Here is a 57,671-nt window from a genome sequence, read left to right on the forward strand (position 1 = left end):
GGGCTCGCGATCCTGCTCGCGGTCGCCGCCTGGGGCCTCGCGATCGCCGTGTTCGGGCTCACCCGCAACCTCTGGCTCGGCCTGCTGTTCCTCGCCCTCGCCGGGGCCGCCGACTCCGTCTCCATGGTCTTCCGGTCCACGATGCTCCAGGCCGCCGCGCCCGACGACATGCGCGGCCGGCTCCAGGGCGTGTTCATCGTGGTGGTCGCGGGCGGTCCCCGGCTCGGCGACTTCCTCGCCGGTTCCGCCGCCGACCTGAGCTCGCCCGCGGTGACCGTGACCGGCGGCGGACTGCTGTGCCTCCTCGGCATCGGCCTCGTCGCCCTGAAGTGGCGGCGCTTCGCCCAGTACGACGCCAACGACCCGCAGCCGTAAGGAAATCGGCGTCCACGCGGGGGAGTGCGGTCCGGCCGCCGCCAACTCCCCCACGGCGCACGCCTCCTGGCGGGAAGGCGCCTGGCTGCTTCCCGCCAGCCCGCGCAACCACGCCGCACCACAAGTCGCCCCAGACTCTTCCGCAGTGCCGGGCCCCCCGACCCGGCCGTGGAGGAGAGGGCATCCATGACCAGAGCACCTTCGTGGCGCAGAGCCTCGCTGCTGCCCGCCGGGCTCGCGCTCGTCCTGCTTCCGGGCGGGTCGTTCGCGCACGCGGCTGTCCCGGACGCGGCGGGCGGGCAGGCCCGTACCGCCGTCGCCCCGGCCGCGCGGACGGTGACCCTGGTGACCGGCGACAAGGTCACCGTCACCGACCTCGGCTCCGGACGCAGCACGGTCGCCGTGGACCGGGCCCCGGGCGCGACCGGAACCGTGCGCACCGACACCGTCGACGGCCGCATCACCGTCGTACCCGCCGAGGCCCGGCCGTACCTCGACGCCGGGGTGCTCGACCCCCGGCTGTTCGACGTCACCGGACTCATCGAGCAGGGAATCGCCGCGCAGGCGGGCAAGAAGGCCGTCCCCGCACTGCCGCTCATCGTCGCCTACGGGGCGAAGACGGCCCGCGGCGCGCTCGCCGCCCCGCGCGGCACCGACCAGGTCCGCGCCCTGCCCAGCATCGACGCGGTCGCCGTCCGCGCGGACCAGCCCAAAAGCCTGTGGGACTCCCTCACACCGGCCGCCGCCCGATCGCGCTCCGCGCAGCCGCACAAGGCGGCGTTCGGCGGGGGCGTCGCCAAGGTGTGGCTGGACGGACAGGTCAAGGCCGACATGGCCGAGTCCAACGCGCAGATAGGCACCCCCGAGGGCTGGGCGGCCGGGCTCACCGGCAAGGGCGTCAAGGTCGCCGTCCTCGACACCGGGATCGACGCCGACCACCCCGACCTCAAGGGCAGGGTCTCCGACTCCCGGAGCTTCATCGAGGGCCAGCAGACCGCCGACCGCGACGGACACGGCACGCACACCGCCTCGACCGTCGGCGGCAGCGGCGCCGCCTCCGGCGGCAAGGAGAAGGGCGTCGCGCCCGAGGCCGACCTCGCCATCGGCAAGGTGCTCAGCGACGAGGGCTCGGGCTCCGAGTCCCAGATCATCGCCGGCATGGAGTGGGCCGCCAAGGACGCCGACGCCAGGATCGTGTCGATGAGCCTCGGTTCCCAGGAGGCCAGCGACGGCACCGACCCCATGGCCGAGGCCGTCAACACCCTGTCCGAGGAGACCGGCGCCCTCTTCGTCGTCGCCGCGGGCAACACCGGTTCACCCACCTCGATCGGCTCACCGGGCGCCGCCGACGACGCGCTCACCATCGGCGCCGTCGACTCCGCCGACCAGGCCGCCTACTTCACCAGCGCCGGACCGCGCCTCGGTGACAACGCGCTCAAGCCCGACCTGTCCGCGCCCGGCGTCGGCATCCTCGCCGCCCGCTCCTCGCTCTCCGCGGGCGAGGGCGCGTACACCACCATGAGCGGGACGTCGATGGCCACCCCGCACGTCGCGGGCGTCGCCGCGCTCCTCGCCCAGCAGCACCCCGGCTGGGGCTGGCGTGAGCTGAAGGACGCGCTCATGTCGACCTCCACCACGCTCGACGCCTCCGCCTACACCCTGGGCGCCGGCCGGGTCAGCGTGCCCGACGCGATCGACGCGAAGGTCACCGCCAGCGGCAGCGCCGACCTCGGCTTCCACGGCTGGCCCTACGACGAGGACAAGCCGGTCACCCGTACCGTCACCTACGACAACTCCTCCGGCGCCCCGGTCACCCTGGACCTCTCGGCGACCGGCGCCCCGGACGGCGTCGTGACCCTCGCCGACCGGCAGCTCACCGTCCCCGCCCACGGCACCGCGCACACCACCGTCACCGGGGACGCCGCCAAGGCCCCCGTCGGCACCACCTCCGGGCAGATCCTCGCCACGGCCGACGGGCGTACCGTCGCGCACACCGTGTTCGGGCTCGTCAAGGAGGAGGAGCGGTACACCCTCACCGTCCACGTCAAGGACCGTGACGGGGCCCCCGCGCCCGCCTCGCTCGCCGTGCAGGAACTCGCGGCGGACGCCCAGGTGGTGCCCGCCTCCGTGGGCTCCTCCGGAACCCTGCGACTGCGCCTGAAGCCCGGCTCGTACGCCCTGAGCACCTTCCTCGACGTACGCGGCGGCCACGGCGCGGACTCCCTCGGCCTCGGCTACCTCGCCGACCCCGGGATCACCCTCGACCGGGACCGCGAGATCACCCTGGACGGCCGGGAACTGCGCGAGATCGGCGTCGACCTCGACCGGCGCACCGAGACCCGGCAACTGCTCATGGAGGCCGACCGCTCGGCGAACGGCTCGGACTACAGCGCCGCGGTCCAGGTCCCGCTCACCTACGACAGCGTCTTCGCCGCGCCCACCCGCAAACCGGGCACCGGCACCTTCGAGTACCGCACCGTGTGGCGCCTGGGCAAGCCGCTGCTCACCGTGAAGGCGGGCGGCACCGCCCTCGGCGAAACCACCCTCCAGTACGGCTCCCAGAGCCTCGACGGGAAGCTGACCGCCGCCCTGTTCGACGCGGGCGACGGCGCCGCCGCCGCGTACGAGGGCCGGAACGTGCAGGGCAAGGCCGTCCTCGTGCACGCCGACGGCTCCCTCGCCGCCAACGAGCTGGCGCGGTACGCGGTGGACGCCGGGGCCGCCGCGCTGTTCGTCACCGACGACGAGCCCGGCCGGCTCATGGCGGACTTCGGCGGCGCGGACGGCCAGGAACTCGCGATCCCCGTGGCCACCGTGAACGCGGCCGACGCGGCGAAGCTCGCCCGGGCGGCCGCCAAGGGGAAGAAGGCGCAGCTCACCGGTGAGCCCAACTCCCCATACGTGTACGACCTGTCGGAGGGGTACCCGGGCGCGATCCCCGCGAAGGACCTGACGATCGCTCCGAAGGCCAAGGACCTCGCGGTCGTCGACACGACGTACTACGCGCCCAAGCCGCAGACCGGCGGCGAGTTCCGCTACTCGATCACCGACACCTTCCCCATCGGTTTCGGCTTCCCCGAGCGGGCCTCCTACCCGGGAAAGCGCACCGACTACGTGACCGCGGCCGAGGGACAGCGCTGGCACGAGTCGCTCACCGCGGGCCCCGGCCTGTCCCTGGAGGAGCGCGGCGGACTCGTCGCCTACCCGGGCGCAAAGCACACGAAGCTCGACTGGTTCAAGCCCGTACTGCATCCGTGGCTCGGCACGGGCCTGGGCTGGGGACAGACCCGGGTGGGCGACAGCCTGGCCTTCAACACGCCCGGCTGGGGCGACTCGGGGCCCGACCACACGGGCTTCGGCGACGTGTGGAACGACGACTCGCTGACCCAGACCACCGAGGTCCTGGTCGACGGCGTGAGCGCGGGCAGGCAGACCAGCTCCGGCTACAACCTGTGGGATGCGGACCCGGGCGAGCACACCTACAAGGTCGTCACCGACACGACGACGGACCCGGAGGTCTGGGGCTACGGCGGCAAGGGTCACACGGCCTGGGAGGTCAGGTCCGCGCAGACGCCCGAGGACCACTACACCTACCTGCCGATGATCAACCTCGGCTTCGACGTGGACACCGCGCTCGACGGCACGGTCAGGGCCGGGAAGAAGCTGCCTGTCGGCCTCGACGCCGCGTACGTCGTGGGTGCCTCGGACACCGGGACCCTCACCACCGGGGCGCTCGCCGTCTCCTACGACCAGGGCCGGAACTGGACCACGGTCGACCTCGCGAAGAAGGGCGCGAACTGGAGCGGCACCCTGTCGGTGCCGCGCGAGGCGCACACCGTGTCCCTGCGCGCCTCCGTCCGCGACAACCGGGGCGGCGCGGTGACGCAGGTGCTCACGGACGCGCTGGCCGTCAAGTGACGACTCCGGTAAGGCGCTTCGGCAGCACTTCGGCAGCACTTCGGCAGGGACTGAGTGACGGCGGCTCCTCAGCCGCAGGTCACGTGACGCACCCGGCGGCGCCGTCTCCCCGCAGGACCGGGGGAGGCGGCGCCGCGCGGTGCGGGAGGCGCGGTCAGGTGAGCGTCTGCAACAGTCCCCAGGTGAACTCCGCGACACGGGGCAGCTTCGGACCGCCGACGACCTCGGGGGCATCGAAGGCCAGCCGCCACCGGGTGGGGGCGGTGCCCTCCAGGGGCCGGGCGGGTGCGAAGGCCCGGGCCACCTCGTCCACCGTCGCCGACCACGGCAGCAGGTCCGCCGTCGTCCGCAGGGCCGGGGCCGGGGCGCCGGGGGCCCGTACCAGCCACTCGTTCCACACGGCGCCGCCCGGGCCGAGCAGCACCTCGAACCGCAGACCGGGCCAGAGCGGCACCGGCCAGGCCAGCGCCTCGCAGTCGAGATCCCCGATCCGCCGCCGCTCACGGGAGGCCGGGGCGCCGAGCACCGAGCGGTAGCGCGCCGCGGCCCCGCGCGCGTACCGGCCCCGCACCTTCGCCTGCCAGCGGCGGTTCGCCTCCCGCATCTGCGCCGGACTCACCCCGAGCGTGTGCCGGGCCCGGTCCACCAGGTCCGGCTGGTGGTCGGCCATCCGGCGCAGCAGGACGAGCTGGAAGTCGAGCGGGGTGAACGGGGGCGGGGGCGGGGAAGCGGCCATGCCCCCATCGTGCGGGATCGCGGACGCGAGGGCCCGGAGCAGGGTCCCGGGAGTGCGAGGTCCCTCCCGGGAGTGCGAGGTCCGGAGCCGGAGCGGCCTTCCGTACGGCTTCGCGCGGCCGGGACGGTGACGGCGGGAGCGGTCGCGGCTCAGTCGTGCCGGCCGGGTGCGGGGACGGCGCTGGGCGGCGTGACCACCGCGACGGCCGTTTCCGGTCCCGGGTCGTACCCCGGCGAGGACGTGACCTCGCGTGCCTCCTCCTCGCCGACCACCCGGATCAGGAGGTCGCGCAGCACGAGCCGCTCCGCACGGGACAGGCCGGCCAGGGGCTCACGCGCGAAGTCCAGCCCGTCCCGCAGCTGCCGCGCCGTCTGTCTGCCGCGCTCGGTGGGCGCCGCGAGCTTGACCCGCCGGTCGGCCGGGTCGGGACGCCGCTCGACGAGCCCGCGCGCCTCCAGCCGGTCGATGATGCCCGTCACGTTCGAGGGCTCGCACTTGAGCTTGCGCGCGATCCGGCGCATGGGCATCGGCTCCAGGGACAGGAGACCGAGGACCTTGGCCTGCGCGCCGGTCAGCGCGTGCCGGGAGGCCGCCAGCTCGTACTCCTCGTGGTAGCGGCCGACCACGGCGCCGATGAGCTGCACGACGTCGAGGGACAGGCGGTCCGTCCCCGACCGGTCCCGGGACCCGGAGGCGGGCGGGGAGTCGGACGCGGAGTCGGAACCGGCGCGGCGGGTACGAGTGGCCATGCCCCACAGTCTACCCATTTACTTGACAACGTAAAATATTCATGTCCATGGTTGTTTCAAGTAGTGAAACTTCTGGAACCTGAAGTAACGCGATGTCGGCGTACGGCTCCGGCGTACGGCTCTGACGTACGGCGAGCACCGCGAACTCCGGAGTACGGCGATCCCCGAGCAAGCAGGAGGCACCCGCATGTCAGCCCTTCCCACCACCAGCCGTGAATGGCACCTCGTCCGCCGCCCCGACGGCTGGCCGGTGCCGGAGGACTTCGCCCTGCGCGAGGTGCCGATCCAGCCGCCCGCCCCGGGCCGCGTCCTGGTGCGCAACCTGTACTTCTCGGTCGACCCCTACATGCGGGGCCGGATGAACGACGTGAAGTCCTACGTGCCGCCGTTCGAGCTCGACCAGCCGATGCAGGGCGGCGCCGTCGGCCAGGTGATCGCCTCGAACAGCGAGGACGTCGCCGAGGGCGACTACGTCCTGCACTTCGCGGGCTGGCGCGAGTACGCCTCGGTCCCGGCCGAGCACGTCACCAGGGTCGACCCGGACCTCGCCCCGCTCTCCGCCTACCTCGGTGTGCTCGGCATGACCGGTCTCACCGCCTACGCGGGCCTGCTGCGGGTGGCCGGGTTCAAGGAGGGCGACGCGGTGTTCGTCTCCGGGGCGGCGGGCGCGGTCGGCAGCCAGGTCGGCCAGATCGCCCGGATCAAGGGCGCCTCACGGGTCATCGGCTCGGCCGGTTCCGCGGAGAAGGTCAAGTACCTGGTGGACGAACTGGGCTTCGACGCCGCCTTCAACTACAAGGACGGCCCCGTCTCCGAGCAGCTCAAGGCGGCCGCCCCCGACGGCATCGACGTCTACTTCGACAACGTCGGCGGCGAGCACCTGGAGGCGGCGATCAGCAGCGCCAACGTGCACGCGCGCTTCGCGATCTGCGGCCTCATCGCGCAGTACAACTCGACCGAGCCGCCCGCGGCCCCGCGCAACCTCATGCAGGTCATCGGCAAGCGCCTGCGCATCGAGGGCATGCTCGTGCAGGACCACGCCGATCTCCAGGGCCAGTTCGTCGAGGAAGTGGCCGTCTGGGTCCGCGACGAGAAGCTCAAGTACCGGGAGACCCTCGCGGCCGGTGTCGAGAACGGGCTCAACGCCTTCCTCGGCCTCCTGCGCGGCGAGAACACCGGCAAGATGATCGTGGACCTCACGAAGTAACCGCGAGAACCCGCGTACCGCCCCGTGCGGCGGCGGCCCGTCCGCACGGGGTGCCGTCCGGTGCCGAACCGGCCGCGACCGTGCGGCAGTTCGGGCGTCCTGCCGTCGCACGGTCCGGCGGGCGCCCGTCGCCGGTCCGGGGACCTCGGCGCGCGGCCGGTGCGCGGCCGCGCACCCCGCCGCTACAGTCCTCCCATGCGTGATCTCGCCACCGGATTCGGTTACTTGTTGCAGGGCCAGCGCTGGGTCGGACGCCACGGAAAGCGCTTCGGCCTCGGCCTGCTGCCCGGCCTGATCACCTTCGTGCTCTACGCCGCCGCCCTCGTCGCGCTGGCTCTGTGGGGCGTGGACCTGGTCGGCTGGGCCACCCCGTTCGCCGACGACTGGTCCTCGCCCTGGCAGTCGCTCTTCCGCGACGCCCTCACCGTCGTCCTGTTCGCGCTCGGGCTGCTCCTGTCCGTCCTCACCTTCACCGCCGTGACCCTGCTGATCGGGCAGCCCTTCTACGACGCCCTGTCCGAGGACGTGGACCGCGACGTGGCCGGGTACGCGCCCGAGTCCGGGCTGTCCGTGGGGCGCGAGCTGTGGATCAGCGTCCGGGACGGGCTGCGCATCCTCGTGCGCGCCGGCGTCTGGGGCGTCCTGCTGTTCGCGCTCGGCTTCCTGCCGTTCGTCGGGCAGACCGTCGTCCCCGTCATCGGCTTCGGCGTCACCGGCTTCTTCCTCACCGAGGAACTCACCTCGATCGCCCTCGCGCGGCGCCGCGTCGACCTGCGGCAGCGGCTCGCCCTGCTGCGCGCCCGCCGCACCCTCGCCTGGGGCTTCGGCGTGCCGCTCGGCCTCGCCTTCCTCGTCCCCTTCGTCGCGGTGTTCCTCATGCCGGGCGCCGTCGCGGGCGCCACCCTGCTGGCCAGGGACCTGCTCCACGAGGACGAGGACGAGGCCGCGGGCGGCGAAGACGGACGAAACGGCCGCACCGCGAGCGAAGGGGTGCCCGCCCCGCACGGCACGACGGCCACCCCCGGGCGGTGAGCTGAACGCACGATGCGGCGTGAGGGGCCGGTGGCGCACCCCGCCACCGGTCCCTCACGCCTCGGCGGCGGGCGTCTGCGCGCCCTCCAGCAGGACGAGGAAGTCGCGGAAGGCGTCGGCCATGTCCACCGCCCCGGGGTCCAGCAGCCACTGGTACTGGAGCCCGTCCATCACCGCGACCATCAGCGCGGCGGCCCGCTCCGGCGTCAGCCCGCTCGGCAGCCGCTCGCCGTAGGCCCCGCGCAGCACCGAGGCCATGTCGCCGCGCACCGCGACATACCTGCGGGTGAAGAAGTCCTTGGCCGGGTGGGCGTCCGTGACGCTCTCGCCGAGCAGCGCGCTGAAGGTCTGCACGATCCCCGGCCGCATCGCGTTGTACTCCACGAGCGAGGCCAGCAGGTCCAGACGCCACACGCCGCTGGGCAGCGCGTCCCACTGGTCGCGCTCGGCGAGCACCGCGACGAGCAGCGCCTCCTTCGTGGGGAAGTGGTGCAGCAGCCCCTGCTGCGTCAGCCCCACCCGCTCCGCGACCGCGCCGAGCGTCGCACCCCGGTACCCCTTCTCCGCGATGACCTCCAAGGTCGCCCGGAGGATCTCCGCGCGCCGCCCCTCGCTCCTGGCCCTGCCCATGCGTTGTGCTTCCCCTTCCCCGGCTTCCCGGTCCCCGATTGCCTGTTCCCGCGCGAACCCGCGTCCCCGCGTCGGCGTCCAGGCCACGCACGCCGACCCCAGCATGACGCCCCCCTCGCACCACCGGGAACGCACAGCCCCGGAAGTAACGCGAAGGTTACGATACCTACCGCTCTACAAGCTCGCGGGTGCAAGATATGTCCGACCCGTTTCCTGGGGAGCCGCTCCAGACGGACCCCGGCAGGCAGCGACACGAGGAGTACGGCCGTGACAGGCTCATCCAGCACCCCCGAGGGGCGGCACGTCCCGGGACAAGCGATCACCGCCGGGCAGCAGGCGGCCCACGAGGCCGCCGTGGAAGCGGCGCTCGGCAAACTCGACCTCGACACCAAGACGCGGCTGCTGGCCGGGCAGGACTTCTGGTCGCTGCCCGCGCTTCCCGAGATCGGCCTCGACTCCCTGGTCATGTCCGACGGCCCGGTCGGTGTGCGCGGAGTGCGCTCCACCGCCGACGACCCGTCGATCGCCCTGCCGTCGCCGACCGCGCTCTCCGCGACCTGGGACCCGGACCTCGCCCGCCGCGCCGGACGACTGCTCGCCCAGGAGGCCCGCCGCAAGGGCGTGCACGTCCTGCTCGCGCCGACCGTCAACCTGCACCGCTCACCGCTGGGTGGCCGGCACTTCGAGACCTACAGCGAGGACCCGTACCTGACCGGGGCGATCGGCACCGGCTACGTCCAGGGCGTGCAGTCCGGCGGCGTCGGCACCACCGTCAAGCACTTCGTGGGCAACGACGCCGAGACCGACCGCTTCACCGTCGACAACCGCATCGCCCCGCGCCCCCTGCGCGAGCTCTACCTCGCCCCCTTCGAGACCATCGTCAAGAACGCCCACCCCTGGGGCATCATGACCGCCTACAACACGGTCAACGGCACCTCGATGACGGAGCACCGCTACCTCGTCAACGAGGTGCTGCGCGGGGAATGGCGCTTCGACGGGATCAACGTCTCCGACTGGACCGCCGCCCGCTCCACCGTCGGCGACGCCCTCGGCGGACTCGACCTCGCGATGCCCGGACCCAGGACCGTCTACGGGGAGAACCTGGCCGCCGCCGTCCGCGCCGGCGAGGTCGACGAGCCGGTCGTCGACGAGGCCGTGCGCCGCGTCCTGCTGCTCGCGGCCCGCACCGGCGCCCTCACGACCACCGAACCGGTCGTCGCCGCCGACGCACTGCCCGCACCCGTCGACGGGGACGCGCTCGCCCGCGAGATCGCCACCCGTTCCTTCGTCCTCGTCCGCAACGAGGGCGGCGTCCTGCCCCTCGACCCGGCCGGCCCCCGCATCGCGCTCAGCGGCGCCGCCGCCCGGGACGCCCGGGTGCTCGGCGGCGGCTCCGCGACCGTCTACCCCGACCACGTCGTCTCCCCGCTCGACGGGCTGAGCGCCGCGCTGCCCGAGGGCGCCCTGTCGTACGAGGTCGGCGCCGACCCGGCCAACGAACTGGACGTCGCGGGCAAGGGCTTCGCCCTGCGCGCGATCTGCCGCGACGCGGACGGCGAGGTCCTCGCGACCGTGCCGCTGCCCTCCGGGCACATCCAGTGGATGGGCAGCGACCTGCCCGAGGGCGTCAGCTACGAGACGGTGCACACCATCGAGGTCACCGGCACCTTCACCCCGCGCGAGAGCGGCAGCCACGCCTTCGGAACCCGGGGCGTCGGCGGCTTCCGGCTCACCGTCGACGGGAACCTCCTCTACACCGGAGAGATGCGGCTCGGCGACGCCGCCGACCCCTTCGAGGCGTTCTTCGGGAAGCCCACGGAACGCGGCCGCCTCGACCTCACCGAGGGCCGGAGCGTCGAACTGAGCCTCCTGCACACCGTCGCCAAGCCCGAGGGGCTGCCGATCCAGGCGATCGTCTTCACCCTGCTGCACCAGGACCCCGAACACGACGCCGACGAGCTGATCGCCCGCGCCGTCGAGGCCGCCCGGGCCGCCGACACCGCCGTCGTGGTCGTCGCGACCACCGAACGCGTCGAGTCCGAGGGCTTCGACCGCCGCGACCTGGGCCTGCCGGGCCGCCAGAACGACCTGGTGCGGGCCGTGGCCGCCGTCAACCCGCGCACCGTCGTCGTCGTCAACGCCGGCTCCCCGGTCGAACTGCCCTGGCGCGAGGAGGTCGCCGCCGTCCTGCTCGGCTGGTTCCCCGGACAGGAGGGCGGGGCCGCGCTCGCGGACGTCCTGCTGGGCGCCGCCGAACCCGGCGGCCGGCTCCCCACGACCTGGCCGAAGACCCTCGCCGACGCCCCCGTCACCCGCACCACCCCCACCGACGGGAAGCTGGAGTACGAGGAGGGCGTCTTCATCGGCTACCGCGCCTGGGAGAAGGCCGGCGCCACCCCCGCCTACCCCTTCGGGCACGGCCTCGGCTACACCGACTGGACGTACGAGTCGCTCACCGTGGAGCCCGCCGAGGACGGCCTGACCGTCACCGTACGGGTCCGCAACCGGGGTGAGCGCACCGGCCGCGAGACCGTCCAGGTCTACCTCGCCCCCACCGACCCGGTGCCGGACGCCCCCGAGAGCGAGCGGCCCGCGCGCTGGCTGGCCGGCTTCGCGGGCGTCGAGGCCGCCGCGGGACAGAGCGCCGAGGCGGTCGTCCACATCGCCCGGCGCGCCTTCCAGATCTGGGACGAGGAGGCCGGCGACTGGACGGCCGTCCCCGGACCGTACGCCGTCGAGGCCGGCCGTTCCGTCCTCGACCTCCGGGTCAGCGCGGCCACCGAGATCTGAGCCCCTGCGGCGGTGCCCCCACCGCCGCACGGCACCCGAGCCGACGGCTTTCCGGGGCGGACCCCTGACATCCGCCCCGGGGAGCCGTCCTACCGCCGTCCTGCCGGGGGCGCCCGCTCAGTCCCGGCCGGGCGCCCTGCGCGCGGTCACCACGCGGTAGGCGATCTCCGCGAGCTTCGACTGCCCGTCCCGGCTCGGATGGAACCAGTCCCACTGGCTGAGCTGGCTGCCGCCGAAGCGGTACGCGAAGACCTCACCGTCGTCGTAGCGGCACATCCGCTCTCGCGCGCACACCTCCCGCAGCGCCTCGTTGTACGCCACGACCCGCTTCTGCACCGCGTCCCTGCGCTCCGTCGCCGCGCTGTCCACGGCGTCCGGCGCGCTCAGCATCGACGCGCAGATCCCGAGCTTCCAGACCTCCTTGCCGAGCGGATTGGTGCGCCCCTCCGACCACAGCCGCTTCAGGTCCGGCACGCTCGACACGTACACCTCCGTCGTCGGCGACTTCTCCCGCAGCGTCCGCAAGGCCGTCTCCACCTGGGTGCGGTACTCGTCGACCGGGGTCATCGAGTCCACCGACGGGCGGCACGCGTCGTTCGCGCCCATCAGGACCGTCACCAGCGCGGGACGGTGCTCCGCCGCCCTCTCCATCTGCGCGGACAGCTCGGCCGCCCGGGAACCGCTGCGCGCGAAGTTCCAGCTGTGCCCCTTCACGCCGCCCGCGCCCAGCAGCCGCTGCGCGAGCGAGTGGACCTCGGGATCGGTCCCCGTGGACCACGAGACCTCCGGACAGTCCTGGAGGACCGAGCAGGCGTCGAAGCCCCGCGTGATCGAATCCCCGACCGCCGCGACAGAAGACGGACTGCGGTCCCAGCCCGCCTCCGGCGTCCTGGTCGCCGGCTGCCCCGGTGAGCCCGTGGAGCCCGAGCCCCCGGAACACGCGGGGACCACCCCGAGCAGAGCGGCGGCCCCCGCGGCCGTCAGCGCCCGCACGACCCTGCGACCCGGCGCACGGAAGCCCGGACTCCACCTACGCATCCCTGGCCCCTTCCCACAACCCCCGGCACGGGGCGTACGCCCGGCGCCCCCGAGGGCGCCCTGCCGGGTGAAAGCTTGGTGATTCCCACCCCCGGGACCGACGGTACGTCACACTGCTGTCGTTCCCGCACGGTAGCTTTGCCCGAGGCGGCGCAGTTCACCGCCACAGCCGGGCGACACGGCGACCGCACCTACCCGGTGACGTACCGCTGTGTAAGGTCGGCTAAATTACATCACGTCACATCTGTCCCATTTGGGAAAATTGCTCGGCACGGGCGCGAGGACCCTGGCACCTCGTCCCACACTGGAGGTACCGGTGACGACACGTGGAGTCCTGTACGTGCACTCCGCACCGCGCGCGCTGTGCCCGCACGTCGAATGGGCAGTAGCGAACGTGCTCGGGGTGCGGGTGAGCCTGGACTGGATCAGGCAGCCCGCCGCCCCCGGGACCTGGAGATCCGAGTTCTCCTGGCAGGGTGAGCCCGGCACGGCCTCCAAGCTCGCCTCCGCGCTGCGCGGCTGGCAGCTCCTGCGCTTCGAGGTCACCTCCGAGCCGTCTCCCGGCACCGAGGGCGAGCGCTACAGCGCCACCCCCGAACTCGGCATCTTCCACGCCGTCACCGGCATCCACGGCGACATCCTGATCCCCGAGGACCGGCTGCGCGCCGCCCTCAGCCGCGCCCAGGCCGGAGAGAGCGGCCTGGAGGCCGAACTGAGCCGCCTGCTCGGCAAGCCCTGGGACGACGAGCTGGAACCCTTCCGGTACGCCGGTGAGGGCGCCCCCGTGCGCTGGCTGCACCAGGTCGTCTGAGCAGCCGGGCCACGATACCCGCGACGAAAGCCCCCCGCCGGACCGGCGGGGGGCTTTCCTCGTAGGTGTCGTGGCTCAGACGGAGCGGAAGGCCAGCACCACGTTGTGGCCGCCGAAGCCGAAGGAGTCGTTGAGCGCCACGACCGGGCGCCCCTCGGGCAGCTTGCGCGGCTCGTCGCGGATGATGTCCGCCGAGCTCACCTCGGGGTCCAGCTCCGTGACGTTGATCGTCGGCGGGGCCAGCCGGTTCTTCAGCGCGAGGATCGTCGCGACGGACTCGACACCGCCCGCGCCGCCCAGCAGGTGGCCGGTCATGGACTTCGTCGAGGAGATCCCGATGTGGTCCAGCTCCGAGCCGAGCACCTTCTGCAGCGCCTTGATCTCGCCCACGTCGCCCTGCGGGGTCGAGGTGGCGTGCGCGTTGACGTACACGATCTCGGCCGGGTCGAGACCCGTGTTCGCCAGCAGGTTCTCCACCGCGTGCCCGATGCCCTCACCGGAGGGCTCGGGGGCGGTGATGTGGTGGCTGTCGGCCGAGATGCCCTGGCCCAGCGCCTCCGCGTACACGGTGGCCCCGCGCGCGGCGGCGTGCTCGGCGGACTCCAGCACGACGACCCCGGCGCCCTCGCCGAGCACGAAGCCGTTACGGGCCGTGTCGAAGGGGCGGGAGGCGCCCTGCGGGTCCTCGTTGTTCTTGGACATCGCCATCATGTTGGCGAACGCGGCGATCGGCAGCGGGTGGATCGCCGCCTCCGTGCCGCCCGCGACGACCACGTCGGCGCGGCCGGTGCGGATCATCTCGATCGCGTAGCCGATGGCCTCGGCGCCCGAGGCGCAGGCCGACACCGGGGTGTGCACACCGGCGCGGGCGTTGACCTGGAGGCCCACGTTGGCCGCGGGGCCGTTCGGCATGAGCATCGGCACGGTGTGCGGGGAGACGCGGCGTACGCCCTTCTCCCTCAGCACGTCGTACTGGTCGAGCAGGGTCGTCACGCCACCGATGCCGGAGGCGATCACGGCGCCGAGCCGGTCGGGGTCCACGGAGGCGTCCTCACCGGCCTTCGCGGTGAAGCCGGCGTCCTCCCAGGCCTGGGCGGCGGCGATCAGCGCGAACTGCGCGGACCGGTCCAGCTTCCTGGCCTGCGGCCGGGGCAGGACTTCGCCGGGCTCGACGGCGACCCGGGCGGCGATGCGCACGGGCAGCTGCTCGGCCCAGTCCTCGGTGAGGAGGCGGACTCCGGAACGGCCGGAGGTCAGACCTTCCCAGGTGGACGCTACGTCGCCACCCAGCGGTGTGGTTGCGCCGATACCGGTGACGACCACGGTGCGATTGGTCGGGCTCACAGGAATTCTTTCTCCACGGGATACGAGGGATTCAACGGCGCCACCGCCGGGTGGCGGTAGTCACGCGTGCGGGGACCGGTGCGGCACTGTCGTGCCGTACCCGCCCTGGCCCACAGCGGGGCCGGGCTCCGGGGCGGACCGCCTGCCGTGCGGAGGCAGCCGTCCCGGGGCGCCGGTTCAGCTCTGGTGCTTGAGGATGTATTCGGTCGCGTCGCCGACCGTCTTGAGGTTCTTGACGTCGTCGTCCGGAATCTTCACGTCGAAGCGCTCCTCGGCGGCGACGACGACCTCGACCATGGACAGCGAGTCGACGTCCAGGTCGTCGGTGAAGGACTTGTCCAGCTTGACGTCCTCGACCGGGATACCGGCGATCTCGTTCACGATCTCGGCGAGACCGGCGACGATCTCTTCCTGAGTGGCGGCCATGATGGCGCTCCTTCGTTGAGGTTCCAGAGGTGTGGCGGGCCCGGTGTCCCGCGTTGTCCGGCAGGACCCGCCCCGAGAGGCTGACCGGCGCGGATTCACGGTTGACACCGGAGAGTGTGCCTAGGGGAGGGTAACGACCGTCGCGGCGTACACGAGACCCGCCCCGAAGCCGATGACGAGCGCGGTGTCGCCGCTCTTCGCCTTCCCGGTCGCCAGGAGCCGCTCCATCGCGAGCGGGATCGAGGCGGCCGAGGTGTTGCCGGTGGTCTCGATGTCACGCGCGACCGTGACGTGCTCCGGCAGCTTGAGAGTCTTCACCATCGAGTCGATGATCCGCATGTTGGCCTGGTGCGGGATGAAGACGTCCAGGTCGGCCGGGCTGATCCCGGCCGCGTCCAGCGCCTGCTGGGCGACCTTCGCCATCTCGAACACGGCCCAGCGGAACACCGCCTGGCCCTCCTGCGTAATGGCGGGGAAGCGCTCGACCACGCCGTCACGGTAGTCGGTCCAGGGCACGGTCTGCTTGATCGTCTCGGACTTGTCGCCCTCCGACCCCCAGACGGTCGGGCCTATCGCCGGTTCCCGCGAGGGGCCCACGACGACGGCGCCCGCCCCGTCCCCGAACAGGAAGGCCGTCGCACGGTCCTCCAGGTCGGTCAGGTCGGAGAGCCGCTCCACGCCGATGACCAGCACGTACTCGGCGCTGCCCTCGACGATCATGCCCTTGGCGAGGGTCAGGCCGTAGCCGAACCCGGCGCAGCCCGCCGAGATGTCGAAGGCGGCCGGCCTGCCCGCGCCGATCTTGTCGGCGATCTCGGTCGCCACGGCGGGGGTCTGCTTGAAGTGCGACACGGTCGACACCACGACGGCGCCGATCTGCCCGGGGTCTATCCCCGCGTCCGCGATCGCCTTCCCGGAGGCCTCGACGGACATCGCCGTCACGGTCTCCTCGGCGTTCGCCCAGTGGCGGCTCGCGATCCCGGAGCGGGAACGGATCCACTCGTCGGACGAGTCGATCGTCTCCAGGATGACCTCGTTGGGGACGACCCGGGTGGGGCGGTAGCCACCGACGCCGAGGATGCGCGCGTACGGTGCACCCTTGGCGGGCTTGATCTTCGACATGCTCTCGGGGCTCCTTGTCGTCCGGACTGTCACGCCGTGGTCGGGTGCTCGGCGGCGAGGGCGCGCGCGGCCTCAAGTTCCTCGGGGGTCTTGAGGGCGAGCGTCTTCACGCCGGGCAGGGCACGCTTGGCGAGACCCGTCAGGGTGCCACCGGGGCACACCTCGACGAGAGCGGTCGCACCGAGCTCCTTGAAGGTCTCCATGCACAGGTCCCAGCGGACCGGGTTGGCCACCTGGCCGACCAGCCGGGACAGTACCTCGGCGCCGGAGGCGACGCAGGCGCCGTCCTTGTTCGACACGTAGGTGAGCGCGGGATCGGCCGGGGCCAGCTCCGCGGCCGCCCCGGCGAGGCTCTCCACGGCCGGAGCCATGTGCTCGGTGTGGAACGCGCCGGCGACCTTGAGGGGGACGACCCGCCGCACACCCTCCGGCTTGTCCTCGGCCAGTCGCGCGATCTGCTCGGCGGTGCCCGCGGCCACGATCTGCCCGGCGCCGTTGACGTTGGCGGGGGTCAGCCCGAGCTTCTCCAGATGCGGGAGGACGGCCTCCGGCTCGCCGCCCAGGAGCGCCGCCATGCCGGTCTCCCGGATCGCGGCGGCCTCGGCCATCGCGAGACCGCGGCGGCGCACCAGGCGCAGCACCGCCGTCTCGTCCAGGACTCCGGCGAAGGCGGCGGCGGTCAGCTCGCCGACACTGTGACCGGCCACGGCCCCGGGGCGCAGAGCGCCCAGCAGCGGGCCGGAGCCCGTGCCGGGCGGCACGGTCTTCGCCTCGGGGGAGAGGGTCTCGGCGAGCGCGGCGGCGGACAGCAGACCGGCCGCGACCAGCAGCGGCTGTGCGACGGCCGTGTCACGGATCGCGTCCGCGTCGGCCTCGGTGCCGAAGTGGACGAGGTCGAGGCCGATGGCCTCGGACCACGCCGCGACACGTTCGGCGGCGCCGGGCAGTTCGAGCCAGGGAGTCAGGAAGCCGGGCGTCTGAGCGCCTTGGCCGGGAGCGACGAGTACGAGCACTCTCACACTCTCTCTTGTGGACGGCCGGAATCACCCGTGGGGACAGGGACGAAGAACCGTCAGGGGAATTGTAGTAGTCCTACAAAAGCCTAGGACTGGGAATCCGCATCGGCCAAGCGCCCCAGGATGAGCGCGATCCGCAGGGTGAAGGCGGATCGTACATCGGACGGGGACCAGCCGGTGACGTCAGTCACACGTCGGAGCCGGTAGCGCACGGTGTTGGGGTGCACAAACAGCATCCGTGCGGCCCCCTCCAGACTGCTCGCCTGTTCGAGATACACGCTCAGCGTTTCCAGCAGAGCCGAACCGGCCTCCTGGAGCGGTCTGTAGATCTCCTCCACCAACTGTTCGCGGGCCGCGGGGTCCGAGGCCATCGCGCGCTCGGGCAGCAGATCGTCCGCGAGGGCCGGCCGCGGGGCGTCCTGCCAGGCGGCGGCCGCCCGCAGTCCGGCCGCGGCGGCCTGCGCGGAACGGGTCGCCGCCAACAGGTCGGGCACCACGGGCCCGGCCACCACGGGACCCGCCGCGTACGGGCCGATCACCGACTTCGCGACGTTCATCGGGTTGTCGCTGCCCCCGGCGATCACCACCAGGCGGCTGCCCAGCACCCCGGTGAGGACCTGCAGCTTCGCGTGCCGGGCGGCGCGCCGGATGGCCTCGACCGTCAGTTCGCTGTCCCCGTCGGGCGCCGTGCCCAGGATCACGCACACGTGCTCGGGGGAGTTCCAGCCGAGCGCCGCCGCCCGCGACACGGCGCCCTCGTCCGCCTCCCCGGACAGCACGGCGTTGACGACCAGCGACTCCAGCCGGGCGTCCCACGCGCCGCGCGCCTCGGCGGCCTGCGCGTACACCTGCGCGGTGGCGAAGGCGATCTCGCGCGCGTAGACCAGCAGCGCCTCGCGCAGCACCGACTCGTCACCGGGCGCCGCGACCTCCTCGATCGCCGACTCCATCACCTCGATGGTCGTCCGCACCATCTCCACGGTCTGCCGCAGCGTGATCGCCCGGGTCAGCTCGCGCGGCGCCGTCCCGAACACGTCCGTCGAGATCGCCTGCGGTGCCTCTGGCCGCCGGAACCACTCGGTGAACGCGGCGATACCGGCCTGCGCGACCAGGCCGATCCACGAACGGTTCTCCGGAGGCATCGCCCGGTACCACGGCAGCATCTCGTCCATACGCTGGATCGCACGGGCGGCGAGCCGCCCGGAGGACTGCTCCAGCCGCTTCAGCGTCGCTGCATGCGGGTGGGACTCGGGCACTGCGGGATACGTGGATTCGGGTTCGGGCACGGGACAAGACTGCCTCATCACGGCCCGAGCGTGGGCGCGGGGCCCAAGCGCGAGCCCCGAGCGGGACACCGCACGCCCGGCGGCCCGCGCTGAGGCCCCGGGGATTCGCTCGCCGGGGAACGGGCGGGAACGGGCGGGGACGGGCGGGGACGGGCGGGGATGTGCGGGGAGGGGCGGGGGAGGGGCCGCAGGAGGGCCGGAGCTTCCAGGGGCCGAACGGCGGCGGCGCGGGCGGGAGCACTGGCGCCGGTCATGGAGGCGGGCGGGTACGGGGGCGGCAGGGGTGAGGGCTGGTGGCGGGCACGGGCACGGGCACGGCAGGGGCGGGACTGGTGCCGGTTACGGGGACGGGCGGGCCGCGGGCCGCAGGAGGGCGGGAGCGGTCAGGGGCCGAAGGGCGGCGGCGCGGGCGGCAGGGGCTGGGCTGGTGCCGGGTACGGGCAGGGCGCGGGAGGGGCTGGTGCCGGGCACGGGAGCGGGCGGGGCAGGGGTGGGAATGGTGCCGCATACGGGGCGACGGACGGCGGCGGGCGGGTGGAGCTGCTACCGGGCACAGGGGCGGGCGGGGCGCGGACGGGGTGGGCGGACTCACGGTCCGGCCCGGCTACCGTGGCAGCCGTGATCGACGTACGCCGCGCAGCGGACCGCTACCGGGGAGGGGACCCGGAGGCCGGGATCGACTCCCTGCACTCCTTCTCCTTCGGGCCGCACTACGACCCGGACAACCTCCGCTTCGGCCCCCTCCTCGCGTGCAACGAGGAGCGGCTCGCGCCGGGCTCCGGCTTCGGGGAACACCCCCACAGCCACACCGAGATCGTCACCTGGGTCCTGTCCGGGGAGCTGACCCATCGCGATTCGGCGGGCCACACGTCCGTGGTCCGGCCCGGCGACCTCCAGCACCTGAGCGCGGCAGACGGGGTCCGGCACGTCGAACGCAACGACGGCCCCGAACCGCTGGTCTTCCTGCAGATGTGGCTGGCCCCGCTCGACACCGCTGGGCAGCCCCGCTACCAGGTGCTCCGCTCGCTCGCCGACACGGCCCCGTACGCGCTCCCCGAGTCGGGCGCTCTCCTGCGCGTACGGCGTCCGGCGGCCGGAGAACGCGTGGCCCTGCCCGCCGCGCCCCGCGTCTACGTCCACGTCGTACGCGGCGAACTCTCGCTCGGTCGCTCCGACGGCAGCCCCGGTGACGACACGGCGGTCCGCCTCGGCCCCGGCGACGCCGCGCGACTGACGGGGGAGGGCGCCGCCCGTGCCACGGCCGACACCGATGCCGAACTCCTCGTGTGGGAGTTCCGGGACGCGATCGGGGGCTGATGTGAGGACATGCGAGAACAGAGGCGACCGGGGCTGCCGCGGCACGGCTGTGCGCAACGGGGCTGAGCGCGGCAGGGCTGAACGCGGTGGTGCCGCCGTGGCGGGCCGAGCGCGGGGGCGTGGGCTGACCGGGCGCGCCGGGCGGGCAGGGCGGGCCGGCGAGGCTTTCGGAACGGCCCGAGGGGAGACCGGCGAGTGGACGAGTGAACGAACGGACCCGAAGGCTCAGCCGCGCAGCTCCGCGAGGACCGCGTCGGTGAACGGCGGCCACACCTCTACCGCCCAGGGCCCGAAAGCCCGGTCGGTGAGCGCCACGCAGGCCGCACCCGCGTCGGGATCCACCCACAGGAAGGTGCCGGACTGGCCGAAGTGCCCGAAAGTCCTCGGCGAGGAGCCGGCGCCCGTCCAGTGCGGGGACTTGCCGTCCCTGATCTCGAAACCGAGCCCCCAGTCGTTGGGCTTCTGGTGTCCGTAGCCGGGCAGGACACCCGCGAGCCCCGGGTGCACCACCGACATCGCCTCGGCGACGGTACGGGGATCGAGCAGCCGGGGTGCCTGGAGTTCGGCGGCGAACCGCACCAGGTCGTCCACCGTCGACACGCCGTCCTTGGCGGGGGACTGTCCGCCCTCCAGTCGGGTCGCCCGCATCCCCAGCGGCTCCAGCACGCCCTGGCGTAGATACTCCGCGAAGGGGATGCCGGTGGCCTTCGCGAGGTGCTCCCCGAGCACCTCGAAACCCGCGTTCGAATACAACCGTCGCGTACCGGGGGCGCTCGTCGCCCGGTGCTCGTCGAAGGCCAGCCCGCTCGTGTGAGCCAGTAGATGGCGGACCGTGGACCCCTCGGGCCCCGCCGGCTCGTCCAGCTCGACAGCGCCCTCCTCGAAGGCCACGAGCACCGCGTAGGCGGCGAGCGGTTTGGTGACCGAGGCAAGCGCGAAGGCATGGTCCCCCGGGCCGTGCCGGCCCACGACGCCTCCGTCCGCACGCACCACGGCCGCCGCCGCGGTGGGGACCGGCCAGTTGTCGATCGACGCCACGCTCTGCATGCCGTCGAGTCTAAGCGCAGCCCGATACGCTCCCGCGGGCCGCCCGCACACCCGGAACGCGCACGGGGCCGGGCATCGGCGGGGCCGCCCGTCGACCGGGCGGACGCGGGTTCCCGCCGTCGGTCGTGGGCACTGATTGAAGGTGCTGGTTGCCCACGTCGCTTGCTTGGAGTGCGCTCTAAGGTTCTAGCGTGGGGAACACGACGGATCACCGGGCCACCACCACGTGGCCGACCGCCGTGCCGGGACCGCGCCGTCGGCCGTCGGCTGCGCACTGGACTTCCCCACTGAGAAGGAGTGAGGCGGGCATGACCGCTCTGCACACCGCCGCACGCACCGACGTGACACGCACGGCACCCCTGGGTGACACCGGTCCGGGCCGTAGCGTCCCCGGCGTCACCAGCCCCGGCCACACCGACCCGGCCGATCCGGACCCTGTCGGTGCCGCGGGTGCCGCGGGTGCCGCGGGTGCCGCGGGTGCCGCGGGTGCCTCTGGTGCCTCTGGTGCCACGGGCGTCGCCGTTGTCGATTCGTGTTGCGGGGTGAGTGCCGGCGCTGACGGCGGGACCAGTCGTGGTGACACCCCGGTCGCCGCGCTGAGCGGCAAGGACCTGAGCGCCACGCGGGCCGGTGGCTATCCCCGGCCGAACGGGGAGGACCGCTACACGATCAGTGAGGTCGTCGCCATCACGGGACTGACCGCCCACACGCTGCGCTGGTACGAGCGGATCGGCCTCATGCGCGACGTCACGCGCTCCCACACCGGGCAGCGCCGCTACACCAACCGCGATCTCGAATGGCTCTCGCTGGTCAACAAACTCCGGCTGACCGGCATGACGGTGGCCGACATGGTGCGCTACGCCGAGCTGGTCCGCGCGGGCTCCCACACCTTCGCCGAGCGCCACGCTCTGCTGGAGGAGACCCGCCGCGCCGTGCACGCCCGGATCGCCGAACTCCAGGACACCCTGGACGTACTCGACTTCAAGATCAACTTCTATGCCGAGGCCGTGCCGGCCCCGGAAAGGAACTAAATCGTGAGCACTTCCGCTCCCCTCTCCACCGTCCGGCTCGGCTCCACCGGTCCCGAGGTCGGCGCCCAGGGCCTCGGGTGCATGGGCATAAGCTTCGCCTACGGCCCCACCGACGCCGATGCGGCCCGTGCCACGCTGGAACGCGCCCTGGAACGCGGTGTCACCCTGTTCGACACCGCCGACGCCTACGCCAACGGGGACAACGAGCAGTTCCTCGCCCCCTTCCTCAAGGCTCACCGCGACGAGGTGAGCATCGCCACCAAGTTCGCCCTCGGGATTGACCCGGCCGAACCGACCCGGCGCACCATCAACAACGAACCGGACTACATCCGCGCCTGCATCGAGGGAAGCCTGCGCCGACTGGGCACCGAGGTCATCGACCTCTACTACATGCACCGTCGCGACCCGGCCGTCCCCATTGAGCAGACCGTCTCCGTCATGGCCGAACTCGTGGAGCAGGGGAAGGTCAGGCACCTCGGCCTGAGTGAGGTCACGGCCGAAGAGCTCCGTGCCGCCCAGTCCGTCCACCCCATCGCCGCCGTGCAGTCCGAGTGGTCCGTCTTCAGCCGGGACATCGAAGCCGGTGTCGTGCCCGCCGCCGCGGAACTCGGCGTGGCGCTGGTGCCGTACTCCCCCCTGGGGCGCGGTTTCCTGACCGGAGCCTTCGTGCAGGCCGAGAGTGAACTGTCCGCCGACGACTTCCGGCAGCAGCAGCCCCGTTTCACCGGGGACAACGCCCGCGCCAATGCCGCCCTCCTCGCGCCCCTGCGGCGCATCGCCGAGGCGCACGGAGCGAGCACCGGCCAGATCGCCCTTGCCTGGGTGCACCAGCAGGCCGAGCGGTACGGGCTCCCGGTCGTCCCGATTCCGGGGACCCGCAAGGCCGCCCGGGTGGACGAGAACACCGCGGCCGCCGCCATCCGGCTCAGCGCCGCCGAACTCGACCTGCTCGAACCGCTCGCCGGCCAGGTCGCGGGCGATCGGTACGCCGACATGAGCTTCACCTCGGCCGGGCGCGAAGGAACCGCGCCTCGCGGCTGACCCCGCATCTGTGGGTTCGCCGGCCTCGCCCCGGGCTTCGCGCCAGTCCCGGGGAGGGGGCGGCGACGCGCGTGGGGAGCAGTCCGCCGATTGCCCCGCGCCATCGCCGGGGTCGAGCAGACCGAGCCGACCGAGCAGACCGAGCAGACCGACGCACCGCACCCACCGAAGCCGGTCGCTGCCTTCGCGAGCCGCTCGCAACCGGTCCCGGGCTCGGGCGGGTCCGGTCAGGAAACAGTCCGGGGCTCGGGCGGTCCCGGTCCGCGATCGATCCCGGGTCGGCGTGGTCAGCAACACCCGCTCGTCTCCGACGTGCCCGCCGGGCCCGTCGTGTCCGGCGTCTGCCGAGGGGCGAAAGCGCCCCGGCGCGCCGCCGGGATCGTCGACGGCGGCCGCCGGGTGATGACTGAGCAGTCCGTCTCGCCTCTGCCCGCTCAGCCCCGAGGAGTACCGAGGCGCATCCTGCACGGTGGCCGAGACCGTATCGGGCGGCGGTCCGTGCCCACCGTGCCCTGCCCACTCGGCCGATGTTCCGACCGGCGAATCCGCGAGCCTTTGCTTCTGCCCGCGCTCCCACTCCCGCTGGGACCGCATGCCGACCCACCTGCTGGTCAGCAGCACCGCACCCGCCACGAGCGCGCCATGCGCCAGTGACCGCCTTGCCTTCCCCGCCCACGCGCCGAACGCGTCTTCCTTGAACACGACCGATGCCTCTCGTCCGTTCTTCGCCGACGAGGAAAAGGTAGGGAGACGGTGCCCCCGCGGGCCTCACACCACGGAGCCAACTTGTCCCTCATACCCAGGTAGGGGTGGTGGGGCGCGCCGTGGGGCAGACACCGCACACGGCGGCCGACAGCTCCGGGGCAGGCGGGGAAACGCCGTGGTGGCTCAACAGCGTCAGGAGTCACCCGGGGTGATCAGCCCGGACTCGTACGCGAAGATCACGGCCTGCGCGCGATCACGGAGCCCGAGCTTGGCGAGGACCTTGCCGATGTGTGTCTTCACGGTCTGCTCGGCGAGCACCAGGCGTTCAGCGATCTCCTGATTCGACAGCCCACGGGCGATCAGTTCCAGCACTTCCGTCTCCCGAGGCGTGAGCCCGCGCAACCGCTGAGCGGGACGGTCCTTGCGGGCCGTTGGACGCTGCTTCACGAACTCCCCGATCAGCCGACGCGTCACCGAAGGAGCGAGCAGTGCCTCACCGGAAGCCACCACGCGGACAGCGGCGATCAGATCAGCAGGCGGGGCGTCCTTCAGCAGGAAGCCCGAGGCCCCCGCGCGCAGTGCTTCGTAGACGTAGTCGTCGATGTCGAAGGTGGTGAGCATCAGTACCTTCGGCACGTGTGTCACGCCGGGCGGCGGGCTCAGCAACTCGCGCGCGGCCGCCAGCCCGTCGAGTTCCGGCATCCGTACGTCCATAAGCACCACGTCCGGATGCTTCGACCGGCTGACCGTCACTCCCGCCCGGCCGTCCTGCGCCTCGCCCACCACGTCGATATCGCTCTGTGCCGCGAGCAGCGCGGCGAAACCCGCCCGGACCATGGCCTGGTCATCGACGATGGTCACCCGGATCGTCATGTGGGGCGCACTCCTTCGGCTCGTTCACGTCCAGCTCCGTCACAATGCCAACTCCGCCTGTCGGCGTCATTACTGATCTCCACTTGGCGGGGCGGGTCCTTCCGTGCCTCCGCCCCGCACGGCGGCCCGCTCGCTCAACCCGGCAGGCTCTCGGCGTCCGCCCCGAGGGGGAGCAGGGCCGCGACCCGGAAGCCGCCTCCCGGCAAGGGCCCGGTGTCCAGCTCCCCGCCCACGAGCCGTACCCGCTCCCGCATCCCGGCCAGCCCCTGCCCCGAACCGGCCGACACCTCCTCCACCCGGGACGCGTCCGAGCGCGCGGGACCGTTGACGACGAGGACGGTCAGGTGTTCCGCGGTGAGCCCCACCGACACAGAGGTGAACGAACCCGGGGCGTGACGCACCACGTTCGACAGCGCTTCCTGCACGATGCGGTAGGCCGAGAGGTCGACGGCCGGGCTGAGTTCGGCCAACTGCCGTACGAGTATCAGTTCCGGCACCGACATTTCCACCGAGACGCCCGCCCGCACCGTGGCCCGCACCAGTTGTTCGAGCCGGTCCAGACCGGGCTGCGGGGTCCGCTCTCCGTTCGCGCCGTCACTGCGCAGGACCGTCAGAAGCCTGCGCATCTCGGCGAGCGACTCCCGCGCACTCGCCGCGATCGACTCGAACTCGGCCCGCGCCAGGGGCGACAGTTCCGCGATGCGGTACGGCGCCGAGTCGGCCTGCACAGTGATCACCGACATGTGGTGAGCCACCACGTCATGCAACTCCCTCGCGATCCGGGTGCGTTCTTCCAGCAGTGTGCGCCGGGCGCGTTCCTCCTCGCTGATGGACTCCTGCTCACTGAGCCTGCGCTGGACGTCGAGTCGCTCCCGTACCGCGCCGCTCAGCGCCAGGAACCCGCCGCTGAGGAAGAGCAGCAGCACCCAGCTGCCGTGGCTGCGCTCCGGACTGGTCACGTGGAAGGCGAGGCCGACCGCTCCCGTTGCCAGCCACACCGCGATCAGCGTCCTTCTCCGCTCCCGCAGCCCCAGGGACACCATCAGCACCAGATAGCCCACGATGACGGGAGGGGGCCACGGCCAGGAGCGATCCTCCAGCCCGGGCATCCGGAGCAGGGCGATCGCCGTCATGACGTCCGCGCACAGGACGATTCCCCATGCGAACACCGGGCGGGTCACGGCGAGCAGGAGCGGAGCCGCCTGCAGCACGGCGGCCGCTCCCGCGATACCACCGTTCAACCGGTAGTCCTGCGTGAGGACGTTCATGGTCGACGGCAGGAGAATCACCGCGAAGACGGACGCCACCCCGTAAGGCGCGACGCGCACCCAGGCGTGTGGCGAAGAGGCCATCAACGGTTCCTGGCGCCGGCCCGGGGAGCGCGTCGCGGTCACGATCGCGCGGCCGGCCCCGAGCAACGCGGTCGCGACACGGCGCGAGTGGGCGCCGCGTGGCGACCGAGGAGCGGGCCCGGGTCCCGTTCGAGGCGGAGAGTTCAGGGGGTTCATGGCCCGCTCAGCGTAGGCAACACACCCCCACCGGCGCCTCATACCGCAGTGCTGAACCGCATCTGATACCCCGGTATGAGAGGGCGGTCCTCAGCCGGCACCCTTCTCGGTGGCTCTCCTCGGTCGGCCCCACGTACCCGGTCCCGGTGGCGCGCAGCCCGCCGGCCCGGCGACTCACAGCTGCGCCAGCAACTCCGTCTTCTTCGCCGTGAACTCCTCGTCGGTGAGCAGTCCCGCCCCGTGCAGTTCCCCCAGGTGACGGATGCGTTCCGCGATGTCGGCCGGGTCCCGGCGCAGCTCGGGAACGTGGGGCAGTACCTGCTGCGGCGGGCGCGCGCCCCCGGTCCGTACCGCTGCGAGGACGGCGGCGGCGAAGGGCAGCGACTCGTGCACCGGCCCGTATCCCAGGCCGAACACCACGGAGGCCGGATCGTGGTCGGCCGGACCGGAAGGGGAGGCGTCGCCCTCGCGGGGCAGCAGCCGCAGGTAACCGTCGAACGCCTCGGGGGAGCGCCACTCCACTCCACTCAGCGCCCCCACCGGGAACGACTGGTCGCCCGCCTTCCACTTGGTGGAGGAGGCCCCGGTCCAGAACCAGCGGAACGAGACGGCGGAGCCGTCGAACGTCGCCTTGCCGTCGTAGGCCTTGAACTGGAGCGGCGCCTGCGGAGCGGCCACCAGGTGCTCGGTCGCCGGCTCGCCCGCCGCGGGGCCGAGCAGTCCGCGCAACTCCTCCACGTAGTACTCGGCGAGCGTCTCCCGCTCCGCGGGCAGCACCAGCCGGTACGGATCGCAGCTCTGCTTGAGCTGACCCGCCGCCGCCTCCATCAACGGATCGGCACCCGGCCGCGGTATCGCGTGCAGAACGACGGTGCCGCGCCGGCCCGGGGTCAGCGTCACCGCGGCCAGCGCCTCCAGGGGCACTCGCCGCTCTCCCAGCGCCTGGAAGAGCTTCGGCGTGCGGATCCCCCGTTCGAAGCGGATGAGCACGGAGTCGGCATCGAACTCCCAGGCGGCATGAAATCCGGCCAGAACATCACCCATGCGGCTCATCGTATGCGGCACGCGCGTCCCCGTCCCCTCTCGTGCTGAGCTGCGGTCTCCCCGTCTCTACGCGCGTCAGGCGGCTGCGCCGGGTTGGCCCTGTCGGCAGGTCTTGTTTCCGTGCTGGCAGATCACCGAGTGGTAGGCGCCCACTCCGATCTCCGCGAAGTTCTTCAGACTGGTCGTTCCCGGTACGAAGTAACCCCCGTGTCCCACCGCGCCGTGCGCCGACATCAGACGTGCGCCGAAGCCCTCCGACACGGGGTCGGCGCCATGCCCGAGACCACCGAACTCCAGGTGCGGGATGTCCCTGATCCAGTCGCCGTTGTCCCGGGTGGCCCAGATCCTGGCGGGGGTGCCCAGCTGGTCCGCGCTGCGCGTGCGCATGCCCGGACTGCCGGCCACCGCGATGTCCGTCACCCGGTCGGGCAGCGAGCGCGCGGCCACCCCGCACAGCACGGAACCGTAGCTGTGGCACACCAACGCCACTGAGCCGGAGCCCGGCAGCGCGTGGATCAGGGCGGTCAGCCGGGTGGCGCCGTCCTCGGCCCGCATGGCGGTGGCCGCGTCCATCCCGATGCCCTCCGGGGCCGTGTAGTCGGCCCAGGCGATGACCGCGGTACGGGTGCCGGGGCCCGCCGCGCGCTCCGCCGCGTACAGGGAGCGGGCCATGCCGACGGGCGCGGTGAACGGGCGGTCGCCGCGCTCGAAGGTCATCAGCGCGGTGTCCACCCCCGGCACGACGACCGAGACGCGGCGGGCCCGGGCGAGGTCGCCGAAGACCTCCGCGATCCGGCCGCTGCCCGAGGGGTCGAAGGCGAGGAAGTGGCGGTCACCACCGAGCATCGAGGTGAACCGCTGCATCCGGTCGCGGGCGTCGGCCCGGCCGTCGGCGGAGAGCCTCGGGTCGTGTATGCGGTGTGCCTCGACCCCTCTGGCCTTCTCCATGGCGAGATGGTTGGCGCGATAGCGCAGGGTGACCGGGGCGCCGTTCATATTGCCGACGGCGAGCGGGTAGCTCCGCACGAGCCGATCGCGCTGACGCGCGTCGAGCGAGGAGAAGAACGTGTGGAGCCGATCCGGCGGGGCGGTGGCGGACGGCAGCGCCCGGCCGTCGAGGCTGCCGTGTTCCCAGGCGTTCACGGCGGCCTGGAGCGGACCGCTGTTACCGCGCTGGTCCCGTACGGCGGTCCAGCCTGTCGTCGCCAGCATGATGAAGACGACGGCCAGCGCGAGGGCGGCGCGCCAGACGTTCAGTTGGGGGGACGAGTCGAAGGAAGTCACTGCGGGACACCCTAGGAGACAGCCGCCCTCGATCGCGAAGCCGGTGAGACACATCACGTCGCCGTGCCGAAGCAGAGGCAAACGGCGTGGACCAGCGGCGCACGGTCCTGCCGGAGGGCGTGAACACGGGAGAAAGGACAGTAGCGCGCCCCCTGGCGACAAGGTTCGTGACCTGCCGACGGTGGGGGAACAACCGGCTCCGGGCGGATTCCGGGCCGCCCGCCCCGAAGCCCCCACTCCTTGCGAGACTCCCTGCGCATCCCGGCTGGGGAGCCTGTGAGCCCGGGGTGCCCGGCAGGTGCCAGTTGGTGAAAACGTCTGTTCGCCGCAGGTGGCCCTGACTAGCGTGAGCGGTATGACTAGTCAGACCACGCTCGGCAGGGCGGACGAAACGCCTGACGCTGCGTCGACCGCTCCGTCCCGTAAAGGTTTGCGCGGTCATCCCTGGTTGACGCTGTTCAGCGTCGCGCTCGGGGTGATCATGGTCGCGCTGGACGGGACCATCGTCGCGATCGCCAATCCGGCGATCGCCAAGGATCTCGGTACGTCCATGGCGGGCGTGCAGTGGATCACCAACGGCTACCTCCTGGCGCTCGCCGTCGCCCTCATCACCGCGGGGAAGCTCGGCGACCGGTTCGGGCACCGGCAGACCTTCCTCATCGGCATCGCCGGTTTCGCGCTGGCCTCCGGAGCCATCGGCCTCTCCCAGAGCGTGTCGCTCGTGGTCACCTTCCGTGTCGTCCAGGGACTTTTCGGGGCGCTGCTGATGCCCGCCGCTCTCGGGCTGCTGCGGGCCACGTTCCCCGCCGAGAAGCTGAACATGGCCATCGGGATCTGGGGCATGGTGATCGGTGCCTCGACGGCAGGCGGCCCGATCGTCGGCGGTCTGCTCGTCGAGCACGTGTCCTGGCAGTCGGTGTTCTTCGTCAACGTCCCCGTCGGCGTGCTCGCGCTCGCGTGCGGAGCCGTGATCCTCAAGGACCACCGGGCGGCCAAGGCGCCCCGCTCCTTCGACATCCCCGGCATCCTGCTGCTGTCCGGGGCCATGTGCGCACTCATCTTCGCGATCATCAAAACGGGTGACGGCTGGGGATGGGGAGACGGCCGCACCTGGCTGCTGCTCGGGCTGTCCCTGGTGTGCTTCGTGGCCTTCGCCCTGTGGCAGACACGGGCCAAGGAGCCACTCGTCCCGCTGGCCATGTTCCGTTCCCTGCCGCTCTCCGCGGGCGTCGTGCTCATGGTCCTCATGGCCATCGCCTTCATGGGCGGAATCTTCTTCGTCACCTTCTACCTGCAGGGCGTCCACGGGATGAGCGCCGTGGACAGCGGGCTGCACCTGCTGCCGCTGACCGCCATGATGATCGTCGCCTCTCCCGTCGCCGGCGCACTCATCACCAAGCTCGGCCCAAGGGTCCCGCTGGTGGGCGGGATGCTGGCCACGGCCGCCGCGATGTTCGGGATGTCGACCCTGGAGGCCGACACCGGCACCGTCACCATGTCCCTGTGGTTCGGGCTGCTCGGTCTCGGCCTGGCCCCCGTCATGGTGGGAGCGACCGAAGTGATCGTCGGCAACGCCGCTCTGGAGCTGTCCGGAGTGGCCGGCGGCCTTCAGCAGGCGGCGATGCAGGTCGGTGGAGCCTTCGGTACGGCGGTCCTGGGCGCGGTGATGGCCGCCCGGGTCGACGACGTCCTGCCGGGCAACTGGGCGGAGGCGAAGCTGCCGCCCCTCAAGCCGGCCCAGCTCGACCAGGCGTCCGACGCGATCCAGCTGGGCGCGAGCCCGGTACCGCCCGGCACTCCGAAGGGGGTCGCCGCCCAGATCACCTCGGTCGCGCACGACACCTTCATGTCCGGCATGGGGCTCGCCTGCACGGTCGCCGGTGTCGTGGCCCTGGTCGCGGCAGGCGTCGCGACGCTCACCAAGCGCGGCGAGAACGCGGAGGCGGATCCGTTGGCGGCGCACGTCTGAGAGCCCGCGGCCCGCCGGGCCGCTCTCCACACCATCGGTTCATCGTGTTCCTGGAAATCCGCCGAGCCCCGCCCGGCGGGATTTCCCCTATCAGGATGAAGAGCGCCGCGGCCCCTTCCGGAGACGTCGCCGAGCAGGTCAGAGTGCCGTCACAAGATCCACACCGACACGGGGGTACCTCGACATGCGTACGACCACCGCGGCAGCCGTCCTCGGCCTCGCCCTCTCCACCCTTCTCCTCGTTCCCGCCCGTGCCGCCGCTCCGGCCCATCCGCCGGCGCCGAGCCGGCCGGCCGCCGGTTCGCCGAAGCCGGCCGCCGGGTCCTCCGGAACGTGCGCGGCCGGGGAGCTGTGCCTGTGGCAGAAGGAGCAGTACCAGGGCAAGCGCGTCACCTTCGAACTCTCCTCGATCGACATCGAGAGCTGCGTGCCGCTGGCCGCGGGCGCGAGCGCGCACGCCCTCGCCAACCGCACCGGTCGCCCCGTCACCACCTACCAGTCCGCCGAATGCGCCGAGACCGGGGAGTTCGAGACCTATCCGGGCGGCGGTACCTGGCTGCCCCAGTCCCCTTACCGCGTCCGGGCCTTCAAGGTCTGGGAGCACTGAGCGGCCCGGACCGCGAGAACACGGCGGCCCGGCCCGCGACACGGAACCGGGCGGGCTCAGAGCTGAGCCCGCCCGGAACTTCCCCCCGCTCCTTCAGCGCGTGATCCGCGCCTGCTTCAGCGCATGACCCACGCCCGGTTCAGCGGGTGCCCGCCCTACGCGTCACCGCCGGCCGCGCCGGGATCAGCCGCCCGGACGTCGAGCAACTCGTACCGGTCGATGGCCTGCTTGAGCACCGAACGGTCGACCCGGCCGTCCTGTGCCAGCTCGGTCAGCACCGCCACCACGACCGACTGCGCGTCGATGTGGAAGAAACGCCGCGCGGCACCCCGGGTGTCGGCGAACCCGAAGCCGTCCGCGCCCAGCGACTGGAAGCGCCCCGGCACCCACCGCGCGATCTGGTCGGGAACACTGCGCATCCAGTCCGAGACCGCGACGAAGGGGCCCTGCGCGTCCTGGAGCTTCCGGGTCACGAAGGGGACCTGCTGCTCCTCCTCCGGGTGCAGCAGGTTGTGCTGCTCCACGGAGACCGCCTCGCGTCGCAGCTCGTTCCAGGAGGTCGCCGACCACACGTCCGCCCGGACGTCCCAGTCCTCGGCGAGGATGCGCTGCGCCTCCAGGGCCCAGGGCACGGACACCCCCGAGGCCAGGATCTGCGCCGGCACCGAACCCGCCGTACCGGTCCGCAGCCGGTACACGCCCTTGAGGATGCCCTCGACGTCCACGTTCTCCGGCTCGGCCGGGTGCTGGATGGGCTCGTTGTAGACCGTCAGGTAGTAGAAGACGTCCTCACTGTCGGGCCCGTACATGCGCCGCAGACCGTCCCGGACGATGTGCGCCATCTCGTAGCCGTACGCCGGGTCGTAGGCGACGGCGGCCGGGTTGGTCGAGGCGAGCAGCTGCGAGTGCCCGTCCGCGTGCTGAAGGCCCTCGCCGGTCAGCGTCGTACGTCCAGCGGTCGCCCCCAGGACGAAACCGCGCGCCAACTGGTCGCCCATCTGCCAGAACTGGTCACCGGTGCGCTGAAAACCGAACATCGAGTAGAAGACGTAGACCGGGATCAGGGGTTCCCCGTGCGTCGCGTACGCCGAGCCCGCCGCGACCAGCGAGGCCGTACAGCCCGCCTCGGAGATTCCGTCGTGCAGCAACTGCCCCGTAGGGGACTCCTTGTAGGCCAGCAGCAGGTCCCGGTCCACCGACTCGTACTGCTGCCCCAGCGGGTTGTAGATCTTGGCGCTCGGGAAGAAGGAGTCCATGCCGAAGGTGCGGTACTCGTCGGGGGCGATCAGCACGAAGCGCCGGCCGATCTCCTTGTCCCGCATGAGGTCCTTGAGCAGGCGGACGAAGGCCATGGTGGTGGCGATCGACTGCTGTCCCGAGCCCTTCTTGACCGAGGCGTACGCCTTGTCGCCCGGCAGTTCCAGCGGCTCGGCCCGCACGACGCGGGTCGGCACGTAGCCACCGAGGCTGCGCCGGCGGTCGTGCATGTACTGGATCTCCTCGGAGTCCCGGCCCGGGTGGTAGTACGGCGGGAGCCCGCCCTCCAGATCCCGGTCCGGGATCGGCAGGTGCAGCCGGTCGCGGAAGCCCTTGAGGTCGGCGACCGTCAGCTTCTTCATCTGGTGCGTCGCGTTGCGGCCCTCGAAATTGGGGCCGAGCGTCCAGCCCTTGACCGTCTGCGCGAGGATCACCGTCGGCTGCCCGCGATGCTCCTTGGCGGCGGAGAAGGCCGCGAAGATCTTCTTGTGGTCGTGCCCACCGCGCCCCAGGTGCAGGATCTGGTCGTCGCTCATGCCCTCGACCATCGCCCGCAGCCGCTGGTCGTCACCGAAGAAGTGGTCGCGGATGTACCCCCCGGTCTCCGTCGCGTACGTCTGGAACTGGCCGTCGGGCGTCGTGTTCAGCCGGTTGACCAGGACGCCGTCCCGGTCCTGGGCGAGCAGCGGGTCCCAGGAGCGGTCCCAGACCAGCTTGATCACATTCCAGCCGGCCCCACGGAACTGGGACTCCAGCTCCTGGATGATCTTGCCGTTGCCGCGTACCGGCCCGTCGAGCCGCTGGAGGTTGCAGTTGACCACGAAGGTCAGGTTGTCCAGGCTCTCGCGCGCGGCGATCGACAGCTGGCCGAGCGACTCCGGCTCGTCCATCTCGCCGTCGCCGAGAAAGGCCCACACGTGGGAGCGCGAGGTGTCCGCGATCCCCCGGGCCTCCATGTACCGGTTCATCCGTGCCTGGTAGATCGCCGACAGCGGGCCGAGACCCATGGAAACCGTCGGGAACTCCCAGAAGTCCGGCATCGACCTCGGGTGCGGATAGCTCGGCAGCCCGTTGGGCGCCTTCGACTTCTCCTGCCGGAAACCGTCGAGCTGTGCCTCGGAGAGCCGGTCGAGGAGGAAGGCGCGGGCGTAGATCCCGGGGGAGGCGTGCCCCTGGAAGAAGATCTGGTCCCCGCCGTCACCGCCGTCCTTGCCGCGGAAGAAGTGGTTGAAGCCCACGTCGTACAGCGAGGCGGAGGAGGCGAAGGTCGCGATGTGACCGCCCACCCCGATACCCGGGCGCTGTGCGCGCGAAACCATGACCGCCGCGTTCCAGCGGGTCGCGTTCAGGATCCTGCGCTCGATCTCCTCGTTGCCCGGGAAGAACGGCTCGTCCCTGGTGGCGATCGTGTTGACGTAATCCGTGCTGCGCATCTCCGGCACGGCCACACGCCGCTCACGGGCGCGCTCGATCAGGCGGAGCATCAGATAACGGGCACGTTCACGGCCGCGTTCGTCGACCGCCGCGTCGAGCGAGTCGAGCCATTCCTGGGTCTCCTCCGGGTCGAAGTCCGGGACCTGACTGGGAAGGCCGCCAATGATGATCGGATTGCGATCTGCTCCGGAAGCCACGCTGTTCCTTCACTGTCGGGTACTGCTCTGCAGAGGTCTGTTCGTCGGTACGCCGCCGCCCATCGTGTACCTCGCGAGAGGGGAACGTCACTTCTGCCGGACTTCAGCCGAGCCGTAGTCGACGCGTTCCCGCAAGCTTCGGAGGTAACCCGATCGGCCTGTCGCCGCCCGAGGGGCGAACGTGGCGGAACGGTAACAATACGTACTCGCGTGATACCCGCGGCGCGGCCCGCGAACCGTGCCCGGGCACGTGCTCGCGAGGGCGGCGCGCGAGCGGGCGGCGGTTTTTTCTGGCTTTTCGTGAAAAGGGTGCGTCCGTTGCGAGGGGTGCCGAAGTGCCCCGTACCGGATGTGGGCAACAATGAGGGGGTCCACCGGGAGTCCATTGCAGAGAGACGGGCAGACGGGAAGTGAGGAAACGAGCCGAATCCTGTGGCATGAGTCACCGGGCGGTGCTCGTTCATGTCCGAAGTTGCGACGACACCGTCAGGAACGTCACCGTTTCGGCGGTCTCGGCAGCCGGGTACTTGCGCGATCGGTCCCGCCCGTGTGGACTACGGCCAATGCCACGCGCACGCGCGTGGCCGAAGAACACCCCAAAACGATCAGGAGGCAATCCGTGAGCGCGACCGCGGACCACGCGGAGGAGCGGACCAACCCTGCCGCCAGGCTGGGTTTCCAGCCCGAGCAGGTGGTCCAGGAGATCGGCTACGACGACGACGCCGACCAGGAGCTCCGCGAGGCCATCGAAGAGGCCATCGGCAACGAACTCGTGGATGAGGAGTACGACGACGTCGCCGATGCTGTGGTGCTGTGGTTCCGAGAGGACGACGGCGACCTGACGGACGCGCTGGTCGACGCATCCCAGCTGGTCGACGACGGAGACCCGGTCTGGCTGATGACGCCCAAGACGGGCCGCACCGGTTACGTCGAGCCCAGCGACATCAACGAGGCGGCCCAGACCGCCGGGCTGTCCCAGACCAAGAGCATCAACGCGGGCAAGGACTGGACGGGCAGCCGTCTCGTCACCCCGAAGGGCACGAAGAACAAGCGCTGAGGGGCAGCGAACCGAACCGGGCCCCCGCCGCCATCGGCCGGCGGGGGCCTGATGCGTAGGGTGGTGCCGACCGCCCGGCGCGGTCACGGGCCCGCGAGGGCCCGCACGTGGTTCTACACCCGAAGGGATCGGCACCCATGGCGATCGAGGCAGGCACCCCGGCTCCGGACTTCGAACTGAAGGACAACCACGGCAGGAGCGTCAAGCTCTCCGACTTCCGCGGTGAGAAGAACGTGGTCCTGCTCTTCTTCCCCTTCGCGTTCACCGGGGTCTGCACCGGAGAGCTGTGCGCCCTGCGCGACGAGCTCCCCTCCTTCGTCAACGACGACACCCAGCTGCTCGCGGTCTCCAACGACTCCATGCACAGCCTGCGCGTCTTCGGGGAGCAGGAGGGTCTCGAATACCCGCTGCTGTCCGACTTCTGGCCGCACGGCGAGGTTTCGCGGGCCTACGGCGTCTTCGACGAGGACAAGGGCTGCGCGGTGCGCGGCACCTTCATCATCGACAAGGAGGGCGTGGTGCGCTGGACGGTCGTCAACGACCTGCCCGACGCCCGCGATCTCAACGAGTACGTGAAGGCCCTCGGAGCGCTCTGACCAGCCACTTCGCGTCATCTGCGGTCCTGGACACCCGACATCCGGTGCCCTCGGGACGAAGAGTCTGTTTTGGCCGGGAACCGGTCACTAGTATCCACACGTTGATCCGGTACCAACGCACGATGGGGGCGTTCGGCTCTCGCCACCCCCTCGAAACCTATTGGGAGGAACCGTGGGAGTCAGCCTCAGCAAGGGCGGCAACGTCTCGCTGACCAAGGAGGCCCCGGGCCTGACCGCGGTCACCGTCGGTCTGGGCTGGGACGTCCGTACCACCACCGGCACGGACTTCGACCTCGACGCGAGCGCCATCCTCACCGGCGCCGACGGCAAGGTCAGCGGCGACCAGAACTTCGTCTTCTTCAACAACCTCAAGAGCCCCGACGGCTCCGTCGAGCACACCGGCGACAACATCACCGGTGAGGGCGAGGGGGACGACGAGCAGATCAAGGTCAACCTCGCGACGGTCCCCGCCGACGTCGACAAGATCGTCTTCCCGGTGTCCATCTACGACGCCGAGAACCGGCAGCAGTCCTTCGGCCAGGTCCGCAACGCCTTCATCCGTGTCGTGAACCAGGCCGGGGAGCAGGAACTCGCCCGGTACGACCTCTCCGAGGACGCCTCCACCGAGACCGCCATGGTCTTCGGCGAGCTGTACCGCAACGGAGCCGAGTGGAAGTTCCGCGCCATCGGCCAGGGGTACGCCTCCGGCCTGCGCGGTATCGCCCAGGACTTCGGCGTCAACGTCTGAGGTACGGGCCGTCCGGCCGCCACGACCGCGGTCCGGGCGGCGGTCCCGTGTGCCGTACCCGGGTCCCGCTCGGCCAGGTGCCGACCGGGGCCCGGGGCCGTCCCGGGCCGCCGCCGCTCCGGCCGCCACGTACACCTGCCCCTCCCGTGCGCACCTCTGTCCACCGGGCCTCGTTTCCCGGCGTTCGGGGGTGAGGGGGCCCGGGGTAGGTCACAGCAGCGGGGGAGCACACGGGCCCCCTCACCCCCGGAGAGGAATACGCAGATGGGTGTCACGCTCGCCAAGGGAGGCAATGTCTCCCTCTCCAAAGCCGCTCCGAACCTCGCCCAGGTCCTCGTGGGTCTCGGCTGGGACGCCCGCTCCACCACTGGCGCGCCCTTCGACCTGGACGCCAGCGCCCTGCTGTGTTCCGCGGGACGCGTCATGGGCGACCAGTGGTTCGTCTTCTACAACAACCTGAAGAGCCCGGACGATTCGGTGGAGCACACCGGGGACAATCTCACCGGTGAGGGTGAAGGCGACGACGAGTCGCTGATCGTGGATCTCACCAAGGTGCCGGCCGAGTGCGACAAGATCGTCTTCCCGGTCTCGATCCATGAGGCCGACAATCGAGGTCAGACCTTCGGGCAGGTCAGCAACGCCTTCATCCGGGTCGTGAACCAGGCGGACGGTCAGGAACTCGCGCGATACGACCTGTCGGAGGACGCCTCGACCGAGACGGCGATGATCTTCGGCGAGGTCTACCGGTACGGGACGGAATGGAAGTTCCGTGCTGTGGGACAGGGGTATGCGTCAGGCCTGCGCGGTATCGCTCTAGACTTCGGGGTCAACGTTTCGTAAAGCCGGTCACGGCGCGGGGGAGACCCTCCTCCAGACTCCGTCCGGGGGGATCTCTCCATACGATTGGGTAAGCAGTGCTACTGAAAACCTTCGGCTGGTCCTTCGTGATCACGGCCCTCGGCCTGGTCGCGGCGGTGTTCTACGGGGGGTGGACCGCGTTCGGGGTCGTGGCGATCCTGGTCGTCCTGGAGATCTCGCTCTCCTTCGACAACGCGGTGATCAACGCCGGAATCCTCAAGAAGATGAACGCATTCTGGCAGAAGATCTTCCTGACGATCGGTGTGCTGATCGCCGTGTTCGGCATGCGGCTGGTCTTCCCCGTTCTCATCGTGTCCGTCAGCGCCAAGATCGGCCCCTATTCGGCCGTCGACCTGGCGATCAATGACAAGGACCGCTATCAGGAACTGGTGACCGACGCGCACCCGTCGATCGCCGCGTTCGGCGGGATGTTCCTGCTGATGATCTTCCTTGACTTCATTTTCGAGGACCGGGACATCCAGTGGCTCAAGTGGATCGAGCGCCCGCTGGCCAAGCTCGGCAAGGTCGAGATGCTCTCGGTCTGCATCGCCCTCATCGTGCTGCTCGTCAGCTCCATGACCTTCGCCGCCCATGCCCACCAGCACGGAGGCGTCCACGAGGACAAGGGGCAGACCGTCCTGATCGCCGGGATCGCGGGTCTCATCACGTATCTCGTGGTGGGCGGGCTCTCCGGTTTCTTCGAGAACAAGCTGGAGGAGGAAGAGGAGGCCGAGGAGGAGGCGGAGAAGGCCGCCAGGCGTCAGGGCAAGCCGGTGATACTGCTCGCCGGACGCGCCGCCTTCTTCATGTTCCTGTACCTCGAAGTCCTCGACGCCTCCTTCTCCTTCGACGGAGTCATCGGCGCCTTCGCCATCACCAACGACATCGTGCTGATGGCGCTGGGCCTGGGCATCGGGGCCATGTACGTCAGGTCCCTGACCGTCTACCTGGTCCGTCAGGGCACCCTGGACGACTACGTCTACCTCGAACACGGCGCGCACTACGCGATCGGGGCGCTCGCCATCCTTCTGCTGGTGACCATTCAGTACGAGATCCCCGAGGTCATCACCGGGCTCATCGGCGTCGTGCTGATCGCCCTGTCGTTCTGGTCCTCGGTCCGGCGCAACCGGACCCTGACGGCGCAGGGCGAGCAGCCCGTCATGGACAAGACCGAGGTCTCCTGACACCCGCGGGGCCGCCGCGGCCAGGTTGCGGCGGGCCTGACCGAGACCGGTGCCCGGCCGGGGTGTGAGCCGGACCCGGGTGAGGAACGCTCTGAACGGGGCGGTCATGAGGGGAAGTCCCCTCCTGGCCGCCCCGTGGAGTGTGATGTGGCCGAACGGGACTTGTGGGGGTGGGGATGTCCTTTCTGGACGGACTGTTTCGCGGCAAGGCCGCGGAATTCGACAGCGGCAGCGCGTCGAACAATGCGATCGAACTGACCAAACGGAGTCCGGCGATTTCGCTCACCAAGCAGGGAGCGGCCACCGGAAACCTCCGGGTCAACCTGTCCTGGCGCATGCGGACTTCCGACATCGGCGGTCCCAAGCGCAGCAGCGGTTCACTGCGGCATCCGCTCAAGTTCTTCCAGCCCGAGGTGGTCCAGGCACACACCCAGGGGGTCGTGAACGTCGACCTGGACCTCGGCTGCCTCTACGAACTCGCCGACGGCACCAAGGGGGTGGTGCAGCCCCTCGGGAACTTCTTCGGCGACCTGAACTCGCCGCCCTTCGTGAAACTCAGCGGGGACGACCGGTTCGGTTCCGCCTCGGGCGAGACCGTTTACGTCAACCTCGACCAACGGGACGCCATCAAGCGGCTTCTGGTCTTCGTCTACATCTACGACCAGACGCCGGCCTTCGACCGGACGCATGCCTTGGTGACGCTCTATCCGAGCAACGGGCCGCGCGTCGAGATCAACCTCGACGAACGGGCCCCGCAGGCCCGGTCCTGCGCGGTGTTCCGGATGGACAATCTCAAGGGCGAGATCGTCGTCCACCGCGAGGTCAGGTTCGTCTACGGGTTTCAGGAGGAACTGGACCGGCTCTACGGCTGGGGGCTCCAGTGGGGCAGGGGCTTCAAGCCCAAGGTCTGAACACCGAAGCCCGTGGCTTCACCGGTTCAGGAATTGCGGCCCCATCGGCGGAAGAACGAACGCGGGCTCCGGCGCCGGGCCCACCGGCTGCGGATAGCCGTAGCCGGACTGCGGCGCGTGCGCCGGCGGCTCCTGCACGGCTCCCGTCGGATATCCGTATGCCGGGGCCGGGGCCGGGGCCGGGGCCGGGGCCGGGGCCGGGGCGGAGACGGGCGCCGGCGGGTGCGGAACGCTCGCGGGCGGCGCCTGCGGGTAGCCGTAGCCGGGCTGGGCGGGGGACGGGAGAGGGGCGGCCGGAGCGGGATACGGGCTGTTCCGGGGCGGAAGCTGCGGCGGGTCCAGGTGGGGCGGTGTGAAGGGCTGTTGGAGCGGTTCGGTGACCGCGGCCGAGTCCTGGCCCGGGCCTCGCCCCGGCGTCTGCCACGCGGCTTCCCCCGAGACCGCGCTGGGCTGCGGCGAGGCCGGCGCCGAGGGATGTCCCGTCTCGTCCGGGGGGCCGGCGTCCGGCTCGGCGTCCGGAGCGGACTCGTCGACCATGATCCCGAAGTCGGTCGCCAGGCCGATCAGACCGTTGGAGTAGCCCTCACCCAGGGCCCGGAACTTCCAGTCCGTCCTGCGCCGGTACAGCTCCCCGCAGATCAGCGCCGTCTCCGCACCGGTCTCCGGCCGTACGTCGAAGGAGGCGTACGGTTCCCCGTCGGGCGCCGCCGCGTCGTAGAGCAGGACCCGCAGGTCTCGCACCCCCTCGAACGGCTGGTTCTCAGCGGAGGCCACGATGAGCACACGGTGCACGGCCGGGTCGATCGCCGCCAGATTCGCCTGGATGGTGTCGCTGACCCCGTCTGGCAGTCGTCGCTTGCCCAGACTCCACACCGTGCCCGAGGGGTGCCTCGGCTGGTTGTAGAAGACGAAGTCCTCGTCCGAACGCACACGGCCCTCGGCGTCGAGCAGCAGAGCCGAGGCGTCGACCACCTCTCCGCCCGGCCCCGGGGCCCAGCGCACGACGGCTCGAACCGCCGTGGCTTCGAGCGGTACGTTCGACCCCTTCAGCATCGCGTGCGTCATGCGGTCATCCTGCCTTCCCGAAGTGGCCGCGGACAACGCGGGTGGGCCTGGTCGCTTTCCGCCCCGATCACATGACGCGAGCGGGTTACCTGAATTTCACCCCCCTCGGGAACCTTGGACACAGCTTTCTACGTACTATTACCGGCCACCCTTATTCGAACAGTCCCGCCATGCAGGGGAGTCAAATGCGTCATTTTGGGCATATAGCCCCTGCGGAACGGGAGCGACTCTTCCACAGGGAGCCGGTCACCTTCACCGCCGACTCCTCGCCCCGAACCCTGGCGGCAGCCCTCGGCGCCACCCTCTACAGCCCGGCCACCCGCCTCCACCTCGCCGAAGACGTACGCAAACAGGCCGGGCGCGGGGTCGTCTCCATGGTGCTGTGCCTGGAGGACTCCATCAGCGACGCCGACGTGCCCGCTGCGGAGGACAACCTCGTGCGGCAGTTCGCCGAACTGGACGGGCGAGCGGCCGAACTCCCCCTTCTGTTCGTCCGGGTCCGCACCCCGGAACAGATCACGGAACTGACCCGCCGCCTCGGCTCCTCGGTCCGTCTGCTGTCCGGCTTCGTGCTGCCCAAGTTCACCGAGGGACGCGGCGTCAAGTTCCTGGAAGCTCTCCGCGCCGCCGAAGCCGAGAGCGGGCACCGGCTCTACGCCATGCCCGTCCTCGAATCCCCCGAACTGCTCCACCTGGAGACCAGACGGGAGACCCTGGCCGGCATCGCCCGTACCGTCGGCAGCTACCGCGGCAGCGTGCTCGCGCTCCGGCTCGGCGTCACCGACTTCTGCTCCGCCTACGGACTGCGCAGACCCCCCGACATGACCGCTTACGACGTCCACATCGTCGCCTCCGTCATCGCCGACGTCGTCAACGTCCTCGGCCGGTCGGACGGCACGGGATTCACCGTCACCGGACCTGTCTGGGAGTACTTCAAGGTCCAGGAGCGCATGTTCAAGCCCCAACTGCGGCGCAGCCCGTTCCTCGGCGAGGCCGAGGAACTGCGCACCTCGCTCATCGAGCACGACATGGACGGCCTCCTGCGCGAGATCGAACTCGACCGCGCCAACGGTCTGCTCGGCAAGACCTGCATCCACCCCTCCCACGTCGCCCCCGTGCACGCGCTGTCCGTCGTGAGCCATGAGGAGTACAGCGACGCGCAGGACGTCCTGCGCCCCGAACGCGACGGCGGCGGGGTGATGCGTTCCTCGTACACCAACAAGATGAACGAGGTGAAGCCGCACCGCGCCTGGGCCGAACGCACCCTCCAGCGCGCGGAGGTCTTCGGCGTCGCCCGGGCCGGTATCGACTTCGTGGACCTGCTCGCGGCAGGACTCCCCGACTGAACCATTCGGCCGAGGTCACACAACGAACCGAGGCGCCCGGTACGCCCCGCAAGGCGCCACGGACCGCTGGAACCACGCCCGGCCGCCGATGCAGCGGCGAAGGACGGAGGCACCAGGGCTTCGGTAAGGCCGCGACCCACCGGCACGAGCTGAACGACCAGGCAAGGCGACCGGGCCGGGCGCCCAGGACTTCCGAGCAGGACCGCCGCCGGAGCAGAAGCGACGGCGGACAACCAGGAAAGAGACGAACGACGTGGTGTGGACCGGGACATGGGTCGCCGAGCGACTCGGAGTGGAGATCACCGGTGACACGGGGATCAAGGACCTGCTGGGACTCGCCCTGCGCCGCAACCCCAAACGCGCCCACTTGCTGGTCTCCCATGTCCTCGGCAAGCACGTCCCCCAGTCGCCCCGGGTGATACGGGCCCACGGCCTCGCGCTCGGCGAACGGGTCCGTGCTCTCCTCGGCCCGGAGGCGGACCGCGCCACCGTCCTCGGCTACGCGGAAACGGCCACCGGGCTCGGCCACTGCGTCGCCGACGGCCTGGTCAGGGCCCCCTATCTCCACTCCACCCGTCGCCCCGTCCCGGGTGTTCCACGGGCCGCCGGCTTCGAGGAGTCCCACTCGCACGCCACCACGCATCTGCTCCTGCCCGAAGACACGGCGCTGCTCTTCGGGAGCCACCACGGTGCGCCCGCCATCGGTGCGAGCGCCGCCGACGGCTCGGCAACGGACAGCAGTGAGGCCACGGAGCCGGGGCCGCTGGTCCTGGTCGACGACGAGTTCTCCACCGGCACCACCGTGCTCAACACCATTCGCGCCCTGCACGCCCTGCGGCCCCGCGCCCACTACGTGATCGTGGCGCTCACCGACATGCGCGCCCCGGAGGACCGGGACCGGCTCGACGCGTTCTCCCGCGAAACGGGCGCCCGCGTCGATCTCGTGGCCGCGGTGACCGGAACCGTGCGGCTTCCCGTCGGAGTCCTCGAAGCCGGCCGGGCTCTCGTCCTTGAGCACGAGGCGCGCACCGCCGGGGCGGCTGCCGCAGGCCTCGGGCCCCAGGGAAGCGGGACGGCTGAGGGGCGCGTCCCCCCGGCCCGAAGCCCGGGCCTCCGCGAGGACGCGGACGAGGACGGTTTGCGGGCCGACTCGGGCGGGCCGCGCCAGGGGGGTGTCCTCCGGATCGCTCTCGACTGGCCGCGCGGCCTCCCCGACGGCGGCCGGCACGGATTCACCCCCGCCCATCGCGACCGGCTCGAAAAGGCTCTCCCGAAGCTCGCGCGGCAGCTCGCCGAAGCCGTTGGTAACGCGAGACGCGTTCTTGTCCTCGGCACCGAGGAACTCATGTACGCGCCCCTGCGGCTCGCCTCCGCGCTGGAGGACCGCACGGACGCGGAGGTCTGCTTCTCCACCACCACCCGCTCGCCCGTCCTCGCCGTGGACGATCCCGGCTACGCGATCCGCACCGCCATCGTGTTCCCGGCGCACGACACCCCCGCCGACGGCCCGGGCCCCCGTTACGCCTACAACGTGGCGGGCGCCGGCTTCGACGCCGTGGTGGTCGTCACCGACTCCACGGGCGACACCCCCGGACTCCGCGCCCCTGACGGGCTCCTGGCCGAGCTTGCCCGGCACACCGGGCGCGTGTGCCTGGCCGTCATCCCCTCGTATGTTCCCGACCACCCCGCAGGACGTGGACAACTGATGCTGCCCGAGCCCCTCCGAGGCCCCGCCTTCTCCTCTTACGCCCCTGAGGACGTGGGCTGGCTGCTCCAGGATCTTTCCGACGTCGCGCTCGAGGCGCCGACGGAGGAGCGCGAGGAGGCCGTGCAGAACGGAGGCGCGCACTACGCCGAGTCGCTCCCGGTCGAGTACCAGCCGAGCCCCGCGTACCAGCAGCTCTACCAGTCGGCCCTCGCTTCCTCCGCCGGACGCGTCGCCGAAGCGGTGGGTACCGTCACCGAGGCCGTGCTCGCCGAGCGTTCCGCCCGTCCGGTGCTGGTGTCGCTCGCACGAGCCGGCACCCCGGTCGGCGTCCTGATGCGGCGCTGGGCCCAGGAGCGGCACGGCCTCGACCTGCCCCACTACGCCGTGTCGATCGTGCGGGGGCGCGGCATCGACGCGAACGCCCTGCGCTGGCTGGCCGCCCACCACGATCCCGCCGACATCGTCTTCGTCGACGGCTGGACGGGCAAGGGCGCCATCACCCGTGAACTCGCCGAGGCCATAGCCCCGTTCGGGAATTTCAACCCCGAGATCGCCGTACTCGCCGACCCGGGCTCCTGCGTCCGTACCTTCGGCACCCGCGAGGACTTCCTCATCCCTTCCGCCTGCCTCAACTCCACGGTCTCCGGGCTCGTCTCGCGCACCGTGCTGCGTGCGGACCTGGTGGGCCCCCACGACTTCCACGGGGCGAAGTACTACCGCGATCTCGCCTCCGCCGACGTCTCCCGCGCCTTCCTCGACACAGTCGCCGCGCGCTTCCCGGAGGCCACCGGAGCGGTCGACCGACGAGTCGTGAACCTCCTCGCCACCGACCGGACCCCCACCTGGGAAGGCTGGGCCGCCGTCGAAAGGCTCAGCACGGAGTACGGCATCCACGACGTCAACCTCGTCAAGCCGGGCGTGGGTGAGACCACACGGGTGCTGCTGCGCCGGGTCCCCTGGCGGGTTGTCGCGCGTCGCGGAGCCGGCGCCGATCTGGACCACATCCGGTTGCTCGCGGAACAGCGCGACGTACCGGTCGAAGAGGTCGACGACCTCCCCTACAGCTGCGTCGGACTCATCCACCCCCGCTTCACGCGCGGGGCCACCGGGGCCGACGGAAAGGCCGTGAGCACGCTGTGACCTCCGCCCCCTCCGCCTCCAACGAGCCCACCACCGCGAACTCCTCATCCCTTTCTCCTGATTCTCCTGACGCGTCACCAACCCAGGCTGTCCTCGCAGACCGGGGCGGGGCCCGGGCGCCGGCGAGGGGTACGGCGGGTGCCGGACCGGGAGCCACGGCCGTCCGGCCTGCTTCGGGGGCCAGGCCCACCCTGATCGCCAGCGACCTCGACCGCACACTCATCTACTCGGCGGCCGCCCTCGATCTCCGCATGCCCGACGCACAGGCTCCCCGCCTCTTGTGCGTCGAGACCTACCAGCACCAGCCGCTCTCCTACATGACCGAGACCGCGGCCACCCTGCTCACCGAACTCGCCAGCAGCTCCTTCTTCGTGCCCACCACGACCCGCACCCGCGAGCAGTACGCGCGCATCCAACTCCCCGGTCCGTCACCCCACTACGCGATCTGCGCCAACGGCGGTCATGTACTGGTCGACGGTGTGAGCGATCCGCGGTGGCAGCGGACGGTGCGGTCCGCGCTGATCGAGGAATCGGCTCCACTGGACGAGGTACGTCGCCATCTCCTCTCCCGGACCCACCCCGACTGGCTGCTCAAGGAACGCGTGGCCGAGGAATTGTTCGTCTACCTCGTGGTGGACCGCGATCGCCTTCCCACCGGCTGGACCGAGGAACTGTCCGACTGGGCGGCCGCCCACGGCTGGACGGTGTCGCTCCAGGGCAGAAAGGTCTACGCCGTCCCACGCCCCCTCACGAAGAGCGCGGCACTGCGCGAGGTCGCGGAGAGGACCGGAGCGGGCCTCACCCTCGCGGCCGGCGACTCCCTTCTGGACGCCGACCTCCTGGAGGCCGCCGATCTGGCCTGGCGGCCGGGACACGGAGAGCTGGCACAGCAGGACTGGCACGCTCCACGGGTGACCCCCCTGGCGGCCAGCGGGGTTCTCGCAGGGGAAGAGATCCTTCGTCGCTTCGCCCACGCCGCTTCCCGCGCCCGCGCCGCAGCACCCGCACGAGAATAAAACCGAGCACCGTGGCGACGGCCACGACGAGGACCACCGCCGAGTACGCCGAGACGTAGCCCGAGACCTGTTCCCAGTTCTCGCCCAAGCTGTAACCAGCAAGAACAAAGAGGGTGTTCCACAGCGCGCTGCCGAGCGTCGTGAGGGACAGGAAGACCGGCAACGGCATCCGCTCGATCCCGGCAGGTATGGATATGAGGCTACGGAAGACGGGAATCATCCGGCCGAGGAGTACCGCCTTCGTGCCGTGCCGCGCGAACCAAGCCTCCGTACGCTCGATATCGGCGACCTTCACGAGGGGAAGCCGCGCCGCTGCCGCCACGGTTCTCTCGCGCCCCAGCCAGGCTCCCAGGCCGTAGAGCGCGAGCGCGCCGAGAACGGAGCCGGCCGTCGTCCACACCAGTACGGCCGCCAAGTGCATCTCTCCCGCGCTTGACGCGAAGCCGGCCAGCGGCAGGATGACTTCGCTGGGTAGGGGAGGAAACAGATTCTCCAGGGCGATGGCAAGACCGGCCCCCGGAGCGCCCAGTGTTTCCATGAGTGAGGTGATCCACTGCGGTGCGCTGCTCTCGATCATGTTCATCACGCTAGAGACCCGAACCTGAAGAGGCACTGAAGTGCACCGCAGGATTCACTTGCGGTGCACCGCAGGGTGAAAGTGCGGTCTGCCTCAGGGTGTTCGTTGCTTGTGCCCGGCTAGCGTGCGGGCATGAGATCAGCCGTACGAGGCGGGCGCCGTCTCGCCACAGGAATCATGCTCGGGTCGTTCACAGCCGTCGTCGAGCTGGCTTTTGTCGTGCTGTCCGGCTGCGCCGTCCTCGCGGTGCAGACCTGGCCGTCCGGAAGACGAGCCCTGCTCGCGCGGGTGTTCTCGGGCGCCCGCAGGCTCGTCGAGGTCGAGCGGATCAGGCTCTCCCTCTATATGCGGGCCCCTTCGGCCGGAATGTACGAGGACGGCCGAGCATTCGCCTATCTCGCGGCTCGTTGGCCACTCGGTATTCTCGGTGCCTTTGTACTCGTCGGGGTGTTCGCCGGCCTCCTGATCGGCACCTTGTTCCTCTACATCTGGTTTCTCACCGATGTGCGCTATCCAGGAGACGTGATCCGCACCAGCCTGCTGGGCCTTCTCCTGCTGTTCATGGCGCTGCAAGGGCTGATCGGCGTGAAGACCCTGGAACAGAGGCTCGCGCGAAGGCTTCTGGGCCCGGGGCAACAGGAGCAACTGAAGCGCCGTATCGACCAGCTCTTCAGCAGCCGCGCAGGTGTGGTCGAAGCCGTCCATGAGGAGCGCCGGCGAATCGAGAGAGATCTGCATGACGGAGTGCAGCAACGTCTGGTGGCTCTCGGCATACTCGTCGGCCGCGCTTTGCGTAGTGAGGAGCCGGAACGCATGCGGGAGTTACTGATGCAGGCCCACGCCGAGAGCAGGGAAGCGCTCGTCGATCTCAGGGAGGTCGCTTGGCGGGTCTACCCTCAGGCGCTGGACGAATCCGGTCTTCGCACAGCCCTGGAGACAGTCGCGGAACGTGCGGCGATTCCGGTCAGTGTGGAATGCCGCGTCCGGGGCGAGCCCCCGCAAGCCGTCGCGACCGCCGTCTACTTCGTCGTCTCCGAGGCAGTCACCAACGCGGTCAAGTACTCCGCCGCCCACAGGATCAGGGTCAGAGTCGACGAACAGCCTTCGCGCGTCATCCGTTCCGATGCCGGTGACAGGGGGATGGCACTCCTGGTCACGGTCGAGGACAACGGGAAGGGAGGTGCGAACCCCCACGGCGGGGGACTCATAGGCTTGGCGCAACGGGTGGCCGCCCTGGACGGAAGTCTCGATGTCTGCAGTCCCGTCGGCGGGCCGACCATCATCACAGCGGAGGTGCCGTGCGACTGATTCTCGCCGAGGACTCGACTCTGCTGCGTGAGGGGCTCGTACGCCTCCTCGCCGAAGAGAGTCACACCGTGCTCGCAGCAGTGGGCAGCGCTCCTGAGCTGCTGAAAGAAGTGGAGAAGGAACAGCCCGATGTGGTGATCGCCGACGTGCGCATGCCGCCCAGCCACACGGACGACGGGCTTCGTGCCGCGATGGAGATTCGCGAACGGTGGCCTTCGGTTGGCGTGTTGGTGCTCTCGCAGTACGTCGAGAGGCGGTATGCCGCCGAGCTGATGAAGGGGGACACGGGAGGGGTGGGATACCTCCTCAAGGATCGCGTGGTGCAAATCGACGAATTCCTTGACGCGCTGGAACGTGTGGCGGGCGGCCGGACGGCTTTCGACCCCGAAGTCGTACGGCAGCTACTGGGCAGTGGTAGCCACGGCGACCTGCTCGCGAGGCTCACGGAACGGGAAAGAGCCGTCCTCGCCGAAATGGCGCAGGGCCACACGAACCCGGCGATCGCCGACCGGTTGCACATCTCGCTGAGCGCTGTCGAGAAGCACATCAACGCGATCTTCGACAAGCTGGAACTCACGGGCACCACTGGGTACTCGCGGCGCGTGGTGGCGGTGCTCCGCTACTTGGGAAGCTGACGCGTGTGGTGCGAGGTGTGCGGTGCGGGATACGTGCCGCACCGCGGTCCACGATCCCTTTCGCCGAGTCGTCACGGGGAGGAGAAGAAGAGAGAGGGGGCACCGTAGGCCGGGGGCTGACCGCTGGTCTCAGCGACGAGGGTGGGACGGCCTCAGCGGGAGAACGGCACCGGGCCGCGTGCGACCGGAGACGCCGGTCGCACGGGCCACACGATGCGGGGAATCGGCGTCAGCCGCAGCAGCCGCCACCGCAGCAGCCGCCTCCCCCACCCGCCGGCGCAGATGCGGGAGCGGACGAGGAGCTGCCACCCACGGCCACCGTGGACAGCAGTTTGACCGTGTCGTCGTGGCCCACAGGGCAGGAGGCGGGAGAGGAGGACTCGGACATGGGGCGGCTGAGTTCAAAGGTGTCACCGCAGGACCGGCACCGGTACTCGTATCGAGGCATGGGGACAGCGTAGAGGCAGCGAGGGAGGAAGAGAGGGGAGAGGAGAGGGGTACAGCGGCGCCGCATAGGTGCCAGACCAGCGTGCGCAGGGGTCGGCCCCCACGGGGCGCGACATACGGGGAGGCAAGATTGCCGGAGCCGGAGCCGCGGGGTACGAGGCGCTTGCGGCTGGGGATCGCTGGAGCCGCGTCAGCCGAGGATGTCCGGCCTGTACGGCCCGGATGTGGGTGTCTGTCCTGAGCCGGCTCTTGACGCGACCGAGAGTTGCTTTGTCGAGCTTCTGTCGGTCCGGGCGCCCAGGGACGAGACCGACCGCTGGGCGGCGAGGGGAGTGTGAGACAGGCTTTTGGGCCAACAGCTCCCGGCCGAACCGCATCGAGGCTGTTCGCGACCGTGCGACTCCGCACTCCGAGGCGCTGACCAGGCCGGCCACAAGGAGTGGGGCAGCACGATGCGCCGAGGCATCACCTCTCGGACCATCACGTCGCCCCGACCAATGCCTCTGAGGGGCGCTCGACGGAGAAGGCCCTCCTGATGCCGCACCAGTCGCCGGTGAGGAGCGGCGAGTCACGCACATCGGTACGCCTCAGCAGCAGGCAGCAGGCAGCAGGCAGCAGGCAGCAGGCAGCAGGCAGCAGGCAGCAGGCAGCAGGCAGCAGGCACTGGCGGTCGTGGGTCTGAGTCGTTGGGTCAGCCGGTGGCGCCGCGGTCCTCGCGGATCTGGCTGACGACGCGGGCCACGGTGCGGCGCACGGCCTCTGTCTCGGTGAGGAAGTGCCAGTAGTCGGGGTGTCTGCCGTCCAGGTCCGCTACCGCGCGGTCGAGCCGGGCCACCGAGTCGTCCAGGGGGCGGGCGTGGCGTGGGTCGGGGGTGCTGCGGCCGGCCATCGCGAGGCGTTGGGCGTCACGGATGGCGAAGCGGGTCCGTTCGATCTCCTGCTGGGGGTCTTTGGACACGGAGTTGAGCTGCTGGAGGCGCTCGCCTGCGGCGGAGATCGCTTCGTCGGTGGAGTTGAGAAGGGCGCGGACGGTGCCCAGGCTGCCGGTCGCGTCGGGCCAGCGCTGCTCTTCCCTGGCCTGCTTGGCCTCCTTCAGTTTCTCCCCGGCCTGCCGGAGGCTTGCGTGGGCCTGTTCGGGAACGTGCTGGAGGTCCTGCCAGCACGCGGCGGTGAATCGCCTGCGCAACTCGCTCAGGACGGGTTCGACCTGAGACGACCGTGTGGTGAGCGCCTGGGCGCGGGTGCGCAGCGAGACCAGGCGGCGGTCGATATCGGCCGCGCGCTCGGGGAGTCGCTCCGCTTCGGTGCGTATGGTCTCTGCGTCACGCAGCACGCGGTCCGCGCGTTGCAGCGTCTCCGCGACGCCGTGGCGGCCGGCGCCCTGGTTGAGTTTGGTCAGCTCGGGGCCGAGGGCGGCGAGACGTCCGGCGAGATCGTCGGCTCGCAGCCCGGCGGCGCGCGCGGCGTCGAGCGCGGCGGTCGCGGCGAGAAGGGACTGGCGGGCCCGTTCGACGGCGGGGGCCAGTCGGGCCAGCTGGGTCTCGGCCTTGCCGAGCAGTGGGCCGAGGCTCTCCGAGAAGCGGTCGAGGTCCGCCTTGACCTTCTGCAGTTCGTCCTTGGCGCGGGACAGTTCCTGCTGGGCGCGTATGGCCGTGGAGGAGTCGAGGTCGTCACGGTCGAGGTCGTGGGCGTCGACCGCGTTGATGTACTGACCGCTGGCTTCGTCGATGCGGAGACCGAGGGCGGCGAAGTCCGTGGCCGCACGGCGGCCGGCAGGCGAGTCGTCGACCGCGCCGATGGTCTCTATCGAGATCCGGAGATCCCGCTGTGCGGTGTCCAGCTCGTAGAAGGCGGCCGCTGCGGCGTCCTTCGCGGCTTGCGCCTCCGCCCGCTGGCTCTCGCTGCGGCCCCCGAACCAACGGCGTGTGCCTCCGCCGGCGAAGGCCGCGGGAACGGCGGAGAGCACCACGGGAATCAGCGGCAGGGGGAGGAGGGCGAGAGCCAGTGTTTCGCGGAAAGGAGTCGTCCACGCACGCCTGGGCGGGCGCTGCGCGGTCGGTGTGCACGGCTGCGTGGATGTCGCCGTCACGTATCCCTCTCCAGTGCTGTCATCGCGTGTCCGGCTGCCATTCTCCCACCCGTTAAGAACGAACACACGGGCCCGATGGTTCGCGATCCGACCGTGACCTTCGGCAGGGCGTCCGTCGAGGGACTTCCTCGGGGGCGGCTCTGCGAGCTTCGCGGAGGTGCCGTGACGTGCGGAGGAGAGGGTGGGCGGGCAGGGAAGAGAGGCCGGTCGGGGGGTGGTGTGCGCCGGGTCGGGTGTTTGCCAGGGAGCGGCGGGGGCCATGTAGGCTGTCGACTCGTCCCGGGCGCGTAGCTCAGGGGTAGAGCGTTGCCCTTACAAGGCAAATGTCGGCGGTTCGAAACCGTCCGCGCCCACCGGGAGAAGGACAGTGGTTTCCGTGAGGAATCACTGAGCGAGAGGCCCTCAGTCGTTTCGGCCGGGGGCCTTCGTGTTGCCCGCCGAGATCTCGGACGTCCGTCCAAGGGCTTACCTCTCGGTCGACCGCCCCGGGGCTCGCCCCTCGGCCGTGCCCGCACCCTCGTGCTTCCGCGCCGTCACCTTCCGCATGCATCATCCTGCGCCGTCACGCCGTCACCTTCCGCATGCACCCGCGTCCTCACGCCGTCACGCCTTGACGTAGTCACGTCGGCGCAGCCATCCGCCGCTGGCGCCGTCATCAGCCCGTGGCGTGGCGCATCCCGTGACCCCGCGTCTTCCCTTGGCCCCGTGCCCCTCGCGGCGTCGGCACGGCACGGCACTCGTCCTGCCCGATCACCCCTCGGCTTCGTCGGGGCGGACGTCCTCCGGGCCGGCGGAGGAGTGCTTCAGGCGCATCCGGGCCGATACGACCTCGGTCGGCGCGACCTTCCGCCAGAACGGGTGGGAGGTCACGAGGACGGTGAGTTCGAACTCTCTGGCGCGCAGCTTCTCGACCAGGGCCTGGTCCTCCGTGGTCCAGCCGGGGGAGGCCGGACGCTCCACTTTCCGCCAGCCGTTGTCGTCGCTGAAAGCGTCGAGCGGCGTAACGGACCAGGGAAGTCGTCTGAGCAGGTCGAGCAGCTCCGCCCGCACCTGGTGCAGTTCCTCCTGACCGGAGCGGAGGTCGTCGGGAAAGTCGTAGGTCTCAGCCACACGCGAATAGTACGCCTGTTCGAATTTTCGAAGCGAACGCGGCGTGGCGCGGCGGCTAGGTGGAGATTCAGGAGGGTGCGGCGATGGAGGAGATCCCCGCGGGGCGGCCACCACATTCATTCGAACGTGTGATCGCCAAGCGGGGCTTGCTGGTCCACACTGGAGACATGTGCCGGAGTATCAAGACCCTCCGCCCGCCGGCTCTGCCCGAGCGGGCCACCGACGACGACGTCCGCGCCGCCGCACTGCAGTACGTGCGGAAGGTGTCGGGGTTCCGTGCGCCCGCGGCGCACAACCAGGAAGTGTTCGACCGGGCGGTCGACGAGATCGCCCGGGCCACGCGTGAACTGCTCGACGGGCTGGAGATACGGGGCGCGGCCGGGCGGTCCGGGGGCTGACGGCCGGGGATCGGGGCGGGAAGCGTCAGGAAGTGGGGCTCGGGCGGCGCATCATGAACGCCGCTCCCGCGCCGGCGCCGAACAGTGCGAGCAGGGACACCGCGGTACCGAGCCAGGTGGCGCCGAGCCACTGGCCGCCGAAGTACCCGAGGGCCACGCTGTAGGCCGCCCACGCCACTCCCGCCACGGCGGACCAGGGCAGAAACTCGCGTACCCGGCGGTGGGCGGCCCCGGCGCCGAGGGAGACGACGGAGCGTCCGGCGGGTGCGAAGCGGGCAACCACCACGAGCACCCCGCCGCCCCGGGACAGGGCCCAGCCCAGGCGCTCCTGCGCGGTCGTGAGCCGTCGGGACTTCGCGATGGCCCGGTCGAGCCTGGCGCCGCCGTGCCAGGCGAGCCGGTAGGCGACGAGATCACCGAGGACGGAGGCTGAGGCGGCGCTCAGCGCGAGAGCGAGGACGTCGGGGACCTGGTGGACGTGCGCGGATCCGGTGCTCGTCGCCGCCGCGGCCGTCGCTGCCATGATCACCAGGACGCCGCTGGGCAGCACGGGGAGAAAGACGTCGAACACGACGGAGACGGCGACCACGGCATAAATCCACGGGCTGCCGGTCAGCGGCCCCAGACTTTCGAACACCGAATCTCCCCGGTCATGAACAGCGCCGCGGTGTCGCAGGGGAGCGGCAAGGGCGGTCGGATACCAGCCAGTCAGCGTACGCCGAAGGATCGCTTGAATTTCTCGCAGGGGGCTCATGTGTTCGCTTTGTCACGTTCACCCGCCTGCCGCGTCGGAGCGGCGGCCCGGCCCGGTCTCCCGTACGAACGGATTGACGTGCGGTACCCAACGGGATCAGAGCGAGGAGCTGGAACATGGTGTCAGGAGTGCTCGCCGGGGCTGCGGCCGCGGTCGTGCTGGTGGCGGGCGGTGTCACGGGTCCGGTGGCCGTCGCGGCCGACGTGGGCGGTCCGAGGGTGGCTGACCGGCCGGCGGGCGGTCTGGTGGAAAGCGCCGACGCGGGGCCGGAACTGCGTCCTCGTCCTCGGCCGGTGCTGTCGGGCGGTGCGGGAACGAGTACGAGGGAGGGCATCAGACCCGGTGCGAACGGAACGTCCGGGGCGTCCTCGGCCGCGCTGTTGCGTCCGGTTCCTCTCGCGCGGGGAGGAGGCGCCGGCGCCCCAGCCGGTTCGACGGGTACGGAAGACGCCGGCACGGTCGGACCCGACGGGAGCCACGCGCTGCGCGTGGTGTCACGATTCGCGGAGCCGGGGAAGCAGGGCGCCCAGGCCGGGAGGGGGAGGGCGTTCACGTACGACACCTCGTTGGTGCCCTCGGGGGCGGGCGTGGACGTGGAGCAGCGGACGGACGGTCGCGGCACCACCGTCATCCTGCGGGTCGCGGGGCTGGCGGCCGGCCACGGCTTCGGGGCGCACGTCCACACCGGGACCTGCGCCGCGGACCCTGCAGCGGCGGGCGGTCACTACCAGAACAGACGCGACCCCGAGCAGCCCTCCAAGGACGCCGCCTACGCCAATGAACGCAACGAGGTCTGGTTGGACCTCCGGACGGACGACCGGGGCGCGGGGACGGCGAAGGCCCGGCACACCTGGCACTTCCGGCCGGGTGAGGCGCGGTCCGTGGTGCTGCACGAGGCACCGGGTGGGGCGGGCGAACGGGTCGCCTGCTTCACGGTTCCGTTCCGGGGCCAGTGACCTCGGCGTCGTGGGGGGGGCCGCGGGCACGCGGTTCCCCACGACGCGACGACGCCGGGACGGGGATCGAGCCGCGCCCGGGACCGCGGTTGCGGCCTGGGCTCAGGAAGCGCTGAGCCGGGTAATGGTGACGCGCACCAGGCGGGCGGCGCCGTCCTCGGGACCGGGTTCGGCCCGGTCCAGGGCGAGGGAGCAGTCACGGCCCTGGAGGCGCAGGGTCATGAGCTGGTTGCCGAACCAGGGGCCGCCGGTGCGCTCCCAGCCGACGGGGGCGGGGGCGACTCGCCCGTGCCGGGTGAGGCGGCGGCCGAGTGCCCGTCCGGCGCCGCTCCAGCCGAAACGGAAGCCGAGCTTGATGGCGGTCGGCACGGTGTTGTGGACGGGCGAACAGGTCAGCTGGTGGACCTGTGCCGTGGGCGGGGCGGGGGTGTCCCAGCCGGCCTTGGCGGTGTAGGCGTGGTGGACGTCACCGGAGAGCACGTTGATGGTGGCGGGGGCGTCGGGACCGCTGCCCGCCTCCCGGAGGAGAGCGGCGAGTCCGTCGAAGGAGGTGGGGAAGGCCGCCCAGTGCTCCAGGTCGCTGCGGCGCCGCAGGTACTCGCCGCGCCCCGCCCACCGGGTGCCGCGTTCGCCCCGGCACATGGCGGCGTTCCATGCCTCCAGGTCGTGGATGAGGTGCGGCAGCAGCCAGGGCAGCGAGGTGCCGATCAGCAGGTGGTCGTAGGAGCCGGGGGCCTCCAGTACCTGCGTCCGCATCCAGCGGGCCTCCTCGGGGTCGAGGAGGGAGCGGTGGTCCTCGTCGAGAACCCGGGCGGCGCGCGAGTCGATCATCAGCAGGCGGACCCTGCCGAGATCCCGGCGGTAGCTCCACCGGGTGCTGAGCGGGTCGGCGTCGGCCTCGGCCGCGAAGGAGCGCAGGGCTTCGGTGCCGTCGTGTTCCTCGCGCGGGGCGTGCGGGGTGCGCTGCCGGTGATCGGCGGTCGCGCCGTGGTGGGCGTCGGCGCGGCTCTCGGCGCCGGGCCCGACCCGGGGGCCGGGAATCCTGCCCGTAGGTGCCTCCGCTCCCGGCGCCGACTGCGCGTCGGTCTCGCGTTCGGCGTCCGGCGCCGGCTGACGGGCGGCTCCTGTGCCGGTCTCGGTGCCGTCGTCGCCGGGCGGGCGCTCTGTGGTGGCTTGTCCGCGCACAGCGGCGTAGAGCGGGTTCGCGGCGAGTTGGGCCGGGCTGAGGTTGCCGAGGTGCTGATACACCCAGTACGACATGAGGCCGCTGACGATGCGTTCGTTCCACCACGGGGTCGCGCGCATCTCGGCGACCCAGGAGGCGCTGGTGTTCCAGTCGTCGATCACGTCGTGGTCGTCGAAGATCATGCAACTGGGCACGGTGGACAGCAGCCACCGGATCTCGGGGTCGAGCCAGGACTCGTCGTAGAGACGGGTGTACTCCTCGTAGTCGGCCACCTGGCTGCCCGGGGCCTGTTCGAGATCGCGTCGGGTCGCGAGCCAGGCCCGGGTGGCGTCGGAGGTCTCGTCGGCGTAGATCTGGTCGCCGAGCAGGACCAGGAGGTCCGGGCGCGTCTCCTGCGGGTGCCTGGCCAGTCGGCCCGCGAGGGTGTCGAGGGCGTCCGGGCCGACCGGGTCCTTCTCGTCGGGCGGCGGTGCGGCCCAGCGGCAGGAGCCGAAGGAGATGTGGAGCGGGGCCGGGCCGGTGCCCGTGGACTGGGGAACGGGGCGGGGCCCGGCCGTCGTGCGCGCGGTCAGGGCCCGGGATGCGGACAACTCCGGTTCGAGGGGCGCCGCCTCGGCCGCCGAGGCGTCCGTGCCGTCGGAGCGGGGCGCGCCGGAGACGGTGGGGCTCTCGGAGACGGTGGGGCCCTCGGAGACGGTGGGGCCCTCGGGGACGGTGGGCAGGGCGGAAACAGTGCGGACGGCGGGCAGTGTGCGGATGACGGAGGGCGGGAAGGGCGAGTCCGGCTCGGGCCAGACCAGGCGAGGGTTCCCGTCCGGGTGGGCCCCGCGCGGACTCCGGCCGAAGCGCTGATGTCCGTGGTCCGGACGGTCCCGGCCCTCCCTCTCCTCTCCGGCTTCTGCGGAGCGGGCCCTGGGTGCCGTGGGGAGGTGACGGCTGTCGTCGAGGGTGACCCGGTACTGCGTCTCCGTGCCCGGGGGCAGCCCCTCCACCACTACCAGGGCGTAGTGGTGCCCGGCTATTCGGAAGGTGTCCGCCGCACCGTGCGGACCGGCCGTGCACTCCACGTGGACGGCGCACGGCCGGTCGGTCTCCACCCAGACCGTGGCCGAGGTGTCGTCCACGTACCTCAGCAGTGGTCCCAGGCGCAGCCCTGCCATGTGATGGTCCTCTCCTCGTCGGGTCCGCACGGTAGGGGACGACGGGGAGAGGCCGCGGGGTTCCGCCCCGCGCCGGGGCCCAAGACGTGCGGGGGCTGTCCGGGCGGGGCGGGGCCGCGTCGGCAACCGCTCAGCGCCGCGTCGGCAACCGCTCAGCGCCGCCTCAGCAACCGCTCAGCGCCGACTGGAGGGCGCTCTTCTCCGCCGAGTCGACCGTGAGGTCGTAGTAGTGCTTCACGTGTACCCACATACGGGCGTACAGACAGGTGTACGAGGAGAGCGGGGGCATCCACTTCGCCGGGTCCTTGTCGCCCTTGGACTGGTTGACGTTGTCGGTGACCGCGATGAGCTGCGGACGGGTCAGGTCGTTGGCGAGTTGCTGACGCTCGGCGGTGGTCCAGCCGCTGGCTCCGGAGCGCCAGGCCTCGGCGAGCGGGACGACGTGGTCGATGTCGAGATCGGAGGCCTGCGTCCAGGTCGCACCGTCGTAGGCGGATTTCCAGGTGCCCGAGGTGGCGGCGCAGCTGGAGTTCTGCGCCACGTTGGTGCCGTCACGTTTCAGCACGACCTCGCGGGTGTCGCAGGCGCCGGACTGGGTGATCCAGTGCGGGAACTTGTCCCGGCTGTAGCCGCTGGCGGAGCCCTCGGCGGCGACTGTCAGGTCGGAGAGATACCCGCGGGCGGTGGACGCGGAGACGGGGGTCGGGGGAGCCGCCTGGGCGGGAGGGCCGGTGAGCAGGGAGGCGGCGGCGACCGTCGCGGTCAGGGCGCCGAGCACGCCGAGCCTGCGGCGGAGGGAGAGACGGCGGCTGGGGCGTGCGTCCTCGTCTCGACGCGCGTAGATCCGAGGGCTGGCGGGGGTGCCGGACATAGCGTGCATGGGGACTCCTCGTGTGTGGGGGTGCGACCGTGAGGCGCGGCCATCCTGGCGCTCCCGGGTTTCCGGGGGGTGGGCACCAGGTAACAGCGTGGCGTCATGCGCACGTCACATCAAGGGGAGTGAGGGGACGTCAAGGGTGCGCGGGCGTGCGGGTGTTGAGTACGGGGCGTGAGGAGCGGGCTGTTGCGTGAAGGGGTGGGGGGGTGGCGTGAAGGATGTCCGCCGGGGCTTGCGGCCGGGCCTCGGAGGGCTCAGGAGTGGCGGTGTGCGGGGACCTTGACCGCGGCCGCGGGTTCTCGGGTTCTCGCCGTCGTCCGGGCGGGAGGCGGTGCGTACGATGGTGCGTCGCGGGCGCGAGGTGGCGCGGGTGTGAAACCTGGCCGGGGCTGTTGCCGGTCTCGCCGGGCCGGTGACCCTCGGCGCCGAGACGTTCAGGTGGATGTGGGCGGCCGGGGCCGGGTGGGGGCTCGCGCGAGACGTGCGGAGGGTTCCGACGGAAGCCCGGAGATCCTTGGAGGGCGTGGAGCCGTGTTCAGCCTCAGCGTGACCGCGCTGACCTTCGGGGTGATCTTCCTCGCCGAGCTGCCGGACAAGACCGCGCTCGCCGGGATCGTCCTCGGGACGCGGTACCGGGCCTCGTACGTCTACGCGGGGATGGCGGCCGCCTTCCTGGCCCATGTCGTCCTCGCGATCGCCGCGGGCAGTGTGCTGACCCTGCTTCCGCACCGCATTCTGCGGGCGCTGACCG

46 protein-coding genes, 1 tRNA gene and 2 pseudogenes (2 of these 49 cut by a window edge) are annotated in these 57,671 nt (G+C 71.2%); 26 read left to right on the forward strand and 23 right to left on the reverse strand.

The features are described from left to right. Together AB0J21_RS08950 and AB0J21_RS08955 are read left to right on the forward strand one after the other, a co-directional pair. On the forward strand, positions 1 to 375 hold the 3' portion of the coding sequence (locus AB0J21_RS08950; protein WP_363145231.1) for an MFS transporter. It extends 837 nt beyond the left edge of the window; 375 of the gene's 1,212 nt are visible here — the last part of the coding sequence; its start codon lies off the left edge, out of view; the stop codon is at positions 373 to 375. A 186-nt stretch (positions 376 to 561) separates the two neighbouring features. Continuing rightward, positions 562 to 4,293: a S8 family serine peptidase gene (locus AB0J21_RS08955; protein WP_363145149.1), complete on the forward strand. Its 3,732-nt coding sequence runs from the start codon at positions 562 to 564 to the stop codon at positions 4,291 to 4,293. A gap of 154 nt (positions 4,294 to 4,447) precedes the next feature. Here AB0J21_RS08955 and AB0J21_RS08960 read toward each other — a convergent pair whose 3' ends face one another. Both AB0J21_RS08960 and AB0J21_RS08965 read right to left on the reverse strand, forming a co-directional pair. Continuing rightward, on the reverse strand, positions 4,448 to 5,029 hold the full coding sequence (locus AB0J21_RS08960; RefSeq protein ID WP_363145150.1) for a hypothetical protein: 582 nt from the start codon (positions 5,027 to 5,029) through the stop codon (positions 4,448 to 4,450). A 257-nt stretch (positions 5,030 to 5,286) separates the two neighbouring features. Then, positions 5,287 to 5,688: pseudogene (locus tag AB0J21_RS08965) on the reverse strand (MarR family transcriptional regulator); the annotation flags it as partial. 277 nt (positions 5,689 to 5,965) lie between these two features. Here AB0J21_RS08965 and AB0J21_RS08970 point away from each other — a divergent pair. Together AB0J21_RS08970 and AB0J21_RS08975 are read left to right on the forward strand one after the other, a co-directional pair. Continuing rightward, positions 5,966 to 6,985, forward strand: coding sequence for an NADP-dependent oxidoreductase (locus AB0J21_RS08970; RefSeq protein WP_363145151.1), 1,020 nt, complete (start codon positions 5,966 to 5,968; stop codon positions 6,983 to 6,985). Between the two features lie 195 nt (positions 6,986 to 7,180). Next, positions 7,181 to 8,017: an EI24 domain-containing protein gene (locus AB0J21_RS08975; protein WP_363145152.1), complete on the forward strand. Its 837-nt coding sequence runs from the start codon at positions 7,181 to 7,183 to the stop codon at positions 8,015 to 8,017. A gap of 54 nt (positions 8,018 to 8,071) precedes the next feature. Here AB0J21_RS08975 and AB0J21_RS08980 read toward each other — a convergent pair whose 3' ends face one another. Beyond that, complete coding sequence (locus tag AB0J21_RS08980) at positions 8,072 to 8,647, reverse strand: TetR/AcrR family transcriptional regulator (protein WP_363145153.1); 576 nt, start codon at positions 8,645 to 8,647, stop codon at positions 8,072 to 8,074. Positions 8,648 to 8,965: 318 nt separating this feature from the next. On the opposite strand from AB0J21_RS08980, the gene AB0J21_RS08985 reads away from it, so the two are divergent. Next, positions 8,966 to 11,437, forward strand: a complete 2,472-nt coding sequence (locus AB0J21_RS08985) for a glycoside hydrolase family 3 C-terminal domain-containing protein (RefSeq protein WP_363145232.1) — start codon at positions 8,966 to 8,968, stop codon at positions 11,435 to 11,437. 117 nt (positions 11,438 to 11,554) lie between these two features. Here the strand turns inward: AB0J21_RS08985 and AB0J21_RS08990 are convergent, their stop codons facing one another. After that, the gene (locus AB0J21_RS08990; RefSeq protein WP_363145154.1) at positions 11,555 to 12,475 is read right to left on the reverse strand and encodes an SGNH/GDSL hydrolase family protein; all 921 of its coding nucleotides are present in this window, start codon (positions 12,473 to 12,475) and stop codon (positions 11,555 to 11,557) included. A 316-nt stretch (positions 12,476 to 12,791) separates the two neighbouring features. On the opposite strand from AB0J21_RS08990, the gene AB0J21_RS08995 reads away from it, so the two are divergent. After that, complete coding sequence (locus tag AB0J21_RS08995; protein WP_363145155.1) at positions 12,792 to 13,286, forward strand: DUF3145 domain-containing protein; 495 nt, start codon at positions 12,792 to 12,794, stop codon at positions 13,284 to 13,286. 75 nt (positions 13,287 to 13,361) lie between these two features. Here AB0J21_RS08995 and fabF read toward each other — a convergent pair whose 3' ends face one another. From fabF to AB0J21_RS09020, 5 genes are all read right to left on the reverse strand, one after another. After that, the gene (fabF, locus tag AB0J21_RS09000) at positions 13,362 to 14,630 is read right to left on the reverse strand and encodes a beta-ketoacyl-ACP synthase II (RefSeq protein ID WP_363145156.1); all 1,269 of its coding nucleotides are present in this window, start codon (positions 14,628 to 14,630) and stop codon (positions 13,362 to 13,364) included. A 177-nt stretch (positions 14,631 to 14,807) separates the two neighbouring features. Beyond that, a complete protein-coding gene (locus tag AB0J21_RS09005) occupies positions 14,808 to 15,056 on the reverse strand; it encodes an acyl carrier protein (RefSeq protein WP_363145157.1) in 249 nt (82 codons plus the stop codon). Positions 15,057 to 15,176: 120 nt separating this feature from the next. After that, a complete protein-coding gene (locus tag AB0J21_RS09010; RefSeq protein ID WP_363145158.1) occupies positions 15,177 to 16,178 on the reverse strand; it encodes a ketoacyl-ACP synthase III in 1,002 nt (333 codons plus the stop codon). Positions 16,179 to 16,207: 29 nt separating this feature from the next. Then, the gene (locus AB0J21_RS09015; protein ID WP_363145233.1) at positions 16,208 to 17,191 is read right to left on the reverse strand and encodes an ACP S-malonyltransferase; all 984 of its coding nucleotides are present in this window, start codon (positions 17,189 to 17,191) and stop codon (positions 16,208 to 16,210) included. Positions 17,192 to 17,280: 89 nt separating this feature from the next. Continuing rightward, complete coding sequence (locus tag AB0J21_RS09020; RefSeq protein WP_363145159.1) at positions 17,281 to 18,480, reverse strand: helix-turn-helix domain-containing protein; 1,200 nt, start codon at positions 18,478 to 18,480, stop codon at positions 17,281 to 17,283. 621 nt (positions 18,481 to 19,101) lie between these two features. On the opposite strand from AB0J21_RS09020, the gene AB0J21_RS09025 reads away from it, so the two are divergent. After that, positions 19,102 to 19,797, forward strand: a complete 696-nt coding sequence (locus AB0J21_RS09025; RefSeq protein ID WP_363145234.1) for a pirin family protein — start codon at positions 19,102 to 19,104, stop codon at positions 19,795 to 19,797. 225 nt (positions 19,798 to 20,022) lie between these two features. Here the strand turns inward: AB0J21_RS09025 and AB0J21_RS09030 are convergent, their stop codons facing one another. Further along, entirely contained in the window at positions 20,023 to 20,844 is an 822-nt protein-coding gene (locus AB0J21_RS09030; RefSeq protein WP_363145160.1) for a serine hydrolase domain-containing protein, read from the reverse strand. A 596-nt stretch (positions 20,845 to 21,440) separates the two neighbouring features. Here AB0J21_RS09030 and AB0J21_RS09035 point away from each other — a divergent pair. Both AB0J21_RS09035 and AB0J21_RS09040 read left to right on the forward strand, forming a co-directional pair. After that, on the forward strand, positions 21,441 to 21,875 hold the full coding sequence (locus tag AB0J21_RS09035; protein ID WP_363145235.1) for a MerR family transcriptional regulator: 435 nt from the start codon (positions 21,441 to 21,443) through the stop codon (positions 21,873 to 21,875). 81 nt (positions 21,876 to 21,956) lie between these two features. Further along, positions 21,957 to 22,916 (forward strand): aldo/keto reductase, encoded by a 960-nt coding sequence (locus AB0J21_RS09040; RefSeq protein ID WP_363145161.1) that lies wholly within the window; start codon positions 21,957 to 21,959, stop codon positions 22,914 to 22,916. An 897-nt stretch (positions 22,917 to 23,813) separates the two neighbouring features. Here the strand turns inward: AB0J21_RS09040 and AB0J21_RS09045 are convergent. The 4 genes from AB0J21_RS09045 to AB0J21_RS09060 form a co-directional block, all read right to left on the reverse strand. Then, positions 23,814 to 24,494, reverse strand: coding sequence for a response regulator transcription factor (locus AB0J21_RS09045; RefSeq protein WP_363145162.1), 681 nt, complete (start codon positions 24,492 to 24,494; stop codon positions 23,814 to 23,816). A 134-nt stretch (positions 24,495 to 24,628) separates the two neighbouring features. Further along, complete coding sequence (locus AB0J21_RS09050; protein ID WP_363145163.1) at positions 24,629 to 26,044, reverse strand: histidine kinase; 1,416 nt, start codon at positions 26,042 to 26,044, stop codon at positions 24,629 to 24,631. A gap of 132 nt (positions 26,045 to 26,176) precedes the next feature. After that, entirely contained in the window at positions 26,177 to 27,046 is an 870-nt protein-coding gene (locus AB0J21_RS09055) for a DUF4429 domain-containing protein (protein WP_363145164.1), read from the reverse strand. A gap of 75 nt (positions 27,047 to 27,121) precedes the next feature. Beyond that, positions 27,122 to 28,330 carry an alpha/beta hydrolase gene (locus tag AB0J21_RS09060; RefSeq protein WP_363145165.1) on the reverse strand — a complete coding sequence of 403 codons (1,209 nt, stop codon included), beginning with the start codon at positions 28,328 to 28,330 and terminating at the stop codon, positions 27,122 to 27,124. A gap of 355 nt (positions 28,331 to 28,685) precedes the next feature. Between AB0J21_RS09060 and AB0J21_RS09065 the strand changes: the two genes are divergently transcribed. Together AB0J21_RS09065 and AB0J21_RS09070 are read left to right on the forward strand one after the other, a co-directional pair. Continuing rightward, on the forward strand, positions 28,686 to 30,299 hold the full coding sequence (locus AB0J21_RS09065) for an MFS transporter (protein WP_363145166.1): 1,614 nt from the start codon (positions 28,686 to 28,688) through the stop codon (positions 30,297 to 30,299). A 184-nt stretch (positions 30,300 to 30,483) separates the two neighbouring features. Further along, on the forward strand, positions 30,484 to 30,906 hold the full coding sequence (locus AB0J21_RS09070; protein WP_363145167.1) for a peptidase inhibitor family I36 protein: 423 nt from the start codon (positions 30,484 to 30,486) through the stop codon (positions 30,904 to 30,906). 155 nt (positions 30,907 to 31,061) lie between these two features. Here the strand turns inward: AB0J21_RS09070 and aceE are convergent, their stop codons facing one another. Continuing rightward, the gene (gene aceE, locus AB0J21_RS09075; protein WP_363145168.1) at positions 31,062 to 33,794 is read right to left on the reverse strand and encodes a pyruvate dehydrogenase (acetyl-transferring), homodimeric type; all 2,733 of its coding nucleotides are present in this window, start codon (positions 33,792 to 33,794) and stop codon (positions 31,062 to 31,064) included. Between the two features lie 619 nt (positions 33,795 to 34,413). Here aceE and AB0J21_RS09080 point away from each other — a divergent pair. From AB0J21_RS09080 to AB0J21_RS09105, 6 genes are all read left to right on the forward strand, one after another. After that, on the forward strand, positions 34,414 to 34,851 hold the full coding sequence (locus tag AB0J21_RS09080; protein ID WP_363145169.1) for a DUF3052 domain-containing protein: 438 nt from the start codon (positions 34,414 to 34,416) through the stop codon (positions 34,849 to 34,851). A gap of 137 nt (positions 34,852 to 34,988) precedes the next feature. After that, complete coding sequence (locus tag AB0J21_RS09085) at positions 34,989 to 35,447, forward strand: peroxiredoxin (protein ID WP_363145170.1); 459 nt, start codon at positions 34,989 to 34,991, stop codon at positions 35,445 to 35,447. 172 nt (positions 35,448 to 35,619) lie between these two features. Next, entirely contained in the window at positions 35,620 to 36,195 is a 576-nt protein-coding gene (locus AB0J21_RS09090; protein WP_363145171.1) for a TerD family protein, read from the forward strand. 264 nt (positions 36,196 to 36,459) lie between these two features. Further along, the gene (locus tag AB0J21_RS09095) at positions 36,460 to 37,035 is read left to right on the forward strand and encodes a TerD family protein (protein ID WP_363145172.1); all 576 of its coding nucleotides are present in this window, start codon (positions 36,460 to 36,462) and stop codon (positions 37,033 to 37,035) included. A gap of 74 nt (positions 37,036 to 37,109) precedes the next feature. Further along, positions 37,110 to 38,237 (forward strand): DUF475 domain-containing protein, encoded by a 1,128-nt coding sequence (locus AB0J21_RS09100; RefSeq protein ID WP_363145173.1) that lies wholly within the window; start codon positions 37,110 to 37,112, stop codon positions 38,235 to 38,237. A 176-nt stretch (positions 38,238 to 38,413) separates the two neighbouring features. After that, a complete protein-coding gene (locus tag AB0J21_RS09105) occupies positions 38,414 to 39,148 on the forward strand; it encodes a Tellurium resistance (RefSeq protein WP_363145174.1) in 735 nt (244 codons plus the stop codon). Between the two features lie 18 nt (positions 39,149 to 39,166). Here the strand turns inward: AB0J21_RS09105 and AB0J21_RS09110 are convergent, their stop codons facing one another. Next, the gene (locus AB0J21_RS09110; RefSeq protein WP_363145175.1) at positions 39,167 to 40,213 is read right to left on the reverse strand and encodes a TerD family protein; all 1,047 of its coding nucleotides are present in this window, start codon (positions 40,211 to 40,213) and stop codon (positions 39,167 to 39,169) included. A 185-nt stretch (positions 40,214 to 40,398) separates the two neighbouring features. On the opposite strand from AB0J21_RS09110, the gene AB0J21_RS09115 reads away from it, so the two are divergent. The 3 genes from AB0J21_RS09115 to AB0J21_RS09125 all read left to right on the forward strand — a co-directional run bounded on the left by AB0J21_RS09115 (position 40,399) and on the right by AB0J21_RS09125 (position 45,423). Beyond that, a complete protein-coding gene (locus tag AB0J21_RS09115; RefSeq protein ID WP_363145236.1) occupies positions 40,399 to 41,559 on the forward strand; it encodes an HpcH/HpaI aldolase/citrate lyase family protein in 1,161 nt (386 codons plus the stop codon). A gap of 253 nt (positions 41,560 to 41,812) precedes the next feature. Continuing rightward, positions 41,813 to 44,407, forward strand: coding sequence for a phosphoribosyltransferase (locus AB0J21_RS09120; protein ID WP_363145176.1), 2,595 nt, complete (start codon positions 41,813 to 41,815; stop codon positions 44,405 to 44,407). Between the two features lie 251 nt (positions 44,408 to 44,658). Further along, positions 44,659 to 45,423: an HAD family hydrolase gene (locus AB0J21_RS09125; protein WP_363145177.1), complete on the forward strand. Its 765-nt coding sequence runs from the start codon at positions 44,659 to 44,661 to the stop codon at positions 45,421 to 45,423. Positions 45,424 to 45,523: 100 nt separating this feature from the next. On the opposite strand, the pseudogene AB0J21_RS09130 reads toward AB0J21_RS09125, so the two are convergent. Continuing rightward, a pseudogene (locus AB0J21_RS09130) lies at positions 45,524 to 46,006 on the reverse strand (DedA family protein); the annotation flags it as partial. 171 nt (positions 46,007 to 46,177) lie between these two features. On the opposite strand from AB0J21_RS09130, the gene AB0J21_RS09135 reads away from it, so the two are divergent. Both AB0J21_RS09135 and AB0J21_RS09140 read left to right on the forward strand, forming a co-directional pair. Further along, positions 46,178 to 47,308 (forward strand): histidine kinase, encoded by a 1,131-nt coding sequence (locus AB0J21_RS09135; protein WP_363145178.1) that lies wholly within the window; start codon positions 46,178 to 46,180, stop codon positions 47,306 to 47,308. After that, positions 47,299 to 47,943: a response regulator transcription factor gene (locus tag AB0J21_RS09140; protein ID WP_363145179.1), complete on the forward strand. Its 645-nt coding sequence runs from the start codon at positions 47,299 to 47,301 to the stop codon at positions 47,941 to 47,943. The genes AB0J21_RS09135 and AB0J21_RS09140 overlap by 10 nt, the downstream gene beginning before the upstream one ends. A gap of 229 nt (positions 47,944 to 48,172) precedes the next feature. On the opposite strand, the gene AB0J21_RS09145 is transcribed toward AB0J21_RS09140, so the two are convergent. Then, positions 48,173 to 48,391 (reverse strand): zinc ribbon domain-containing protein, encoded by a 219-nt coding sequence (locus AB0J21_RS09145; protein WP_363145180.1) that lies wholly within the window; start codon positions 48,389 to 48,391, stop codon positions 48,173 to 48,175. Between the two features lie 690 nt (positions 48,392 to 49,081). Continuing rightward, positions 49,082 to 50,479, reverse strand: coding sequence for a hypothetical protein (locus AB0J21_RS09150; protein WP_363145181.1), 1,398 nt, complete (start codon positions 50,477 to 50,479; stop codon positions 49,082 to 49,084). Between the two features lie 281 nt (positions 50,480 to 50,760). On the opposite strand from AB0J21_RS09150, the gene AB0J21_RS09155 reads away from it, so the two are divergent. Next, positions 50,761 to 50,832, forward strand: a tRNA-Val gene (locus tag AB0J21_RS09155). A 397-nt stretch (positions 50,833 to 51,229) separates the two neighbouring features. Here the strand turns inward: AB0J21_RS09155 and AB0J21_RS09160 are convergent. Then, a complete protein-coding gene (locus AB0J21_RS09160; RefSeq protein WP_363145182.1) occupies positions 51,230 to 51,589 on the reverse strand; it encodes a hypothetical protein in 360 nt (119 codons plus the stop codon). 167 nt (positions 51,590 to 51,756) lie between these two features. Between AB0J21_RS09160 and AB0J21_RS09165 the strand changes: the two genes are divergently transcribed. Next, positions 51,757 to 51,987, forward strand: a complete 231-nt coding sequence (locus AB0J21_RS09165) for a DUF2277 domain-containing protein (RefSeq protein WP_363145183.1) — start codon at positions 51,757 to 51,759, stop codon at positions 51,985 to 51,987. A gap of 25 nt (positions 51,988 to 52,012) precedes the next feature. On the opposite strand, the gene AB0J21_RS09170 is transcribed toward AB0J21_RS09165, so the two are convergent. Further along, positions 52,013 to 52,624, reverse strand: a complete 612-nt coding sequence (locus tag AB0J21_RS09170; RefSeq protein ID WP_363145184.1) for a VTT domain-containing protein — start codon at positions 52,622 to 52,624, stop codon at positions 52,013 to 52,015. A 605-nt stretch (positions 52,625 to 53,229) separates the two neighbouring features. Between AB0J21_RS09170 and AB0J21_RS09175 the strand changes: the two genes are divergently transcribed. Next, positions 53,230 to 53,697: a superoxide dismutase family protein gene (locus tag AB0J21_RS09175; protein ID WP_363145185.1), complete on the forward strand. Its 468-nt coding sequence runs from the start codon at positions 53,230 to 53,232 to the stop codon at positions 53,695 to 53,697. A 102-nt stretch (positions 53,698 to 53,799) separates the two neighbouring features. Here the strand turns inward: AB0J21_RS09175 and AB0J21_RS09180 are convergent, their stop codons facing one another. Both AB0J21_RS09180 and AB0J21_RS09185 read right to left on the reverse strand, forming a co-directional pair. Beyond that, complete coding sequence (locus AB0J21_RS09180; protein WP_363145187.1) at positions 53,800 to 56,043, reverse strand: alkaline phosphatase D family protein; 2,244 nt, start codon at positions 56,041 to 56,043, stop codon at positions 53,800 to 53,802. Positions 56,044 to 56,206: 163 nt separating this feature from the next. Further along, entirely contained in the window at positions 56,207 to 56,923 is a 717-nt protein-coding gene (locus AB0J21_RS09185) for an HNH endonuclease family protein (RefSeq protein WP_363145188.1), read from the reverse strand. Between the two features lie 528 nt (positions 56,924 to 57,451). On the opposite strand from AB0J21_RS09185, the gene AB0J21_RS09190 reads away from it, so the two are divergent. Next, a protein-coding gene (locus AB0J21_RS09190) for a TMEM165/GDT1 family protein (protein WP_363145189.1) crosses the window boundary here: on the forward strand, positions 57,452 to 57,671 show its 5' end (the start). It continues 365 nt past the right edge of the window; the window shows 220 of its 585 coding nt (coding positions 1-220); the start codon lies at positions 57,452 to 57,454; its stop codon lies off the right edge, out of view.

It is taken from the genome of Streptomyces sp. NPDC049954 (assembly GCF_040656295.1).
In the GTDB taxonomy this organism is placed as follows: Bacteria; Actinomycetota; Actinomycetes; order Streptomycetales; family Streptomycetaceae; genus Streptomyces.

Coding starts and splice junctions, on each gene's coding strand:
- AB0J21_RS09115 (WP_363145236.1), top strand. CDS start 40,399: ATGCGTCATTTTGGGCATATAGCCCCTGCGGAACGGGAGCGACTCTTC.
- AB0J21_RS09095 (WP_363145172.1), top strand. CDS start 36,460: ATGGGTGTCACGCTCGCCAAGGGAGGCAATGTCTCCCTCTCCAAAGCC.
- AB0J21_RS09165 (WP_363145183.1), top strand. CDS start 51,757: ATGTGCCGGAGTATCAAGACCCTCCGCCCGCCGGCTCTGCCCGAGCGG.
- AB0J21_RS09055 (WP_363145164.1), bottom strand. CDS start 27,046: ATGGGTGATGTTCTGGCCGGATTTCATGCCGCCTGGGAGTTCGATGCC.
- AB0J21_RS09125 (WP_363145177.1), top strand. CDS start 44,659: ATGCCCGACGCACAGGCTCCCCGCCTCTTGTGCGTCGAGACCTACCAG.
- AB0J21_RS09070 (WP_363145167.1), top strand. CDS start 30,484: ATGCGTACGACCACCGCGGCAGCCGTCCTCGGCCTCGCCCTCTCCACC.
- AB0J21_RS09005 (WP_363145157.1), bottom strand. CDS start 15,056: ATGGCCGCCACTCAGGAAGAGATCGTCGCCGGTCTCGCCGAGATCGTG.
- AB0J21_RS09110 (WP_363145175.1), bottom strand. CDS start 40,213: ATGACGCACGCGATGCTGAAGGGGTCGAACGTACCGCTCGAAGCCACG.
- AB0J21_RS09010 (WP_363145158.1), bottom strand. CDS start 16,178: ATGTCGAAGATCAAGCCCGCCAAGGGTGCACCGTACGCGCGCATCCTC.
- AB0J21_RS08970 (WP_363145151.1), top strand. CDS start 5,966: ATGTCAGCCCTTCCCACCACCAGCCGTGAATGGCACCTCGTCCGCCGC.
- AB0J21_RS08975 (WP_363145152.1), top strand. CDS start 7,181: ATGCGTGATCTCGCCACCGGATTCGGTTACTTGTTGCAGGGCCAGCGC.
- AB0J21_RS08980 (WP_363145153.1), bottom strand. CDS start 8,647: ATGGGCAGGGCCAGGAGCGAGGGGCGGCGCGCGGAGATCCTCCGGGCG.
- AB0J21_RS09135 (WP_363145178.1), top strand. CDS start 46,178: ATGCTCGGGTCGTTCACAGCCGTCGTCGAGCTGGCTTTTGTCGTGCTG.
- AB0J21_RS09050 (WP_363145163.1), bottom strand. CDS start 26,044: ATGAGGCGCCGGTGGGGGTGTGTTGCCTACGCTGAGCGGGCCATGAAC.
- AB0J21_RS08955 (WP_363145149.1), top strand. CDS start 562: ATGACCAGAGCACCTTCGTGGCGCAGAGCCTCGCTGCTGCCCGCCGGG.
- AB0J21_RS09105 (WP_363145174.1), top strand. CDS start 38,414: ATGTCCTTTCTGGACGGACTGTTTCGCGGCAAGGCCGCGGAATTCGAC.
- AB0J21_RS09185 (WP_363145188.1), bottom strand. CDS start 56,923: ATGCACGCTATGTCCGGCACCCCCGCCAGCCCTCGGATCTACGCGCGT.
- AB0J21_RS09030 (WP_363145160.1), bottom strand. CDS start 20,844: ATGCAGAGCGTGGCGTCGATCGACAACTGGCCGGTCCCCACCGCGGCG.
- AB0J21_RS09065 (WP_363145166.1), top strand. CDS start 28,686: ATGACTAGTCAGACCACGCTCGGCAGGGCGGACGAAACGCCTGACGCT.
- AB0J21_RS08960 (WP_363145150.1), bottom strand. CDS start 5,029: ATGGCCGCTTCCCCGCCCCCGCCCCCGTTCACCCCGCTCGACTTCCAG.
- AB0J21_RS09040 (WP_363145161.1), top strand. CDS start 21,957: ATGGGCATAAGCTTCGCCTACGGCCCCACCGACGCCGATGCGGCCCGT.
- AB0J21_RS09145 (WP_363145180.1), bottom strand. CDS start 48,391: ATGCCTCGATACGAGTACCGGTGCCGGTCCTGCGGTGACACCTTTGAA.
- AB0J21_RS08990 (WP_363145154.1), bottom strand. CDS start 12,475: ATGCGTAGGTGGAGTCCGGGCTTCCGTGCGCCGGGTCGCAGGGTCGTG.
- AB0J21_RS09180 (WP_363145187.1), bottom strand. CDS start 56,043: ATGGCAGGGCTGCGCCTGGGACCACTGCTGAGGTACGTGGACGACACC.
- AB0J21_RS09085 (WP_363145170.1), top strand. CDS start 34,989: ATGGCGATCGAGGCAGGCACCCCGGCTCCGGACTTCGAACTGAAGGAC.
- AB0J21_RS09045 (WP_363145162.1), bottom strand. CDS start 24,494: ATGACGATCCGGGTGACCATCGTCGATGACCAGGCCATGGTCCGGGCG.